This is a genomic window from Microcoleus sp. D3_18_C2, from assembly GCF_036702395.1.
GTDB lineage: Bacteria > Cyanobacteriota > Cyanobacteriia > Cyanobacteriales > Microcoleaceae > Microcoleus.
In genome coordinates, this window is the sequence record NZ_JAUBTG010000019.1 from 57672 (window position 1) to 99078 (window position 41407).

40 protein-coding genes (1 of these 40 running past the window's edge) are annotated in these 41407 nt (G+C 46.4%); 19 read left to right on the forward strand and 21 right to left on the reverse strand.

What is annotated here, in order from left to right; genetic code table 11:
* On the reverse strand, positions 1-1449 hold the 5' portion of the coding sequence (locus QUA88_RS14160; RefSeq protein WP_333056234.1) for an MlaD family protein. Its footprint begins 42 nt before the window's first position; the window shows 1449 of its 1491 coding nt (coding positions 1-1449); the start codon lies at positions 1447-1449; its stop codon lies beyond the left edge, outside the window.
* Positions 1450-1542: 93 nt separating this feature from the next.
* Complete coding sequence (locus QUA88_RS14165) at positions 1543-2325, reverse strand: ATP-binding cassette domain-containing protein (protein ID WP_333066584.1); 783 nt, start codon at positions 2323-2325, stop codon at positions 1543-1545.
* Between the two features lie 164 nt (positions 2326-2489).
* On the opposite strand from QUA88_RS14165, the gene QUA88_RS14170 reads away from it, so the two are divergent.
* Together QUA88_RS14170 and tsaE are read left to right on the forward strand one after the other, a co-directional pair.
* Positions 2490-3890 carry a gluconeogenesis factor YvcK family protein gene (locus tag QUA88_RS14170; RefSeq protein WP_333056231.1) on the forward strand — a complete coding sequence of 467 codons (1401 nt, stop codon included), beginning with the start codon at positions 2490-2492 and terminating at the stop codon, positions 3888-3890.
* 143 nt (positions 3891-4033) lie between these two features.
* Positions 4034-4483, forward strand: coding sequence for a tRNA (adenosine(37)-N6)-threonylcarbamoyltransferase complex ATPase subunit type 1 TsaE (tsaE, locus tag QUA88_RS14175; RefSeq protein ID WP_333210441.1), 450 nt, complete (start codon positions 4034-4036; stop codon positions 4481-4483).
* Positions 4484-4499: 16 nt separating this feature from the next.
* Here tsaE and QUA88_RS14180 read toward each other — a convergent pair whose 3' ends face one another.
* From QUA88_RS14180 to QUA88_RS14200, 5 genes are all read right to left on the reverse strand, one after another.
* Entirely contained in the window at positions 4500-4841 is a 342-nt protein-coding gene (locus QUA88_RS14180) for a DUF5615 family PIN-like protein (RefSeq protein ID WP_333056229.1), read from the reverse strand.
* Positions 4842-4844: 3 nt separating this feature from the next.
* Positions 4845-5168: a DUF433 domain-containing protein gene (locus QUA88_RS14185; protein ID WP_333056228.1), complete on the reverse strand. Its 324-nt coding sequence runs from the start codon at positions 5166-5168 to the stop codon at positions 4845-4847.
* 226 nt (positions 5169-5394) lie between these two features.
* Positions 5395-5730, reverse strand: a complete 336-nt coding sequence (locus tag QUA88_RS14190; protein ID WP_333056227.1) for a DUF5615 family PIN-like protein — start codon at positions 5728-5730, stop codon at positions 5395-5397.
* Positions 5731-5733: 3 nt separating this feature from the next.
* Entirely contained in the window at positions 5734-6075 is a 342-nt protein-coding gene (locus QUA88_RS14195) for a DUF433 domain-containing protein (protein WP_015174644.1), read from the reverse strand.
* A gap of 61 nt (positions 6076-6136) precedes the next feature.
* Positions 6137-7459 (reverse strand): dihydroorotase, encoded by a 1323-nt coding sequence (locus QUA88_RS14200; protein ID WP_333056226.1) that lies wholly within the window; start codon positions 7457-7459, stop codon positions 6137-6139.
* An 89-nt stretch (positions 7460-7548) separates the two neighbouring features.
* Between QUA88_RS14200 and lepB the strand changes: the two genes are divergently transcribed.
* Positions 7549-8157 carry a signal peptidase I gene (gene lepB / locus QUA88_RS14205; RefSeq protein ID WP_333233125.1) on the forward strand — a complete coding sequence of 203 codons (609 nt, stop codon included), beginning with the start codon at positions 7549-7551 and terminating at the stop codon, positions 8155-8157.
* A 200-nt stretch (positions 8158-8357) separates the two neighbouring features.
* Here lepB and QUA88_RS14210 read toward each other — a convergent pair whose 3' ends face one another.
* Both QUA88_RS14210 and QUA88_RS14215 read right to left on the reverse strand, forming a co-directional pair.
* The gene (locus tag QUA88_RS14210; RefSeq protein WP_333272256.1) at positions 8358-9893 is read right to left on the reverse strand and encodes a peptide ligase PGM1-related protein; all 1536 of its coding nucleotides are present in this window, start codon (positions 9891-9893) and stop codon (positions 8358-8360) included.
* Positions 9894-10266: 373 nt separating this feature from the next.
* A complete protein-coding gene (locus QUA88_RS14215; protein WP_333272258.1) occupies positions 10267-11883 on the reverse strand; it encodes a glycosyltransferase family 39 protein in 1617 nt (538 codons plus the stop codon).
* Between the two features lie 316 nt (positions 11884-12199).
* On the opposite strand from QUA88_RS14215, the gene recA reads away from it, so the two are divergent.
* The 3 genes from recA (at position 12200) to QUA88_RS14230 (ending at position 13977) form a co-directional block, all read left to right on the forward strand.
* Positions 12200-13336, forward strand: a complete 1137-nt coding sequence (gene recA / locus QUA88_RS14220; RefSeq protein ID WP_333056221.1) for a recombinase RecA — start codon at positions 12200-12202, stop codon at positions 13334-13336.
* A gap of 163 nt (positions 13337-13499) precedes the next feature.
* The gene (locus QUA88_RS14225) at positions 13500-13757 is read left to right on the forward strand and encodes a type II toxin-antitoxin system Phd/YefM family antitoxin (protein ID WP_333056220.1); all 258 of its coding nucleotides are present in this window, start codon (positions 13500-13502) and stop codon (positions 13755-13757) included.
* Positions 13750-13977 carry a Txe/YoeB family addiction module toxin gene (locus QUA88_RS14230; protein ID WP_333056218.1) on the forward strand — a complete coding sequence of 76 codons (228 nt, stop codon included), beginning with the start codon at positions 13750-13752 and terminating at the stop codon, positions 13975-13977. Before QUA88_RS14225 ends, QUA88_RS14230 begins: the two co-directional genes overlap by 8 nt.
* A 53-nt stretch (positions 13978-14030) precedes the next feature.
* Here the strand turns inward: QUA88_RS14230 and QUA88_RS14235 are convergent, their stop codons facing one another.
* Positions 14031-14750 carry a hypothetical protein gene (locus tag QUA88_RS14235; protein WP_333056217.1) on the reverse strand — a complete coding sequence of 240 codons (720 nt, stop codon included), beginning with the start codon at positions 14748-14750 and terminating at the stop codon, positions 14031-14033.
* Between the two features lie 612 nt (positions 14751-15362).
* Here QUA88_RS14235 and QUA88_RS14240 point away from each other — a divergent pair.
* The 3 genes from QUA88_RS14240 to QUA88_RS14250 are packed head-to-tail and all read left to right on the forward strand — an operon-like array spanning position 15363 to position 16094.
* A complete protein-coding gene (locus QUA88_RS14240) occupies positions 15363-15611 on the forward strand; it encodes a hypothetical protein (RefSeq protein WP_333056216.1) in 249 nt (82 codons plus the stop codon).
* Positions 15553-15840 carry a Coq4 family protein gene (locus QUA88_RS14245; protein ID WP_333056215.1) on the forward strand — a complete coding sequence of 96 codons (288 nt, stop codon included), beginning with the start codon at positions 15553-15555 and terminating at the stop codon, positions 15838-15840. The genes QUA88_RS14240 and QUA88_RS14245 overlap by 59 nt, the downstream gene beginning before the upstream one ends.
* Positions 15841-15869: 29 nt before the next feature.
* Positions 15870-16094 carry a helix-turn-helix transcriptional regulator gene (locus QUA88_RS14250; RefSeq protein WP_333036912.1) on the forward strand — a complete coding sequence of 75 codons (225 nt, stop codon included), beginning with the start codon at positions 15870-15872 and terminating at the stop codon, positions 16092-16094.
* 264 nt (positions 16095-16358) lie between these two features.
* Here the strand turns inward: QUA88_RS14250 and QUA88_RS14255 are convergent, their stop codons facing one another.
* The 3 genes from QUA88_RS14255 to QUA88_RS14265 form a co-directional block, all read right to left on the reverse strand.
* Entirely contained in the window at positions 16359-17255 is an 897-nt protein-coding gene (locus tag QUA88_RS14255) for an alpha/beta hydrolase (protein WP_333272263.1), read from the reverse strand.
* Positions 17256-17472: 217 nt separating this feature from the next.
* Positions 17473-18951, reverse strand: coding sequence for a D-alanyl-D-alanine carboxypeptidase/D-alanyl-D-alanine endopeptidase (dacB, locus tag QUA88_RS14260; protein ID WP_333272266.1), 1479 nt, complete (start codon positions 18949-18951; stop codon positions 17473-17475).
* Between the two features lie 76 nt (positions 18952-19027).
* Positions 19028-19354, reverse strand: coding sequence for a (2Fe-2S) ferredoxin domain-containing protein (locus QUA88_RS14265; RefSeq protein WP_333056212.1), 327 nt, complete (start codon positions 19352-19354; stop codon positions 19028-19030).
* Positions 19355-19598: 244 nt separating this feature from the next.
* Between QUA88_RS14265 and QUA88_RS14270 the strand changes: the two genes are divergently transcribed.
* From QUA88_RS14270 to QUA88_RS14285, 4 genes are all read left to right on the forward strand, one after another.
* Complete coding sequence (locus QUA88_RS14270) at positions 19599-20060, forward strand: CBS domain-containing protein (protein WP_333056285.1); 462 nt, start codon at positions 19599-19601, stop codon at positions 20058-20060.
* Positions 20061-20205: 145 nt separating this feature from the next.
* Positions 20206-20880, forward strand: coding sequence for a phycobilisome degradation protein NblB (gene nblB, locus QUA88_RS14275; RefSeq protein ID WP_333272269.1), 675 nt, complete (start codon positions 20206-20208; stop codon positions 20878-20880).
* 518 nt (positions 20881-21398) lie between these two features.
* Positions 21399-22682, forward strand: coding sequence for a CAP domain-containing protein (locus QUA88_RS14280; RefSeq protein ID WP_333272272.1), 1284 nt, complete (start codon positions 21399-21401; stop codon positions 22680-22682).
* 173 nt (positions 22683-22855) lie between these two features.
* Positions 22856-23386, forward strand: a complete 531-nt coding sequence (locus QUA88_RS14285; RefSeq protein ID WP_333233113.1) for an adenylate kinase — start codon at positions 22856-22858, stop codon at positions 23384-23386.
* A 55-nt stretch (positions 23387-23441) separates the two neighbouring features.
* Here the strand turns inward: QUA88_RS14285 and murQ are convergent, their stop codons facing one another.
* Positions 23442-24356, reverse strand: coding sequence for an N-acetylmuramic acid 6-phosphate etherase (murQ, locus tag QUA88_RS14290; RefSeq protein ID WP_333233111.1), 915 nt, complete (start codon positions 24354-24356; stop codon positions 23442-23444).
* Positions 24357-24592: 236 nt separating this feature from the next.
* Positions 24593-24967 (reverse strand): DUF3110 domain-containing protein, encoded by a 375-nt coding sequence (locus QUA88_RS14295; protein WP_333056206.1) that lies wholly within the window; start codon positions 24965-24967, stop codon positions 24593-24595.
* A gap of 426 nt (positions 24968-25393) precedes the next feature.
* Here QUA88_RS14295 and QUA88_RS14300 point away from each other — a divergent pair, with 426 nt between their 5' ends.
* From QUA88_RS14300 to QUA88_RS14310, 3 genes are all read left to right on the forward strand, one after another.
* Positions 25394-32122 (forward strand): translocation/assembly module TamB domain-containing protein, encoded by a 6729-nt coding sequence (locus tag QUA88_RS14300; RefSeq protein ID WP_333272276.1) that lies wholly within the window; start codon positions 25394-25396, stop codon positions 32120-32122.
* Between the two features lie 117 nt (positions 32123-32239).
* Positions 32240-32605, forward strand: a complete 366-nt coding sequence (locus tag QUA88_RS14305) for a hypothetical protein (protein ID WP_333056203.1) — start codon at positions 32240-32242, stop codon at positions 32603-32605.
* Positions 32606-32743: 138 nt separating this feature from the next.
* Positions 32744-33703 carry an Rpn family recombination-promoting nuclease/putative transposase gene (locus tag QUA88_RS14310; protein WP_333056202.1) on the forward strand — a complete coding sequence of 320 codons (960 nt, stop codon included), beginning with the start codon at positions 32744-32746 and terminating at the stop codon, positions 33701-33703.
* Between the two features lie 70 nt (positions 33704-33773).
* Here the strand turns inward: QUA88_RS14310 and QUA88_RS14315 are convergent, their stop codons facing one another.
* The 4 genes from QUA88_RS14315 to QUA88_RS14330 form a co-directional block, all read right to left on the reverse strand.
* On the reverse strand, positions 33774-34277 hold the full coding sequence (locus tag QUA88_RS14315) for a DUF2243 domain-containing protein (RefSeq protein WP_333056201.1): 504 nt from the start codon (positions 34275-34277) through the stop codon (positions 33774-33776).
* Positions 34278-34681: 404 nt separating this feature from the next.
* Positions 34682-34906, reverse strand: a complete 225-nt coding sequence (locus QUA88_RS14320; RefSeq protein WP_333272280.1) for a hypothetical protein — start codon at positions 34904-34906, stop codon at positions 34682-34684.
* Positions 34893-35189 carry a hypothetical protein gene (locus QUA88_RS14325; RefSeq protein ID WP_333053142.1) on the reverse strand — a complete coding sequence of 99 codons (297 nt, stop codon included), beginning with the start codon at positions 35187-35189 and terminating at the stop codon, positions 34893-34895. Before QUA88_RS14325 ends, QUA88_RS14320 begins: the two co-directional genes overlap by 14 nt.
* Positions 35189-35599, reverse strand: coding sequence for a hypothetical protein (locus tag QUA88_RS14330; RefSeq protein ID WP_333053141.1), 411 nt, complete (start codon positions 35597-35599; stop codon positions 35189-35191). The genes QUA88_RS14325 and QUA88_RS14330 overlap by 1 nt, the downstream gene beginning before the upstream one ends.
* A 391-nt stretch (positions 35600-35990) precedes the next feature.
* Between QUA88_RS14330 and ispG the strand changes: the two genes are divergently transcribed.
* Positions 35991-37211 (forward strand): (E)-4-hydroxy-3-methylbut-2-enyl-diphosphate synthase, encoded by a 1221-nt coding sequence (ispG, locus tag QUA88_RS14335; RefSeq protein WP_333233090.1) that lies wholly within the window; start codon positions 35991-35993, stop codon positions 37209-37211.
* A gap of 18 nt (positions 37212-37229) precedes the next feature.
* Here the strand turns inward: ispG and QUA88_RS14340 are convergent, their stop codons facing one another.
* Positions 37230-37352, reverse strand: coding sequence for a hypothetical protein (locus tag QUA88_RS14340; protein WP_333210473.1), 123 nt, complete (start codon positions 37350-37352; stop codon positions 37230-37232).
* A 218-nt stretch (positions 37353-37570) separates the two neighbouring features.
* On the opposite strand from QUA88_RS14340, the gene ctpC reads away from it, so the two are divergent.
* The gene (gene ctpC, locus QUA88_RS14345; RefSeq protein WP_333053137.1) at positions 37571-38926 is read left to right on the forward strand and encodes a carboxyl-terminal processing protease CtpC; all 1356 of its coding nucleotides are present in this window, start codon (positions 37571-37573) and stop codon (positions 38924-38926) included.
* 133 nt (positions 38927-39059) lie between these two features.
* Here ctpC and QUA88_RS14350 read toward each other — a convergent pair whose 3' ends face one another.
* The gene (locus QUA88_RS14350; protein ID WP_333053135.1) at positions 39060-39266 is read right to left on the reverse strand and encodes a DDE transposase family protein; all 207 of its coding nucleotides are present in this window, start codon (positions 39264-39266) and stop codon (positions 39060-39062) included.
* 411 nt (positions 39267-39677) lie between these two features.
* Between QUA88_RS14350 and QUA88_RS14355 the strand changes: the two genes are divergently transcribed.
* Positions 39678-41407, forward strand: a 1730-nt coding sequence (locus tag QUA88_RS14355) for a cation-translocating P-type ATPase (protein WP_333272285.1), incomplete at its 3' end; no start/stop codon positions are given.

Below are 41407 nucleotides of genomic sequence, written 5' to 3' on the forward strand. Positions count from 1 at the left end.
AGTTTGAGAAGGTATAACAGGCAATTTGGGCTGTTTTTGCAAGCTGGGAAATCCCGGCTCTACTGATTGATTTCTGGCAGTTTTACTCGCATTTACTTTCTCAGAAAGGGGAGCTAATGTTTGAGTCACTTTAACTTGCTGTCGCAGTTGTTCTGTCGAACCCAATAAGCCTCCCAATCCGTTGAATAACCTGCGAATATTGTTGCGGAAAGCCGGATCTCCTGTCAAATCATCCACGTCGGAAGTAATTTTCTGGACGTTTTGAAATGTAGCTCGTGCAGAATCTAGGGTTTGCTGCAATAATAGCAAAGTGGCGGGATTGTTTACCTGGCTGGATAAATCTCGCAAGTTACTAGAAGCTTGGGCCGCATTCGCTGATAAAACTTCTAAATTGTTCAGCAATTGTCCTTGGTTGATTCGATTTATTGTCGGACTCAAACTGCTGACAGCTACCCGCAGTTCCTGACTGCTTTGATTGATGTTATTCAGAGTAGAGACTAAACTGCCGCGGTTGGTTGCTACTAAAGAATTGACTTGGTTGGCTGTTAATGTAATTTGATTGGCTGCTTGAGTTACTGCATTAGCAGAATTTATCGCAGCGGCAGATACGGCTTTTGTGGAAGTGTCCGCAGTAGCTGCTACTTTAGAAACATCAGCGGCGGCGGCTGATATTTCCGTCTTGAGCGATTGATTTAAGGTGCTAGCTTCTCCCTTTAATGATTGATTTAAACTGCTAGCTTCCCCCTTTAATGATTGATTTAAACTTGCTATTTCGGTTTTGACAGATTGATTTAAACTCCCAAGGTCTCCCCTTACAGATTGATTTAAAGTTTTTATTTCCGCTTGGGCAGTTTGAGTTAAGCTTGATAAATCTTGAGTGAGTTTAGCTGCACCTTTAGCTGTGTTTGCTGTATTTTCTGCAAGAGATTTAATATTGTTGAACAGCGCGGGGTCAGTGTAGAAATTAGCTAGGCGGACTGTGGATTTAATTAGTTCATCGATAGTGACTCCAGCTTGACCTTTTAAGCGCGAATTTTGACAGATAATCTCTGGGGGACAGTCGGCACTAACGGGATTGGCGGTAACTAATGATTCTGGCAAAATCGAGTTGGGGGTAATGTCGATCGACGATTCGCCAATTAAACCCGATTTATTCGCTTCGATCGTAACATCCCTGGGAATCACTAAAGTTCCGGGGGCAATCTCCAGCGTCACGTCTACGCCGTTGGAACCCGGTTGGAGGGCGGTAATTTTACCGACTGCAACCCCGCGATACCTGATGGGCGTACCTATTTGCATTCCTTGGGCGCTGGCAAATTCTACGGCGAATTTGTAGCTGCGGTTCCCTACCTGCACGCCCCGCAGCCAGAGCACTAAGCCGCCAAATAAACCGATTCCTACTAAAATTAAGAACCCGACAGAACCTTCTCTTACAGTTCGCGATCGCATATTACCTCCTTAGTCATTGGTCATTGGTTATTAGTCATTCATCATCGGTCATTTCAATCTAAAATCTAAAATCTAAAATCTAAAATTGGCTGACTATCCAAGCGCTTGAATTGGCCCAGTAACACTGCCGCTAAAAAATTGTCGGATAAGTAAATTATCTGTCGATGCAATGTCATTGACAGTTCCCTCCCACTGCACTTTGCCTCGATAGAGAAACACGATGCGATCGGCAGTGCGGCGGATGGTACTGTCTTGGTGAGTGACGATCGCATAAGTGCTGCAAACACCTTGGGCCGCCTGCAAGTCCCTGATTAAATCTTCAATTACCGTCGAAGCGATCGGATCTAAACCCGCCGTCGGTTCGTCGTACAGCAAAACCTCTGGATTATCCCTGTCATTATCAGGATTCGCCATGATAGCGCGGGCAAAACTTACCCGCTTCCTCATTCCCCCAGACAACTGCGCCGGATAGCGTTCGCCAATTCGCGGCAAACCCACCATCTCCAACTTTTCCTCCACCAATTCCCGAATGCGGCGGCGCGGCAGCTTAGAATGCTGGTAAAGTAAAAAACCGACATTCTCCTCCACCGTCAGCGAATCAAACAAAGCCGCTTGCTGAAACACCATCCCAATTCCGATCGGATCTGCCACGTCGTCCACCCATCCGACTCTGCGCTGTCCCTGAACAAAAACCTCACCGGCATCCGGGGCCAACAAACCCGCAATTATCCGCAGAATCGTAGATTTCCCCGTCCCGGAAGGGCCAATAATTGCCAGGGCCTCTCCCCGATAAATCCTCAGATCCACTCGATCGAGGATCGGGTTCTGGCCGAAGGACTTACTTACCCCCTTGAGTTCGATTAGTGGCTCAGCCATAGGATGTTATCAATAAGTTGTCAGTCATCAGTCATCAGTCTAGCTAATGACTCATGACTCATGACTAATCACTAATTACTTAAATTGACTGCCAGAATCAAAACTCTCTTGTATTGTAAATTTGTCAGATCGAGCTGTTCCAATACCCTTAAGACTAATTAACCATGTCAATTAGTTCACTTCCTAAAGCCCTCCGCGTCTTGGCTAAAGCCAAGCAGGTTTTTGCCCAATCCAGAAATCCTTACCCCCCTTCTTTGCGGAACGGGCGAGTTCACCAGTGGTTTAAGTGGTTAGCCCCCGGACTGTTAGTGAAACGGTGGCTGCTGATTAGTGCCAGCGGCGTGGTACTTGCCACTTTGGGTTTAGCGATTTGGACTGGGATGACTCCCATTTTCTTCTTATTGCAATTATTGAGAAATTTTTTGGCGTGGATTGCGGAAGTTGTTCCTAATTACGTGTCGGGCCCGATCATCATTGCTGGCGGGATTTTATTAATTCTGTGGGGACAAACTCGCAGTTTGAACTCTATTACCCAAGTGCTGATGCCCGAAGGCAACGAGGAACTGGTCGATCGACTCCTCAACCACCGTCGCTTGCACCGCGGCCCGAAAATTGTGGCAATTGGGGGCGGTACGGGCCTTTCCAATTTGCTCAGGGGATTGAAGGATTACAGCGCCAAAATCACTGCTATTGTCACGGTGGCGGATGATGGCGGGTCTTCCGGGCGGCTGCGGCGGGAAATTGGGGTATTGCCGCCGGGAGACATTCGCAATTGTTTGGCTGCTTTGGCAGATGAGGAAAAGTTATTGACTGAGTTATTTCAATATCGCTTTCGGGCTGGTGACGGTTTGGTGGGTCACAGTTTTGGGAATTTGTTTTTGACAGCGATGAGCGATATTGCTGGAGATTTGGAACAGGCGATCGCCGCGAGTTCTAAAGTTTTAGCAGTTAGGGGAGAGGTGCTGCCGGCTACTCTGAGCGACGTTTCTTTGTGGGCAGAACTGGCGGACGGCCGCAGGATTGAGGGGGAGTCAAGCATTACAAAAGCTAACGGAAAAATCATCAAAATTGGCTGCACTCCTGCTAATCCTCCGGCGTTGCCCAAGGTCGCCCAAGCACTTCGGGAAGCGGATTTTATTATTATTGGGCCGGGGAGTCTTTATACGAGTGTCATTCCGAATTTGTTGGTGCCGGAAATTGCTGATGCGATCGCCAATAGCGAAGTTCCCCGCATTTATGTGTGCAATATTATGACTCAGCCGGGGGAAACTGACGGATACAGTGTTGCAGACCACATTCGGGCGATCGACCGCGCTTGCGGCCGGCCGCTGTTCGATGCTGTAGTAGTTCAAGGAAAAGTCCCTTCTGCAAAGGCTTTGATTCGCTATTCTCAGGAGGATTCTTATCCGGTTGTGCTCGATCGAGAAGCCGTGACGCAATTGGGGCGGCGAGTTGTCATCGCCAATGTCATGGATGAAGATCAAAATACGGGTTTAATTCGCCACAATTCTCAAAGGTTGGCGGGAATGTTGCTGCGTTGGTACGGCCGCGCCCAGAACATTTAAGCTGCTGACTGCTGACTGATGACTGATGACTGTTGACGGTGCAGACTAATGTTATTGGTTATTAGCAGCCCCAAGCAAGTAACTAATGACTAATGACTAATGACTAATGACTAATGACTAATGACTAATGACTAATTATTGAAATGAAAACTCTGCTTCCAGATTCTGAGGCTACGCGCAAGTTTGGTGCTGCGTTAGGTCGATCGCTCCCCGCCGGCACTGTAATCTTATTACAAGGAGATTTAGGTGCGGGCAAAACTACCTTGGTTCAAGGCATCGCTGAAGGTTTAGGAATCTCAGACTCGATCGAGAGTCCTACTTTTACGCTGATTAACGAGTATTTTGGAGGACGAATTCCGCTGTATCATCTAGATTTGTATCGACTAGAACCCGACGAAGTGGAGGCTTTGCACTTAGAAAGTTATTGGGACGGGTTAGAAATGGATTTGGGAATTGTGGCGATCGAATGGGCGGAAAGATTGCAGTACAAACCCGAAAATTATTTGCAAATTTCTTTAAGTTATCTAGATAACGGGCGGCAAATTGAAGTAATTGGTAATGGCGACTTATTGGATTGGCAATTGGAAATTTGAGAAAAGGCGATCGAACTTACGGCGTCGGACGGTTGACTCGAATCAATTTCCCCCTCAAAGTTTCCTCACCAGCAATAGCATCATTGATGCGTGTTGCCAACATTTCTACATTCCGATTTTTTGTGCAGACAATAATACCTGCATGGTTTGACTTTCGGTTGTGCAGCCCGATAAAATCAAACCGATTTAATGTCAAAATAGCTCGATCGTTAGTAATAGCAAATTCTAGGACTTCAGGATCGGGAATGCCCAGATTTGCTTTTCCTGCTTCCTGAACAGTAAGCACATTGTGACCAAAAGCCCGCAGCAATTCCACAACTGGCAAAGGAAATTGTTCGTCTGCATACAATAGTGCCATAAGTTATGCTTCCTCATTTTTGCTGATTGCTTCTTCAATTTCCTCTATATGTGAATCAGCATAAGTCCAAACATTGACCAAATCAGCAGCACTTAGATGGGGATAAAATTGTAGAAGTTCGGAATCGCTTGAACCTTCATTGCGAAAACCAACAAGCAGCCACACTGGAATCCGAGTTTTGGCAATACAAGCATCACCGCCACAAACTCCGGGAGTCTTCGTGATTCCCGGCCAGCTATTGCTTAAACTTTGGGTTAACAGCCGTATTGCTTCAGATTTCTCGATCGGAGTTAAGGCAAGAAGTTGTGTTTCTAGTTCTTGGAGCATAGGTAATATCGCCTCGATCGTAAGGGAATATACTTTTATAAGTTTAGCAAAAATTTGGGGTTCAGTCCTGATTGCACTACCAACCAGATAATTATTGACAAATTTTTTGGACTTATCTCGATAACGGGTGGCAAATTCAAGAGATGCGGACTGGCGAGTTATTGGATTGGGAATTGGAAAATTGAGAAAAGGCGATTCCCTACGGGATAGCTACGCTCGCGCGTACTTACTGCGGCGGGCGGTTGACTCGAATCAATTTACCTCTCAAATTTTCTTCACCAGCAATAGCATCATTGATGCGTGTTGCCAACCTTTCTAGATTTTTATCGTCTGTACAGACGATAATACCCGCATGATTTGGTTGTTGAGCGTGCAAGCGAATGAAATGCCGACGATTTTGCGTCATAACCGCCCGATCGTTATTCACAGCAAAAGCTAATACTTCGGGGTCATCATCTCCGGCATTTCCTGCCTCTTGAATAGTCAGGGCATCGTGACCGAAATTTCGCAGCAATGCCACAACAGGAAACGGGAACTGTTCATCTGCATAGAGACGTGCCATAAATTATACTTCCTGCATCATTGCTGCTGCTTCTTCTCGGAGTGCTGTTTCAATTTCTTCGGAGTTAGCCTCAGCATAAGTCCAGACATTTACTAAGTTTGCAGCATTCAACTGGGGATAAAATTGTAGAAGTTCAGCATCACTTGAACCTTGACGGCGCAAACTCACGAACAGCCAAACGGGAAGTCTAGTTTTGGCAATGCAAGCATCGCCTCCACACACGTCGGGAGTTTTGGTAATTCCTGGCCAGCTATTGTTTAAACTTTGGGTTAAAAGCCGGATGGCTTCAGCTTTCTCAGTAGGAGTTAAGGCCAGGAGTTGTGTTTCTAGTTCTTGAAGAAGCATGGGTAATATCGCCTTTGCGATGCAGGAATACCCAATTATAACACTTGAGTTAAAGTCATGCTTACTCAGCGTCAAATGTCAATGCTTCTCCCCTCACATTTGTATCCAATTTACCATTCTCAAAAACAACTTTTCCTCCCACAACAGTCACAACTGGCCATCCAGTTAAATTCCATCCTTCAAAGGAACTCCAGCCGCACTTGCTCGCCATCTCTGCGCCGACTACCGGGCGGTATTTCTCCAAATCAACTAAGACTAAATCTGCATCAAAACCCGGTGCTATTTGCCCTTTATTCGGAATCTTATAAGCCTTAGCAACTGCCGCCGACATCCAATTAGCAACTTGTGCCACTGTACATCTTCCCTCTACTGCTTGGGTCAGCATCAAAGGCAAAGAAGTTTCGACACCGGGCATTCCAGACGGCGTATTCGGATAATCTTGAGCTTTTTCTGCTAATGTATGTGGCGCATGGTCTGTGGCGATAAAATCAATTACGCCGTCGAGTAAAGCTTGCCAAAGTATTTCGTTATCGCGGGGCTCGCGCAAAGGCGGATTCATTTGAGCTAAACTGCCAATTTTTTGATAGGCGCTGGTATTTAACAACAAATGCTGCGGCGTTACTTCTGCCGTTACCCAACTCGGTTTTTCCTGACGCAAAAACTCAGCTTCATCCCCCGTTGAAAGGTGCAGAATATGCAGTCGGCGCTGATATTTATTAGAAAGTTTTACTGCTAGTTGAGTTGCCAATAAAGCTGCTTGATTGTCTTGAATTTGCGAGTGAACTGCAATATCGGTAATACCAGCAAATTCTTGACGACGCTGGTTGATTCTAGCTTGGTCTTCTGCGTGTACCGCAATTAGTCGATCGCCCTTCGCAAAAATTACCTCTAAATTTGCTGCATCATCCATCAATAAGTCCCCGTGCATCGAACCCATAAACACCTTAATTCCCGGAGTCGGATTGGCATCCAACAAATCGGGTAAAATCTCAGGAGTAGCCCCAATAAAAAAGCCGTAATTCACCAAACACTTCTCGGCAGCGCGACTTAGTTTATCATCTAAGGCAGCTTGGGTTGTGGTCAGAGGTCGCGTATTCGGCATTTCCAGAAACGATGTCACGCCGCCTTTAGCGCAAGCACAGCTAGCGGTAAATAAGTCTTCCTTGTGTTCTAAACCCGGTTCCCGGAAGTGTACCTGGGGATCAATTACTCCGGGTAACAGAGTTAAGCCTTTCGCATCTATTTCTCGATCGCCCGATTCGACAATTTCAGCAGCCACTTGGACAATTTTGCCATCGCATATTTGTACATCTCCTACCAAAAACTCACCATTGGGCAAAAGAATGCGAGCGCGACGGATTAACAAACTTGATTGGGCAGTCATAAGATATCCTTAATTCAGTAAACAGCGTGCTAGCATGGAAGCATTATTAAGTTTATAATTCGTATCCAGCTCAGTCACTACAATACCCTATGACTCGTCTAGACAAGTCAGCCGACGAAAAACCTCCGCAAGAAACCGAAAATCCTTGGATCGAAGGAATTAAGACGATCGGCTTAGCAGCATTTTTGGCCTTTGGTATCCGCACCCTGGTTGCCGAAGCACGCTACATTCCCACCGGCTCGATGCTCCCAACCCTACAAATTAACGATCGATTAATTATAGATAAGGTAAGCTATCGATTCCAAGAGCCCCAGCGAGGAGATATTATCGTATTTATGCCTCCTGACCAGGCTAGTTTGTGCACGGGACAGCCACCACCGATCAAAGATGCCTATATCAAGCGAGTGATCGGACTTCCAGGGGACACTGTGGAAGTCAGAGAGGGAAAAGTTTTTATTAACAAGCAGCCGCTACAGGAAAAATATATTGAAGAAATTCCACAGTATCCCTACGGGCCTGTAGTTGTAGCTCCAAATTCTTACTTGGTGCTCGGCGACAACCGAAACGCAAGCTGTGACAGCCATTATTGGGGCTTTGTACCCAAGCAAAATATCATTGGTAGGGCAATTGTGCGTTTTTGGCCGCTCAACCGCACAGGTTCGATCGACCCCACGCCCCTTTATCCCGCTAAAAATTAGCTAGATCCCCGACAACTTCTGCGAAGTGGGGGCTCTAAACTGACTGATATGATGTCCGGTCGATCACCCGAAATTAGGTAGGGGCGGGTTCACCAACCATAATCGTCAATAATTGACAATCTCAAAAACCCGCCCCGGTCGGGATATTATGGTTAATCGATCGGACATGATATGACTGGATCAAATCTAAAATCTAAAATCTAAAATCTAAAATCGCCTGACGTTTCGCGATCGAGAACTTTCACAACTTTGTTATACATATCCTCAGCTTCTTGCTGCGAATTGCCAATACTCGTCACTCCCAATTTGCCAAACTCAGACAAACAACCCATTAAATGAAACACACTGCCCGTCTCAGTACCGCTGTCAAAGTGCAGTTGATTGTCAGCAATAATATCCATCAAATCGTTCGGTAATAATCCCCGATAGCGCTCTTTTTTCAAATTGTCCGAAGCAACATAATATTTGGGACGGCCCTGCAGGCTGTAAAATAATCCTGTAGAACGTTCGTACCGACCGTTTGTTAACAGCTTCAAAGCCATAAACGGATGAGTTGTGCCTCCTTTACGTAAGTTAATTTCTATTGCTTGCATATCCCATTTCCCATCGGATTGCTTTACAGCGAGAAAATCTACTCCAAATCTCTCTAAAGCCCCTTTTTTAGCTAAGTTTTGCCCTACTTTCCATCCCAATTCTTGCAACGCCAGCCGGTAAGATTCGTCCGCAGGAAATCGGCAACCTAAGAAAATTTGACCGTCTGGGCCTCCTAAAATTTGGTCGTGGGTTGAGAGAATTTCTACTTCGCCGCTGGGGACAATTCTGCCTTGAACGCTGGGCGAGAACTTTTCTTCTCCTTCGATAAATGCTTCGGCAATTGCCCCTAATTCGGGAATGCGGCTGCTAAAATTTTCCCAGGTTTCGCCCGTTGCTTGAAAGCGCAAATTATGGAAGCTATCGCCAATTGCCTTCGCTCTTTCTGTAGATGTTTTACCTGCGAGGGACTTCAGATCTAAAATTGCATTCCCTTCCCCCGAAAAACCTTCATTTAACTTAATTACGATCCGTTGCAAATGCGGCTGCCTTGCCCACAAATCCGCCGCAGCTTCCGCTAAATCTTCCGCATTCCACACCAACTCGGAACCGTCAGGATAAGGCACGCCACATTCTTTAAAAATTTGCCTGCTACCGCTTTTGGTTCCCCAGTATAACAGATCCGGATCGCTAGCCAACAAAGGAATCCCCAATTGAACAGATAACTCCCGTTCTAAGGGCGTCGAGTTATAACAAACCATATAGGATTTTGTCGGCCGCACTGCTTGACGAATGCGCTCCATCAAGCGGGGGCGCTCTAAAATTTTCTGGGTGAGGGATTTGGCAGAAGCATCGTAAGCACTGAACAGCAAAAGCCGATCGCGCGCGTGAGAAAATGGAATTCCCGGCAGCAATTGCAGGTAATAATCCACAATCATCGGGTGCAAGGGTTCCGAGGTAATGTAAATTAAGCGCGTGCGGGGATTTCGCAGGCGAATCAATGAAAATAAATGCCGCTCTTCGTAGTGGTAAGCACCCTCAACTTTCTGCATTTCTTGCTGATCTAAGCTGACAGAAGGAATGATAATAATGTCACAATCTCCGCCGTCGAATTCTTCTATCGCTCGCCAACGTTCCCGTAATTCTGCCTGAAGATCGCGAAACTTCTGCGCGGATTCGGAAGATGAATTATTTAACTCTTGCATGGCGCTTTATCCTAACTCTTCAAATAATTATTGCTGATGATGTCAAGTGTGTCAGCCCAAATACCTGAGACAACTCAGACAGTTTTTTTCTGACGCACCTTACGGGGAATATTGACAAAAATGCCCAAATAGTGATTTAAGGTGCGTCAGTCGAAATATTTGAGGCAATTCAAACAGTTTTTTCTGCCCCCGCCCAAAAACCGATACCGTGCCACGTACTCCTATCGTGAATCTCCAAAAATTTTAGACCAAAGTTTAATCTCCCAGATTCATCTGTGGAATAAATCTAAAATCTAAAATCTAAAATCTAAAATCCACTGACGTACCCTACCGGGGAGTGTCGGGGACGATCGTCCATTTCTGTCAATCTGCTTTAAGAAGCTCGCCGCGCTCGAAAAAGTCTGGCATATTCCAATATCGGCTCTAACCGCCGTTGATTTCGCTTAAATGCCGAGATCGATTTTTCCGAAGGGCGGAACACTAGGGGAGCCGAATATTTGTTCAGCATCTCGATTTCCGGCGACTGGCTCATCAGCATCAGCCGCACGTCTTTGTCGAGCAAATAACTCAGAGAAAGCAAATCTCCCATGTTAGTAAAATCGTTGCCGCGATCGCTAATTACAATTGTATCTTTAATCGATCGATTAGCTATCGCCTCTTTGTTAATAATTTTCGCAACTTCAGCATTAAAATAGCTCAAGTCTTTGCTCCACCAAGTATCAGAAAAAGCGCTGACGGTACAGGATGCTATACTTGCTGTAAAAACCAGGGCTAAAATGACTTGCCAAAACCGCTGCTGAATTTTCACGTTACTGGCGAGCAAGTAAGCAACTGCTAGCTGCACTCCTGGAAAGCAGGAAATCAGATACCGGCTGACGGCGGAACGTTTGCCACCTAGGATTAGATCCGGTAATGCCAGTATCAAAAAAGGTACAAAAATTGATGTTACAATAAACAGCCAAGTTGAACTGCTAGTGCGGCGGCAGATTGTGTAAAGGGCTGCCACAATTAACAGCAAAGATGGCAATCTCAGCAGATAAGTCCAACTATTATCAAACCCGAAGTCGAAGTCAAAAAATAAGGCTGTAAAGCTGAGTATCCACAATTTGACAAGATACAGCCAACCCGGAGATACTCGCGTCCAATCTGTCGTAACTGATGCTCGTTCCAGGTTGGTGGCCAGCACGTAAATCCAGGGAATATACAATATTAAAGCTGCTGTTACTGCTAAAAAAAATTGGGAATTAGTTACATGACCTCGCAATTTTGTTTTTTTGACAAACAGCCAGTAAGAAATTATAAAAACTCCGTGTCCGATGAGTGTTAAACTGAAGAATGGGTGAGTGTAGAAACCAAGAGCGATCGCCAGCGAGTAAAATACCCAATTTTTCCAACCCCGCAACCGCACTGCTCTCAGCAGCAGCCAACTGCTGCCAATAACTATGGCTGTTAGCAAACTGTACTGCCTTGCTGTCTGAGCAAACAATATGTCAAAGGGTGATAAAGCCAAAAGTGCTGTTGCTAATAACGCCGCCAAATTCGAGGCGAAAAGTTCCTGAGCTAAAGCGTACATCAAAGGCAGCGACAGCAAACTCAATATTGCTGGCAAACTGCGCGATGCTGTTAGAGAACTGCCAAATTCCTGCATCCACCAACGAGCCATGAGAAAGTATAAAGGCGGATGCTGCGGGTCTTCTAGTGCTAAAGAACGAATCGTGTCTGCTTCTGTACTTCCCGGTTTAATCCGCTGATATTTTTGCAATTGTGGTGCAGGAATAATCCGGTTTTGGAATAGTTCGTTGTCGATTTCTTGGCGGGTGAAACCAGCGGCGCGGATTGATGTGTAAGCTTCGTCGTGCCAGTACAGTTTGCGATCGATCTCAAAAAACCGAAATCCGATACCAAGTAAAATGCCGATCGCCAATAAGTTAATCAACCAGCCGGAATTTTTGCTATTGACAGATGTGTCTTGATGTGTTGTAGATGCCATGCTTGTCCTAATTGTGGCGATTACTTGTTACCAGGAAGAGCCTGGTAACACAGATCCGGAGGCTCTGCCTCCAATTTTAATGTCAGCTTTTCGAGGCAGAGCCTCGCTTACATCGGTTCCCAGACAGAGCCTGGGAACCAGTTAAATATCTTCTACATCTTGGGCATTCTGAAGGCGGGAGCAGGCTGAACCACCCCAAAATCAAGAATCTTCAACCAAATGCTCCCAGAACCTCCAGACCCCAAAAATAACTGCTAACATACGTGTTGTACAGTTAATCAACAAGCTCCGCAAGGGGTCTACCCGCGTACCGCAAATGGCAAAAAGCAAAGATGCGTCAAAAACTTCCACTGAAAACTCAGAAAAGCAAAAAGCTCTAACTTCCGTACTCTCCCAAATCGAGCGCAGCTTTGGCAAAGGGGCGATCGTCCGATTGGGAGACTCCACTCGCATGAGGGTAGAAACCATTCCCACCGGAGCCCTGACACTGGACATTGCTTTGGGCGGCGGTTTGCCAAAAGGTCGAGTTATTGAAATTTACGGCCCGGAAAGTTCCGGTAAAACAACTCTAGCTCTCCACGCGATCGCCGAAGTCCAAAAATCCGGCGGTATCGCAGCCTTCGTCGATGCCGAACACGCCCTCGATCCTACCTACGCCTCAGCTTTAGGCGTCGATATTGAAAATCTCTTAGTTTCCCAGCCGGATACCGGCGAAATGGCCCTAGAAATAGTCGATCAACTCGTCCGTTCCGTCGCCGTCGATATCGTAGTAATTGACTCCGTAGCCGCCCTCGTCCCCCGCGCCGAAATCGAAGGCGACATGGGCGACTCCCACATGGGTTTGCAAGCGCGCTTGATGAGCCAAGCTTTGCGGAAAATCACCGGCAACATCGGCAAATCCGGCTGTACCGTCATTTTCCTCAACCAATTGCGGCAGAAAATCGGCGTAACTTACGGCAACCCCGAAACCACAACCGGCGGTAACGCACTCAAATTCTACGCCAGCGTGCGACTTGACATTCGCCGCATTCAAAGCTTGAAAAAAGGTACAGAAGAATACGGCAACCGCACGAAAGTTAAAGTTGCTAAAAATAAAGTTGCTCCGCCTTTCCGTATTGCCGAATTTGACATTGTATTTGGCAAAGGCATTTCTACTTTAGGCTGTCTGACTGACTTGGCCGACGAAATGGGAGTAATTCTGAAAAAAGGTTCTTGGTATAGCTACAACGGAGAGAACATAGCTCAAGGACGAGACAAAGTGATCCAGCACATGGAGAAAAACATCGATTTCAAAAATGAAATTGAGGAGCTAGTTAAAAAGAAACTTGAGACTGGTGCTCTGGTTTCTGCTAATTCTGTCGCTCCTATTGAGGTAGATGATGTAGATGATGTAGATGATGTAGATGATGTAGATGATGTAGATGATGTAGAAGTTTTGGACGAAGAAATCTAAGTTTTTTAGTCCTCAATTATTACTCGTTTACTGGTTGTTTACTCGTTTTACTCGTTACTTTCGCAAAGAACGAAAGTAACGCTCAACAGCGACAAGCGAGCCTCGAATTTAATTTTCGCTCGGCTTCGGCTCGCTTGTCGCTTAAATGGGTTAAGAGTAGGACTTGCAGGTACAGCCAGTAAACCAGTACACCAGTAAACCAGTAACACAGCGAAAGGAAGCAGTAGTGGAAGATACGGACTATACCATCATCACTAGACGGGATGCGGAGGATGCCGTGGTGATGTCGCTAGAGTTCTTTAATAGTTTGCTGGAAACAGTTCATTTACTCAAATCTCCCGCCAATGCTGCCCATTTGGAGCGTTCTATTGCTCAGTTTAAGCAGGGGAAAGTGGTAGAGCGAAATTTGTTGGATGACTAGAAAGTTAGTATGGACGGATGAGGCTTGGGGCGATTATTTATATTGGCAAGGGCAAGATAAGAAAACGTTAAAACGAATTAACAAGCTAATTGAGGCAACAATCCGATTGCCGTTTGAGGGGATCGGAAAGCCAGAACCACTGAGGGAGAATCTGGCGGGAGCATCTCATATTTGTAAAAATACTTCTTTGGGCTCCTGGCTCCTGACTCCTGACTCCTAACTCCAATTTCTAGCTAGGCTACTTTCATTGAGATGCTCCCTATTTACGAACACTTATTCAGGCATAGAAACTGGCTGAACGTATTGAGAATTAGCGCGCACATAACAGCCTTGTCTTGTCAGCAACCAGGGTTGACCGTTCGCCATCGTAATCGCATTTGCTCCCCTGAGTTCAGCAGCAACTGTATCTCTATCCGCGCGGTAAACTTGTTGAATTGCTCCGTTTGCGTTCTTGCGGCAGTTGAGTTGTCCATCTCGCGACGTGACTCGCCAAGTAGGCCAAGTTACAAGACCATTTGTTGGACTCGACCAAGTATTAGCATTGCTAGAAGTATAGTCGCCACTTGCATTAGGACGCGGTAAAGCTTCGACTAAATTTACTTTAAATGTCTGGCCAATAGAAGGACAATTTTCTCCTGCTTTCACCTTCCAAGTAACTTCGGCTCCCAATTGGCTGCTTCTTCCAACTTGACGCCTGATAATGGCAATATCTCCAGAACAAACAATTTTTCGGCCAGGGCCTGTCGCAGTGTCTTTGAAAGTCCCATTGTAATAGTAAGAGCCTGCTGCTCCTTGGGAACGGGTAATTTGAATATTGCCCAAAAATTCCCGATTGCCTACTTTGGTTAAGTAAAAACCGCTGCGATTGTTTCCTTTTTCTGACAAGTTTAAAGTAGTTTTACCGTTAGGATTAATATAAGTGGTAGCGCTAGCAGCAGCGCACCAAATCAATGACACAACTCCTGTGGATAACAAAATGGAAAGTTTTTTCATAGTAACACCTTGTATGAATCTCTACTTTATTTGTAGCTGTTGGTGAACATATTTGACCAGTCGCTCAAATGAGTGACACTCATTTGAGCGGCATTCTAACGACATACGGGCCATCCCCCATGATTACCACTACAAATTGGGCAACCACGGGGGATTGGCACTACTGCGTAATTCCTAAACATCAACTCTGCATAACTTCACCTTACTTCAGCTTGCTTCAGCTCTCTTCACTTGTATGCACCTGCATCACCATGCCTGCAAGCTTCCACTTCTGACTCATTGCAGGTTCTAATAATTAGCAGCAGAATAAATTTATATACGTAAGTAAGGGAGTTCCAATCACCGCTAAATACTGTAGATTTTACGGGTACTTCCCGGTGAGTCAAGTTGGGATTCCAAACACTAGGGCGATGTTTACAGATAGCAGATTTCACATCTAAGAAGGTTTGTAAAGAAATGTAAAAGCTCCTGAAAGCCAATTGCTGTGACAGAAAGTACGGTTTCTAAGCTGAGTAGGTAAAAAAAGTCGTCTTGATTAAGCGCAAAAATGAACTTGACAAACACAAATTAATTTTCTCTAAAATTAAATCATTGTTGAAGGGAGAATAAATTATGGCTGACGGTCAATTAGGAGTTATATTAAAGATGGCTCAAACAATTAATCCTCAAATTGAGAGCGATCGACATTTTGAAATAGAATTGGCAAAATTGCGCCAACTGCCAGCAGGAACATTAGGGTGCTCAGTGGCGCGGTTTCTAGACAAACAAGGCTTTGAGCCGATCGCATCGGGAGACTGGATTGGTGCGAAACCACGACGTGTGGCACGTTCTGACTGGTCTTTCAGCTTCAACAGAAGATGAATTGGTACTTCAAGCGTTTACTCGCGCTCAAGTATTTCGTCCTTCTTGTGCGATTTTAGTGTTAGTTGGACCCATCGGCGGGTTAAGTTGCGCGATCGGACAAATTATCAAAGGCTTAAAACACGGAAAATTAGCCACTCGGTTAATTAATTGGGACGTTGCATCTGATTGGGAAACACCTTTATCTGAAGTTCGAGAAAAACTCGAAATTCTACCCTTAATTGATTAGATTTTAACTCGTTACCTGATTGCAAAAGTATGCAAAGCAAAAGTTACAAACCGGAAATTAGCCTGAGCCCACGCGAAAGAGCGATCGCGCAATTAGTAGCCCAAGGCCTGCCAAACAAATGTATTGCCAAAAATTTAAATATTAGTCACTGGACGGTTGCTACTTACGTGAGGCGAATTTTTATCAAACTCGGTGTTTGTTCCAGAACTGCGATGATTGCACTGCTGATCCAAGAAAATTTGCTCTGGGACTGATCGATAAGTCAATACGGTTCAGTTAAGCCCGATCCTCCCTAGCCCCCCTTCTTAAGGGGGGAACAAGAACTTACTCAAAGTCCCCTTTCTTAAGGGGGATTTAGGGGGATCTCCGAGGAATAAACAGTTTTAACCCAAGCGTATTGATCAATAAGTAGGGTGCGTCAGATATTAAGAACGGGCAAGATGCCCGTTCCACAAAAATTCAATCTTCTTGTGGAACGGGCATCTTGCCCGTTCTTATTTGCAAGCGTTAATTTTTTTCTATGCTACAGCCACAGAAGAAGAAGAATGTCTCAGAAAACTCAGCAATTCTCGATTCACCGTTTGCGGCGCTTCCTGCTGAATCCAGTGACCGCAGTGAGGAACTAATTTCAACTTAAACGGAGCCGTAATTAATCTGTCTAAACCTTCTACAAGTTTGTGGCTCAAAAACGCATCTTCTTCTCCCCAAAGCACCAAAGTAGGCACTGTCACAGGTTCTAATTTCTGCCCCAAATTCCAAAGCCTCTGCGGGTGAAACATCTGGCGGTAATAATTGATAGCGGCGGCTAATACTCCCGGCTTTTCTAAAGCAGTCTGATAAATCTTAGTTTCCTCAGCGCTAAAAGAGCCTTTGCGAACAGCTTGTCCTTGGAAAACATTGTGCACAAAATCTTTCAAGTTTTGCCGGATCAACCATTCGGGAATGCCGGGAACCTGAAACGCCAAAACGTACCAACTGCGGCGGATTTGATCTAAATTGCTCGCCATTTCCTGCACGAATCGCTGCGGGTGCGGAGCGTTTAAAATTGCCAAGCGATTGAGTTGTTCGGGGAATTTTTGAGCTAAGTGCCACGCAATCGCCCCTCCCCAATCATGACCTACAACGTGAGCTTTTGTATAACCGAGGCTCGCAATCAAACCGCGAATATCGGCGCTTAGCGTATCCAAATCATAGCCGCTTTCCGGCTTGTCGGAATCGTTGTAGCCCCGCAAATCCGGCACTACCACCTTGAAATGACGCGCTAAAGCAGGGATTTGATGACGCCAAGAGTACCAAAACTCTGGAAACCCATGCAGGAGGAGAACGAGTTCGCCTTCTCCTTGAGAAACGCAGTGCAGGCGGATGTTATTGGTTTCCACAAAGATGTGTTGCTGTTCGGAATCTAAAGAATTCATAGTTGGAAAGTTAGACTTATTTTCGGGAAGTACAGAACCCGCCGACTGGTAGCAGGCTAAAACGTCCCAATGGTGTTAATTTTTCTACTTTTATTGTAGCTGCTTTTCGATCCCCGTCAGTGCAATCTAATGAAACTTAAAACTTGTAGGGTTTTGGGGTGTCCGGTGTTTTAGGTGTAACTACTGAGTTGAAGTTTCTCACCTTAAATGTATTGTTTTAACAGCGGCGCAGGCGATTCAATAATAGCACAATTTCGTCCGTTGCCGATCGCATTTTTGCAGTCGATAGGTCAGATTGATTGACGATAATGCTAAACACCAGGGGTTCGTAATTCGGAACTTCGATATATCCCGACAGCGCCGAAACTCCGCTCATAGTTCCGGTTTTTGCTTGCAAAATTACGCGATTTGGTGTAACATTAAAGCGATTTTTCAAAGTGCCCTTCTCGCCAGGGATCGGCAGTGACTGGCGGTAAATAGATGCAGCAGGTGAATTGGCCATAAGTCTCAAAGTTTGCACCAAGGCTTCTGGAGTAATTAAATTGTGCCGAGACAAGCCGGAACCGTCGGCTAATCTGTAGCTGTTTGGATTTACTCCTAATTGAGTTAAAACTGTTTTTAACTCTTTCAAACCCATTTCACCTGTATCCTCTTGTGGCACAGGCATCTTGCCTGTGAGTGTTTGTGGCAGGGGCATCTTGTCTGTAACTTTCCCCAACAATCTCAATAAAACTTCTGCATAAAGATTGTTGCTTACTCGATTAGTTTCTCTCACCAATTCCGCCAGCGGTGGCGATTCAACAGTCGCTAATTCTTGATTTAAATTGCGAGAAGCCGATGCAACTAAAGCCTGTTTAACAGGAATTCCCTCAGCCGCCAGGGCTTGTTGAAAATACTGCAAAAAATTATTAGCGGGGTTGACAACTGCGACATAAGCTGATTCAGGTTCTGCACCAACTTTCAACTGTCCGCCCACTCGAATTATAGGTCGATCGAACTCCCGACCAATTTCAATAAACTCGGATTCGTTTTGGGCGACTGTTACTGAATTGTTCTGAAGTTGCCACTGATTTGCCAGCTTTGGTTCGGCAAAAGTAACTTTGAGAGGTTGCCCCAGAGCCTGCGGGGACAAGAGAAGGTCGATCGCGTTTTGATTGAAAATTAAACTGTTAATCGGCGCTCCGTAGCCAGCTTGCGCGTCTTCCCATTCCCAATTCGGATTGACTGCACTGCCTTGAAAATAGCTGTCATCGCCAATCAACTGGTTAACTTGACTGATTCCCCGCTGCTTCAACTGCTGCGCCAAAGATTTCAACTGAGCCTCAGCAATGCTCGGATCTCCCCTGCCGGCAACGTACAAACTTCCATTTTCGCCACTGTAAACCGATGTCTTAATCCGAAAGTCTGCACCGAGTTTCTGTAAAGCAGCGGCTGTAGTTAGCAGCTTGGCATTTGATGCTGGAATAAAATATTTTTGGGCGTCGCGGCTGTAGAGAGTAGTAGTAGAAGATAGAGGTTGAATCAAAATGCCCCAGCGCGATCGGCTAAATTCGGGACGGTTGGCGATCGCATCTACTTGTGCCCCCAAATCCCCAGGACAAATATCCCCAGCAACCGCCTGGGTTTGAGCAGCAACCGCCGACGGACGCCCCAGAATTAGGACGAACAAACTAAGCGCAATTCCTTGGATTTTCACAGTGCCAGTTCCTTAATAATAACTATTAAAATTTAGATGCGCCAGAGCTTGGAAGTTTCACCGAATCAAGTCAATATTAATAATAATAACGCGCATGAATTCTCGGATTGAACAGCGCCTCTACAGGTTTTCCCTCTTTGAGGTGCTCTTCCACAATCAAGGGTACATCACTCGGTTTAACTCGACAATACCAAATTTCGTCCGGGGTAACTCGTACAGTCGGGCCAGTGGTGCACTGTCCCTGACAGCTAGTAGCCTCAACTTTCACCCCTGCAACTTGTTGAGCTTCAAAAGCAGCTAGCACTGCTGCTGAACCATTTTTCAGGCAAGATTGATACTGGCAAACCAATACACAGCGCGCTTCTGGTTGGGAGTCTGGTTCTGTGGCTGGAGATTCTGGCATTGGTAAGGATTTATCCGCTCTTTAAGATATCTTAACAATCTTGTCAGACCGATCGCTCGCCGGAGTCCGGCAAAGGGCAGAATTTTATAGTGCGATCGAAAAAAACAGCAAAATTCTGGCATTCAAGCTTTTTCCTTCCTTCTACTTTCTAACGAATCCCTTCAGCAGAGCTGCCTTTCTTCAGTCTGTGCCGCCCTTTCCCTATATGATCGATTTAGAGCAACAACTCAATCAACCCCTAATCATGCCAAAAACAGTAGCCGATGTAATGAGCCGCGACCCGATTTTGGCGCGACCCGAAATGCCCTTGAACGAAGCGATTAAAATTTTAGCCGATCGACGCATTAGCGGTCTTCCCGTCGTAGATGAGAATGACTTGTTGGTAGGAGTCATCTCCGAAACCGACTTGATGTGGCGGGAAACCGGCGTAACTCCGCCCGCTTATATCATGGTGCTCGACAGCGTGATTTATTTGGAAAATCCATCTCGTTACGAGCGAGAACTCCACAAGGCTTTAGGACAAACAGTAGGAGAAGCGATGAGTAAAGAACCCGTTACCATCGGGCCAGATCAATCTGTCCAAGAAGCTGCCAAACTGATGCACGATCGCAGTATCCACCGATTGCCGGTGGTCGATACTGCGGGCAAAGTAATCGGCATCCTCACTAGGGGAGATATTATCCGATCGATGGCTGCGGAGTCTTAAATTAGCTGTTGCAGTTCCAGGACTGTATCAGAAAATGAGTCGTGAAGCGAAGCTATCCCGTAGGGAATCGCTCCTTAAATCTCGCTCGCTTTTGGCAATTACCAATTACCAAATCTAAAATCTAAAATCTAAAATCTAAAATCGAATGAGCATTACCCCTGAGTCTGTCGAACAATTGCTGAATTCCGAGGATTTTGGCGAAAGACTGCGAGCAGTCAACCAACTGCGACAACTAGAACCCGCGATCGCCTATAAACTAATTCAAATTGCGATCGGCGATAATAACGTCCGGGTTCGCTACGCAGCAGTCAGCCAATTATCAACCCTCGGTACCCAGAATCTGCCAAACGCTTTAGAGGTACTGCTCCACAGCCTGAACAACGACCCCGAACCCGACGTGCAAGCAGCAGCAGCCGATGCTTTGGGCGCATTGAAATTAACCGATGCTTTAGAAGATTTGCAGCAAGTTTATAGCAGTACCTCTGAATGGCTGGTGCAAATGAGCATCGTTGCTGCTTTGGGAGAAATGGGAGATCCGAAAGCCTTTCCGATGTTAGAAAATGCCCTAACTTCTGAAAACGAATTGATCCAAACCATTGCGATCAGCGCATTAGGTGAATTGGGAGATAAACGCGCGCTGCCGCTGCTGCTTCCCTACGCTTCCAATGCAGATTGGCAGATCCGTTACAGAGTCGCCCAAGCTTTGGGGCGGTTGGGCGGTGCAGAAGCACAGACAGCTTTGGAAATTCTCGCCAAAGATGAGGTTGAGCAAGTTGCTCAGGAGGCTAAAGCCGGACAAGAAAATAGTTTGAAATCTTGAGATTGCTTTTGTGATCCGGAACAAGCCTGCGCGGTTGTGAATTTTGAATTAATTTAGAATTTTTTGTGAGGATTCTACTAAAAACTCTGTTCGCGATCGCACACAGAATTCAGAAACCCGGTTTCTTGCTATATTTGTCGTTCCTCTCTTCTGCAAAAATCGTAGAAACCGGGTTTCTAGTCAGCCATCCAGCACGCTGGGTGCGTAGCGCAAACCTTACTAATCAGGAAAAATCTAAAATCTAAAATCTAAAATCTAAAATTGTATTGATGCCACGGGCGATCGCACATTCCTTTGAAACTCTCCTTAAATTCGAGCGTACTCTTCCATTTTCCAATCATAGCCAGCCTCTTGACATCCCCACTTTGATAACAGCTATAATCAAAATAGATAAAGCAGCGGCAGGAATTAATACAATTATTGAATTGTGTCCAGCCAGCTAGCGATCGGGGAAACTATCGTTAAGACGGTAAGCAATCTACCAGCAAAACCATGTCTTAAAACTCTCGATCATCCCCATGCTTGAACAACTACAAAATTCAGGTTCTCAGTCCTCGGACATTTTAACAGGAGAGCGATCTGCCTCTCAACTCGCACCAACTTCAACCAATCAAAACTTTATTTATAGAGTTTTAGAACTTACCAACATCGAACGCAGTAAATTAGGTTTGTCGCCACTAACCTTAAATACTCAGTTACTAAATGCTGCGGAAAATCACAGCCAAAACATGGCACTGCAAGACTTCTTTTCCCATACAGGCAAAGATGGTTCGTCATTCACCAGTCGTATTACTGTAACGGGCTATCAATTCTCAGCAGCAGCAGAAAACATCGCTGCGGGTTCTTCTACACCCGAACAAGTTGTATCATCTTGGATGAACAGCAGTGGCCACCGGGCTAACATTCTTAACCCCAATCTCAAAGAAATTGGGATTGGTTACTATTTCTTAGCCGACGATACAGGCACAGAAAATTTCAATCACTATTGGACGCAAGTTTTTGCGACTTCTCTTGACGGTAGTGTCAATCCCGCACCGACACCGACACCAACTCCCACACCAACTCCCACACCAAACACTATATCTATTACTTCGCCAATACCCAATGCTACAGGGGACGGCAGCCCGACGACAGCACCCAAAAATACAGCCAGCGGCGGCAATTATTTCCTATCAGATAGTGCCGATACTCAAATACCGACAAATGCTGCGGGATTGCCAATTTTTGCCCTTTCCGGCAAAGACAATCTCACGGGGGGAGAAGGTGCTGATAGCATTAATGGGATGCAAGGTGCGGATACAATTAATGGTGCCGGCGGCAATGACAGCTTATGGGGTGGCAAAGAATCCGATGTAATTGATGGCGGTGTTGGCGATGATTTTATCAGCGGCAACAACGATAACGATCGACTAATCGGATCTGACGGTAACGATACTATTCGCGGCGGAAAAGAAGATGATGTCTTGATTGGCGGTAACGGATCTGATTTGTTGGCGGGCGATCGCGGGCAAGATATGCTGACGGGCGGCGGCGGAAATGATACGTTTATCTTAGCAGGAGGTTTGTCTGCTGCGGCTACTTTAATTAGTGCAGATGTGATTACCGATTTTGGGGCTGGGGATAAAATTGGTTTGACTGACGGTATCGGATTTGCAAACTTGACTTTTGAAGCTGTGAGTTTGCAGTTGGATGGAGGTGCAAGCGTCGCTTCTTGGGCGATTAAGTCTGGCAGTAATTATTTGGGAATCGTGCAGGGTGTAAGTGAAAGTCAGCTTACGGCGATCGTTTTTGTGAATGGGTAACGGGGAATCGGTAGTGTAAAATTTCACTTATGCAGCTTGTAAGGTGCGTCAGTTGGTAGGGGGATTTGATGGGTAGCCCAGATTGTCGAAGCTGACGCACCCTACTACTTCAGTTGTTATAGCAATTCTCCAAAATCTTGCTACAAACTGCATGATTACTAAGAGGATTTTGTATGAAAAAAGTAGCCGTGTTTGGCAACGCTGGAGGCGGTAAATCAACTCTCAGCAAGAGATTATCAGAAATCACTGGTTTGCCACTTTACGCCTTGGATAAGATTAAATATCAATCTGGGGGCGCTGAGGTTCCAAATGAAGAATATAAGCGTACCCATGAGAAAATTTTGGCTACTGACCGATGGATTATAGACGGCTTTGGTTGCATGGAAACCGTCTGGGTTCGACTCAACGAGGCAGATACTCTGGTTTTTGTCGATCTGCCCCTATACGTGCATTTCTGGTGGGTGACTAAACGGCTGATTACAGGTAAGTTTATACCGCCAGAAGGCTGGCCCCAAAAGAGTCCGATCTTGAAGAGTTCAATTAATAGTTACCGCGTTCTTTGGTTGTGTCACAAGTATTTGACTCCCAGATATCGCGAGTATGTCGATCGCGCCCCAAATACCAAAAGTGTTTATCACATCAGATCCACTGCAGAGATTTCACAATTTTTTGCATCGATATCGCAAATGACAGTTGACAGTTGACAGTTGGCAGTTGGCAGTTGTTAATGACTAATGACTGCTGACTGCTGACTGCTGACTAATGACCAATCGATGCTACTGCCGATCGCAAATTCCCTTGAAATTCTCCCAAAATGCGATCGCACTCTTCCTTCTCCAAATTAGTCCAGTGCATCATCAAAGCTAACTTAACAGACTTGCCACTTTTTTCGAGCAAAAAACCCGCTTCATCCCGGTTCAAATCAGTCAAATCTTGCAACATCCGCACAGCCCGATCGCGCAATTTCTTATTAGTAACCGCCACATCAACCATCCGATTGCCGTAAACCTTGCCCAGCTTCACCATTACCCCAGTGGAAATGATATTTAAAGCCATTTTTGTGACTGTACCGGCTTTCAAGCGCGTCGAACCAGCCACTACCTCCGGGCCAACCAACAACCGAATATCAACATCAGCCTCAAAATTCACTTGTTCGACGGGTACGCAGGCCATAAACACAGTTTTCGCCCCCCGCTGGCGTGCCGCCTGCAAAGCGCCCGCGACAAACGGCGTCGTACCCCCAGCCGTAATCCCGACAACTACATCTAAGTTGGTAATGTGACGGTGGGCGATCGCCTCAGCCCCATCCTCAGCCCGATCCTCCAAATCCTCCGAACTCCGCACCAAAGCCCCCGCACCCCCGGCAATTATGCCCTGTACGAGTTCTGGCGGCGTGCAGAAGGTGGGGGGACACTCGGCCGCATCCAGCACCCCCAAACGCCCGGAAGTACCCGCACCGACGTAAAACAGGCGGCCTCCTAGACGCAGAGACTCGGCTGCAATGTCGATCGCTCGGGCTAACTCTTCGCGGGCACGGGCGATCGCGCTTAAGGTTTGGGCGTCTTCCCGGTTGAACAAGTCCACTAATTCGATCGAACTGAGTTGGTCTAAATTCTCGCTGTTGGTATTCACCTGTTCAGTCAGCAGATGGCCCCGTTCTTCCAAATTCTTCATGTTTTTTTATTAGTCATTAGTCATTGGTCATTAGTCATTGGTCATTAGTCAACAGTCAACAGTCATTAGGTGTACACAATAGGGTACGCATTGCCGGCCCGCTGGTTAGCTTGGTGAAGTCGTGACTCAAAAGCTCGAAATTTGCGCTTGCGGGCGATCGGCTAAATCTACTTCCGACAGAGAGGCAATTACCCATTACCCATTACCAATAACTGCTGACTAATGACTAATGGCTATTACAAAAGTCCTTCGAGTCGGCGGCGAATAGAATCCAGTTCGTTTTGGGAAACCTCAGAATCCGGATCGGAATCGGGTTCGGACTCCGGCTGCCACTGAGTCTGTGTTACATTGTTTTCTGGCGGAATCTCCAGCGCCCCCGCCGGTATCAGTTCCCAATCATAATCAACACTGTTACAGAACTCCTTAATTTCCTCATCGTCGATCGCCTCGACAGTGGGCTCGGGGAAATCCTGAGCTTCCAACATCACGCCAAAGCGGGTGGCGTCGTCTTCTGACTCAAACATCAGAACTTTATTGCGATCGCCGAGTTGAATGGTATGAATTCCCTCGTTCTCGGTGCGGGCATTGAAGAGTAAGACGAACACTCGCATAAGTTTTAAAGACCTTCTTAACCACCGTTTTTTTATCTTAGGAGCGATCGGGCGATTTTAGATTTTAGATTTTAGATTTTAGATTTTAGATTTTAGATTTGACCCCCGATCTTGCACGCGCGGGGATCGAGAGGATTTAGGGGAGTTGGAGGACTTGGTATTAGGTCTTGTTGCGTGTTTTGATTAAGTTTGGTAAAGGTTCTTGGACTCTGCCCCGCAGTGGGGGGCGTGAATCTTGAAATTCGCTCCTGTGCGTTGGCGTAGCCCCCGTAGGGGCGGGCAACGCTAACGCCCCTACGGCACTTCCTACCTCACTTGTGAGTCTACCAAAGGCAGAAGCCACCCAGGCGGATCGCAGAAATTATACCTGTCTAAAATCGGCTGATTCCCTTAATTCCTGAATTCTCTGATTTCTGAGAAACACTCATGACTAACTCCGACGATAACAAAAATCAACTCGCACCCCGTCCCCACCGCCGCTGGTGGCGTCTGCTGCTGCTTAGCGGTACGGGATTGACCATTCTCGGCTTGGTTGGGGTTGCAGTAGCACAGGCGTGGGTGCGGGAAAAGTTAGCTCCTTTGGTGGAAACTGAAGTCAGTCAGTTGCTGAAGCGGCCTGTGCAACTCGGACGTTTGGAGAGATTTTCTCCGACAAGTTTGCGGTTTGGCCGATCGACTTTACCTGCAACTCCTACAGATCCCGATTACGCTTCTACAGAAGCAGTGGAAGTGCAATTTTCAATTTGGCCGCTGCTGTTCAACCGCACTCTCAAATTAGATATTACTTTAGTTAAACCCAACGCTTATATCGAACAGGATGCTACAGGCCGCTGGGTTAATCTTCCCACTGCCGAGCGGAAATCTCCGGGTTTATTTAAAACTGAACTTGAGGCAATTCGAGCTGAAAATGCCGCCGCAGTTTTGGTGCCGAGTCCCGCAGTTGGACAGAAAACTTCGGCTCCGATTTCTGTAAGCTTGAAAAATGGCAGTGCTCTATTTCGCGACCAAAATCAGCGCATTCTCTACGAACTAAACGGTCAGTTTACTAATAGCGATAATTTTATAGTAAAAGCAGATTCTCTGTTACCTGCTGCTCAAACTAACCTACAGTTGCAAGGTCAAAATTTGCCTTTGCCCGACCTCGATCGCTTGCTGAAATTTCCCGGTATTTATTTACAAAAAGGTCTGGCTAACGGCAATTTGACCGTGCAATTGCGAGACAATAAAGTATCGGGAATTACCGGAACGGCTAGTTTTGGAGGAGTGCAAGCGAGTATTTCTCCCTTAAAACAAATTATACAAAATAGCAGCGGTCAGTTGCGGTTTCAGGAAACTAATTTGATAGTCGATAATCTGGTGGCTAATTACGGTTTAATTCCGCTGAGAATAGCAGGAACAGTTGCCACTGGAACTAATTTTAATCTCCAACAAGCTAGCTTCAATCTGACAACGAACGTGCAACCAGTCGCTTTGGCAAGTGTTGTCAGTGCGGTGGAAACAGAGTTAGGGAAGAAAGTAGTATTACCCGTGGCTGTGGCGGGGGAAGTGAAGGCGGATGCCAAGCTGACTGGAACAGTTGCAATGCCGGTGCTGACAGGTACGATCGCCTCGACCAAACCCGCTACAGTCGATCGACTGCAATTAAACAATATTAGCACTAATTTCAAATTGGAACGCGGGAGAATGGCTCAAACCCCAACTCCCAATTCTCAATCTTCTATTCCCCCGTTTTCCTCTTTAGCTTTGACTTTGAGCGATATGTTGGTAGTGCCGGCGGCGGGTGGTAAAATTGGCGGGAAAGGTGAAGTCGATATCAGGTTGGGAAGTGAGAATTCGCGATCGGGTTTAGTGTTTGACTTCCAAGCTGAAAACGTGCCGGCAGATAATCTCGCCCAAATTTACGCTCTCCCGATTCCTGCTACTGTTACAATTGGTAATGTCTCCGCAAAAGCTCAAATTTTCGGCCCGTTAGATAACATTCAAGCTAGAGTTCAATGGCAAGCACCGCAAGGGACTTTCCCCGCAGCGGGCTCCATTCGAGCCGGAGGAAATTCGGCGGATTTGCAAAATACGGTTGTGAAAATTGGCGACGCTTCTGTTAATGTGGATGCTGCGCTAAAAGACCGTCAATGGCAAGCTTTGATCGAGGGCAATGGCGTGGATATCAACAGTTTGCAGCAAGTCCTGCCAGACCTTAATTTGCCTCCTGAACGGGTTGGTTTGTTCAGCGGAACCGCCGAAGCTGCGGGAACTCTGGACGATTTGAGTTTAAATGCGATCGCTGCGATGGGCAAAGGAAGGCTGAATATTGCTGACAGTATTGTTGATGTTGATGCCGAACTAGAATCGGGAAGGTGGCAAGTTTTTGGCAACACTGAAAAAGTTGCTGTCAATCAATTAATTGATATTGGCTTGCCGTTTTTAGCACGGGAAACGACCGCAAATCTAGACAATCTAAAATCCAAAGTCGAAAATCTAAAATCGTTAGGCGGGCAGCTAGCAGGTGAATTTCAAATCGCGGGCAATGTTGACAATTTGACTGCCGGCGGAATCAATGTTAATGCCAACGGTAGACTCAATTTTGCCGACAGCAATGTCAATTTACAAGGAGAATTAGTAGCGGGAAACTGGCAAGCAACAGCACAAACCGATCGCACTTCCATCAACCGCTTGGTAGATTTGACACTGCCGATTTTAGATGTGGCTTCAGCATTCAATCCCGAAAATCAGCAATCGGCCAATCTCAACAATCTAAAATCCAAAATCCAAAATCTAAAATCGATCGGCGGACTGCTATCGAGTCAATTTACAGCATCGGGAACTCTTGACAATTTGACTGCTAGCAGCATCAATGCCAGCGGCAGCGGTAGACTCAATCTTGCCGACAGTGATGTTAATTTTAAAGGAGAATTGGCAGAGGGAAATTGGCAGGGAACAGCAGAAACCGATCGCACTTCGATCGGCCGCTTGGTAGATTTAGGATTGCCGCTGTTAGATATTGGCTTAGCTTTCACTGCTGACAATCCCCAAACAGTCGCCAACCTCAACAATCTAAAATCCAAAATCCAAAATCTAAAATCGATTGACGGACAAATATCCAATCAAATTCAAGCCAGCGGCAATCTTGATAATTCAACCGCCGCCGATATTTCTGTCAACAGCAGCGGCCAACTCAATATTGCCGACGGTACTCTTGCTTTTAGAGGTAAATTAGAAGACAGACGCTGGCAAGCTTTCGCCGATGCCGATCGAGTTATTCTCAGCCGCTTAGCACTAGATTTGGGAATACCTATTTTAGATGTAGCTTCAGCATTTAATCCCGGAAGTCAGCAAACTGCCAACATCAACAATCTAAAATCCAAAATCCAAAATCTAAAATCGATTGACGGCAGAGTTAACGGCGAATTCCAAGCAGCGGGCAGTTTGGATAACTTGACAGCCAAGGGAATTAGTGCTAGTGGAGAGGGAGTGATTGTGGTCGATCGACTAGGGGCGATCGATACTACGGCAAAATTAGAAAACGGCAACTTGCAAGCATTGCTGGAAACCAACGGAATTGCCGTCAGTAATTTAGAACAAACCCTCAAACAAACAGGTTTGCTGACAGCGGATTTACCGCCAGAAATTGACGGAACCCTCGACGGCCAAGTCCGCATTTTGGGAACAGTAGATAATCTAACCGCCAACGGCATCACCGCCAACGGCGACGGACAAATTCGACTCGCCAACGGCGGAGGAATTGTCAATGCTAAAGGCAGCGCCGCGTCGGGGAATTGGCGCGCGTCCATTGAGGGCGAGCAAATTGCTCTAAGTCGCTTCCAGCAAGCCTTTGAGTCCCAGCGACAAAGCTTGCAAACCGGAGGTGTAGTCTCTGGTACCCAAAATCTCCCCCAGCTTGGAGGACTGTTTAACGGCAATATCAATTTATCCGGCCCGATTGGGGCGGGCACGGGGACACCGCCCCTACAAAATGTTCGCGCTGGCGGCAGTTTCCGCATCTCGGAATTGCCGTTTTTGAAACAACCTTTTGAGGCAGTATTTAATTGGGACGGCCAACGGGTGGAAATTGAGAACGCCACAACTCCCGGTTTGACAGCAAACGGCTTTGTTAACGTCGAACTCGAAGGTAAAGGAGGGCCCTCAATTTCCAACTTAGATTTGGATGTCAAACTCGCCAACTTTAATCTGGAAGCCTTGCCGGCAGAACAATTAGCATTTTTGAGACCAATTGGTCTCAAAAATCCTTCAGAGAATAATCTTCCCCTGCGCGGCAATGTCGATTTTACCGGCAGTCTCAGCGGAACCCTCGCCGCCCTCAGCTTAGTTGGCGACGTGGAAGTGCGGGATTTAGCAGTAAATCAAGTCGCTTTTGACCCGGTACTGGCGGGGAGTGTGAATGCGGATGCTGGGAAAAGTGTAGATTTGCGTTTGGCCGGTCGCCAAGACAAAATTGAAGTCGCTTTAAATCAATCTTTTCTGCCGACATCTTTCTTAATTCAACGCGGGGAATCTGTGGCTAGGGGCCAAACCGAGGGAGAAACTTTGCGAGTTAATTTAAGCGATTTTCCCCTCGCTGCTTTGAATCTATCACCGGGGAAAGAGGCCGGTTTGGGGCCGATAACTGGTACGGTTTCGGGACAAGTAAATGTGCCCGGTTGGAAGATGCCGTTAAATCCGGCGACTTTGCAAGCAAATGGACAAATTGCGATCGCCCAACCGGCGATCGGCTACATTAAAGGTGACAGTTTCCAAGCCGAATTCAGCTACGCTAACGGCAGCGCCACTCTCACAAACGGCATATTCCGCCAAGGCAGCGGTCAATACTTAATTTCCGGCAATGTTCAAACAGGGCCAAACCCGCAATTTGCCGGAAAAGTTAACGTCCAGCAAGGCAATTTGCAGCAGGTTTTAACCGCTTTGCAATATTTCAATTTAGGCGACTTAGCTAGAGGCTTAAAACCTCCGGTTTACGGTGACAGTGGCGACGTGCAAACTGTGGCAGTGGGAGAACCAGAATCCCCGCTAATCGAACAGTTGCGCCGTTTGGCAGAAATTGAAATACTTTTGCAGCAGCAACAAGCAGTGGAAGCATCAGAAAAATTGCCTCCCTTATCCCAATTGCAAGGCACTTTTGGGGCGGAAATTGCTGTCGCCGGTTCTTTGCAAACTGGTGTGCAAGCTCAATTTAACGTCAAAGGTGATAACTGGCAGTGGGGAGAATATGTCGCTGAAACGTTCAGCCTTGAAGGCAGTTTTCAGGACGGAATCTTAACTGTTTTGCCTCTGGAAATTCGATCGGGCAAAAGTGCGATCGGCTTTTCGGGACAACTCGGGCAAAAAGCTCAATCCGGGCAGTTGCGCGTAGAAAATGTGCCCGTCGAAGAGTTAGCAAAACTGGTGGAATTGCCTTTTGTGGATGTCACGGGAAATTTGAATTTGCGGGCGAATTTGGCTGGCAGTTTGGAAAACCCGCAAGCCACCGGAGAATTGAGTTTGGTTGAGGGTACGCTAAACGGAGAACCGATTAAACAAGCCGACGGCAGTTTCAGTTACAGCAATGCCCGCCTGAATTTTGGTGGCAGCGCTTTGGTAACTCAAACCGAACCGATTGAAGTGCAGGGAAGTTTGCCTTTTGAGTTGCCGTTTGCAGCCGTGAAGGCTGACAGCAATCAAATCGATTTGAGGGCGAATTTGCAAAATGAAGGTTTGGCAATTATTAATGTATTGACTCCGCAAGTTGCGTGGGTCAGCGGCAAGGGACAGGTGCAAATTCGCGTGGGAGGGACGCTGGAAGACCCTGTAGCGCAAGGAATTGCAAATTTTGAAAATGCAACCGTCCGCGCGCAAGCCTTCCCAGAACCGCTGACAGGGCTGACTGGGACGGTGCGCTTTGAGGGCGATCGTATTCGGGTAGAAGGAATTCGGGGACAGTTGAGTCAGGGAGAAGTGGTCGCCGCTGGCGTGATTCCGCTGTCTGTGCCCTTTGCTGAGGGCGATGTCGATGCGGATAATCCCCTGGCTGTGAATCTCGACAAGTTGGCAGTGAACCTCAGAGGATTGTACAGCGGCGGCGTTGTTGGTCAAGTGCAGGCAAGGGGCACGGCTAGGCGTCCGCAGTTGAGCGGTAATATTGAACTGTACGACGGTGAAGTATTTCTTCGGAGTCCCGGCGGCGGCACAACTCAGTTAGCTTCTTCCTCTTCTGCTTCCGATTCGGATTCTGATTCGACATCTTCTGCTTCTCCTGCGACTGAGGTTTCTGATTCCCCTTCTGCTGCGACTTCCCCTTCCCCTTCCCCTTCCTTTGAAGTTGGATTAAACGATTTGCGGCTGAATTTGGGCCGGGGAATTCGGGTAACAAGTGCGCCGATATTGAGTTTTCAGGCGACTGGGGGTTTGACGGTGAATGGAACTTTAGATGACCTTCGCCCGGAGGGTACGATTCGGTTGACTTCCGGGTCGGTAAATTTGTTTACAACGCAATTTAGACTCGATCGAGGATACCCGCAGACTGCGACCTTTGTACCAACACAAGGACTCGATCCGACGCTGGATGTGAGATTAGCAACTTCGGTGCAGGAAGTAACGCGGTTCCGCATTCCCGGCACATCTGTAGCCTCTGAAATAGCAGACGAACCGACAACTTTCGGCAATGTGCGGAGTGTCCGAGTTCAAGCGTTAGTGCAGGGAAGGGCTTCTCAGTTGGGGGAAAATCTTGAGTTAAGGAGTTCTCCGAGTCGATCGGAAATAGAAATTGTAGCGCTATTGGGAGGCAGTTTCGTGCAGACCTTGGGACAGGGAGACAGTACACTGGCGATCGCAAATTTAGCCGGTGCGGGTTTATTGAACAACCTTCAATCTGCGATTACCAACGCCACAGGATTGAGCGAATTTCGCTTATTTCCCACTCGAATTAGAGGCAACGAAGCACAAAGTGCTAGTTCCAGTTCAGGTGCGGGTTCTCTCGGTTTAGGTTTAGAAGTTGGGTTTGACATCACGCGCAATATTTCAGCATCAATCATTCGAGTTTTGTCAGCAAATCAACCGACAGAATTTACTGTGCGCTATCGATTGAGCGATAAACTTTTACTCAGAAGTTCCAGTAATTTTCAAGGAGACAACCGCGTCACCGCTGAATATGAATTGAGGTTTTAGGCATCAGCCAACAGCCAACAGCCAACAGTTACCAATCTCTCAATAATTTGCTATAATAGTAACAGCAGCAAATTGGTACTGCCAACCCCACACACAAGGTTATAGGAGTTAAGTCAAATGGCAAACAAACTCCAAGTTAATACACAGTCGATCGGCTACAGCGACTTTTACTGGAACCGCTTTAGTCCGAGAGTTGCGACTATCAGCAGCGTCCGCAACGCCAATCATTGGGAGGGCGGATTTATCACCTATATTGCATTTCCCACAAAAGTAGAAGCTACAGCAGCAATGAAGTATTTGCTATTGCATCAAAAAGCTGCTGATGTCGATATGCGGAAAGCCAAGCGAATGAAAGCAAAAGGCATTCGGTGGGAACTCAAAATTCGGGGTTTAGCTTTTAATGAAGTGCTGAAGCTTGCGACGATGGATATAACTGGAAAGCTAGTTATGTCACATGCAACTACTACTGAAGCCACAGGCTGATAAAAGCATTCAGATAACAGGTTGGGTTGAGACAACAAAACCCAACCCTTCCAATATTAGCCAATATCCATCTTCCTCTCTTTTCTCCTCCTCTGCGTCCTCTGCGCCCTCTGCGGTAAAAAAAATCCTATAAAATATATGCGTTTCATCAGCCCCAAAACAGACTTTGCATTCAAAAAAATATTCGCTTCTTCCGAACATCCAGAAATTTTAATCAGCTTCCTAAATGCAATGCTGTATAACGGAGAACCAACAATCCAAGAAATAGAAATCATTGACCCTTATTCAGCCGGCAGCGTTACAGGATTGAAAGACACTTACCTGGATGTCAAAGCCAAGATTACCGGCAACAAAACCGTGATTGTGGAAATGCAGGTACTCAACGTCGCCGCCTTTGAAAAACGGGTAGTCTACAATGCAGCCAAAACCTATTCTACTCAACTAAAAGCTGGAGAAGGTTATTTAAAATTAAATCCGGTCATTGCTTTAACCATTACCGACTTTATCTTATTTGAAAACACCGAAAAACTAATCTCTAACTTTGAATTCACAGAAACCGAAGAAAAATTCGTCTATCCCAACTGCGAGTTAAAGTTAGTGTTTGTAGAGTTACCGAAATTCAAAAAAGAATTGAATGAACTCGAAACTCTGCCGGAAAAATGGATTTACTTTATGAAAAACGCGCCATCTTTGGAAGCAGTACCAGAGACATTGGGGTCTATTGAAGAGATTAATACCGCGCTGGAAATTGCCAACCGAGCAAATTTGACACTAGACGAATTGAATGATGTAGATAAACGAGAAATGTTTATCCAAGACCAAATTGGGTCTGTGATGAAAGGGATAGAAATTGGTATACAACAGGGGATTGAACAGGGAATACAACAAGGAATCGAACAAGGAATCGAAAGGGGTAAAATTGAGGGGGAAATAGGATTAATTATGCGTCAGATAGTGCGGCGGGTGGGTGAGGTGACACTGGAAGTTCAAACTCGCATCCAGGGATTATCTGGGGAACAGTTAGATGATTTGGGAGAGGCTTTGTTGGATTTTAGGAGTCAAGAGGATTTGATGGCGTGGTTGGAGTCGGCGGGATGAACTGAGGAGTTAAAAAGAGAGGCAGGGATTTTTAACCCGGATTTGGTATAATTCCCAATCTTCCATTCATTTAAACTTTAGTATCTGCGGGAACTTCCCTCTGTACCAGCATCCAACCTAACAGCGCTAAAATAAGACCCAAAACGAGAAATCCTAAATCCCAAGCTAATTCGTTGATACCGGGTTTGACGTGGTGGATTCCCAAAATCTGATGGTCAACAATGCCTTCAACAAAGTCAAACAATCCAGCACCAATTAATATTGAACCGAAAAAAGTTTGAGTTGACAAAGGAACATCTTTGCGCTTCACAGCACTCCACAAACAGAAGATTCCCGCCACTGTTACTAACCAATCCGCAGCGTGAAACAATCCATCTCCGAGGGTATTTAATTCTAAACCCGCAACGGTAGTATCGGTTTTAACGCTGCTAAACATATGGTGCCACTGGAGGAGTTGGTGCAGCACAATGCCGTCAAAAAAGCCGGATTGACCGATACCGAGGAGAATTCCTGCGATAATTAGAGGTCGGCGGTTGTTAACAGCGGTGGCGGGTGAGTTTGTGCGATCGTCCAATGGAAAACCTCAGATGATTTAACTGCTGAGCCTGGGTCTGTGAAGGGATTTGCCAGTACATTTTTTAGTTTTGCTGGGGAGAAGGGGCGATCGCATCATCCGCGAGAGAGATTTCTGGACTTGATGGGGGCTACAATTAAATCGGTTGAGCATTTGAGATCATTTTCGTGAATTAATTCTGATGATTTATTACGCCTGTAGGGGCGGGTTCACCCTAACTTATCAGACACCACAAAAAATATTGTAAACCCGCCCCCACCCACCGGATTCTCGGTGAATTTCCCCATCTAGTTTAGATTAAATCCGCCAATGAATTCTAGTAATTCATTGGGCGGGGGCGGGTTTATTTAGATTGTTATTGAGCGACATAGATGTTGGTGAACCCGCCCCTACAGAACCTTTGTCTATGCAAATACTGCTTCTACGGCTTTCGGCAATGCGATCGGCACGAAATACGCGACTGGATACAAATAATCTTCGCCTGATTCATCAATAACTCGGATAAATTGATGTTCCGCAGCCTGATTATCCGGTATTATTTGGTAAATTTTTCGCACTTCCAAGGATGCTTGATAGTCTTGATTGTTAATGCAAACTACAAATTGTGTTTCTAAGTTAAACTTCAACATATTTGCATAAAGTAGTCGGTTCAGAAGCAGTTGCCTCTGTCAACAAAATCGTCCCCTCAGTTGTCAATTCCCATCTATCGCGAGGCGAACCTGTTTCTATATATCGCTGAACCAAGCCATCAGCAGCCAGTTTTTTTAAGACAACCATCATGTCAGGTTCTCGCGGTACATCTCGACGGGAAAGTGCATTCGCGAGTTCGTACCAACTCCACTTTCCTTGACCTTTAGCTACTAATTCCAGCAGCACTAATTCAAGCTGGGTTAATTGAGTTAGGTTTTTCATCAAAATTCCTCTACGCTAGGATGAAATAAAACGCCGAATCCTTCTTTTAATTTATAATCTTCAAGAGTAGCTTTGTGAGCATTGTTCCAGAGTTCATAAGCCTGATCCGGGTCAGCGGGTTGTCCTGTTGGGTAGCCAAGCTTTTTATACCTGAGATCCTCGCGTAACTCGTGAGTATAAAAGCGTAAATCAACAGGATCAGCTACAAGGGTCTGCGTGGTGATACTTCTTAACCTTTCAACCATTCTTAGCTCAGCTTCACCAACTGGATTAAATCTGCGAACATGAGATTCAACTAAGCCAACGCCTTGATGGGTATTTTTAACATTTTGATAAGATAAGTTGAGAATTTTTCCGCCATTTTTATAGGGATTGAAAGGTCTGCCACTTGTTGCACCTTTTTCGATCATGTTATTCGAGTGACTTTAATCTACTGGCATAAGTGTTTGAAACTCAAAACTATGTAGATATTTTTGCCAGTCGGTCATTGCCCACAATAATTTTATATTCTACCTAAAATTTCTCAACTGTTAAACAAGCCCCCGGATTCATCTGTGGAATGGGTATCTTGCCCGCCCGGAATGTTAAATTTTAATACTAAAAAATCGATCGCCCTTACCCCCAAAACTACATAATGTGAGTTACAAGTTCGTAGACGTAAGCCGGGGCGTAGCCATCGTACTTCTATCAAAAACCCTAAATCGTAAAACCTGTTTGTCCAAACAGACCCTTTCTATGGCAACCTGAAAAACAGCAGACACATTTTTATAGACCTTAGTAACAAAACTCTAGCAACCAGTTATGCAAACTCTGCCGAACCCCACTAAAACCCCCACCACCGAACCAACCTTCGACACCACCATCAAACGCCGCAAAACCCGACCCGTCAAAGTCGGTAGCGTCACCATCGGCGGCGGCTACCCCGTCGTCGTACAGTCGATGATTAACGAAGACACCCTCGACATCGACGGTTCAGTCGCCGGAATTCGGCGCTTGCACGAGATTGGCTGCGAAATCGTCCGCGTCACCGTGCCCAGCATGGCCCACGCCAAAGCATTAGCCGAAATCAAGCAAAAACTGCACGCCACCTACCAACCCGTGCCCCTCGTCGCCGATGTCCACCACAACGGCATGAAAATTGCCCTCGAAGTGGCGAAACACGTAGACAAAGTGAGAATTAATCCCGGACTCTACGTGTTCGAGAAGCCGAAAGCCGACAGAACCGAATACACCGACGCCGAATTTGCGGAAATTGGCGAAAAAATCCGCGAAACCCTGGAACCTCTGGTGATTTCCCTGCGCGACCAAGGCAAAGCTTTGCGAATCGGCGTTAATCACGGTTCCCTCGCCGAACGGATGCTGTTTACTTACGGCGACACGCCCGAAGGGATGGTAGAATCGGCCCTGGAATTCATCAAAATTTGCGAATCCCTCGACTTCCGAAATATCGTAATTTCCCTGAAAGCCTCCCGCGCGCCGGTGATGGTTGCTGCTTACCGCTTGATGGTGCACCGGATGGACGAACTCGGCATGGATTACCCGCTGCATTTGGGCGTCACGGAAGCAGGAGACGGCGAATACGGCCGCATCAAATCCACCGCAGGCCTGGCACCGCTGCTAACTGACGGTATCGGCGACACCATCCGCGTCTCGCTGACAGAGGCCCCAGAAAAGGAGATTCCCGTCTGCTACAGCATTCTGCAAGCCTTGGGACTGCGGAAAACGATGGTTGAGTATGTCGCTTGTCCTTCCTGCGGTCGCACTTTGTTTAATTTAGAGGAAGTGTTACACCAAGTGAGAGAGGCGACGAAGCATCTCACGGGTTTGGATATAGCAGTAATGGGCTGTATTGTCAATGGCCCGGGAGAAATGGCTGATGCGGATTACGGCTACGTCGGGAAGCAACCGGGTTATATTTCGCTGTACCGGGGTCGGGAAGAAATTAAGAAAGTCCCAGAAGACCGAGGCGTGGCAGAATTGATTGATTTGATTAAATCGGACGATCGCTGGGTCGATCCTTAGCCGATTCTTTCTCTGTTGCTAGAGTTCGACAGTCCGACAGTCCGACAGTCCGACAGTCCGACAGTTCGACAGTCCGACAGTCCGACAGTCCGACAGTCCGACAGTCCGACAGTCCGACAGGGGTTGAAACCCCTGTCTCATAGCTGAAGTCGGTTTAAACCGACTGAAGAGCACCTTTATCAGAAGCTGCAGGGCCTGTTCCACAAAGAGTGAGTGTTCTTGGGGGGTGGGCACGCGAGCCCGCCCTGAATAGAAGTCGGCAAAGTGGAAAATATATGTACGCCAAACGCGAGCGGGCCTTGCCTGTGTTAGATTGAGCGTAATTATTCTGAACTCTTTTCGTCCCGCGCGTCAGACAAATGGTTATAACAAAACGAGGGCTTGTTCTAAGTGCAGCAGCGGTGGTACTCACTGCTGTAACTCTTGCGAACACTGGTTGCAGTTCTAAATCTCTGGCTTCTTTTCGGGGAAGCCCTAAAGAGTTAGTTGATGAAGTTTGGCAAATTATTGACAAAAGTTATGTAGATGGCACTTTTAACCAGGTTGACTGGAAAGCGGTGCGAAATGATTATTTGAACCGGACTTATACCAGCGACGACGAAGCTTACAAAGCAATTCGGGAAATGCTGAAGAAGCTGGATGATCCTTATACGCGGTTTATGGACCCTCAAGAGTTCAGAAATATGCAGGTTGAAACTTCTGGGGAACTGACAGGAGTTGGGATTCAGTTGACTCAAGATGAGGAAACTAAGAAGTTGGTGGTGATTTCGCCGATCGAAGATACCCCTGCTTTTAGTGCTGGTATTCTGGCAAAAGATATCATTACTAAGATTGACGGCAAGAGCACAGAAGGCATGGATACGAATCAAGCAGTAAGTTTGATTCGCGGTCAGGTGAATACTGAGGTGACGCTGACTATTTTGCGGGGAAACAAGGAATTAGACTTTAAACTGAAACGCGCTAAAATTGAAATTCATCCTGTGCGGAAGTCGGTGCAGAAAACTCCCATCGGAGAAGTCGGCTATATTCGCTTAAATCAGTTCAGTGCGAATGCTGCATCGGAAATGCGATCGGCAATTAAGGATTTGGAACAGAAAAAGGTGACGGGCTATATTTTAGACTTGCGTTCCAATCCCGGCGGGTTGCTGTACGGAAGTATTGAAATTGCTCGGATGTGGCTCAAAGAAGGTACGATCGTCTCGACGGTCGATCGAGTCGGTGAGGCTGATAAACAAACGGCAAATAAGGGAGCGATCACAGACAAACCGTTAGTTATACTGGTAGACGGCGGTTCAGCAAGTGCTAGCGAGATTCTATCCGGTGCTTTGCAAGACAACAAACGCGCGGTTTTGGTGGGAACAAAGACATTTGGTAAAGGTTTAGTTCAGTCAGTACGCGGCGTGGGAAATGGTGCCGGTTTGGCGGTGACAATTGCCAAGTATTTTACTCCCAACGGCACTGATATCAACAAGGCCGGGATTGAACCGGATTTTAAGGTAGAACTCACCGAGGCTCAAAAACAGGAATTGAGGCGCGATCGCGATAAAATTGCTACGACTGCCGATCCGCAATATGCGAAAGCTATGGAAGTTTTGACAAAGCAAGTTACTGGTAAAACAGGGAACAATAAGGCGGAGGCGAAACCGAATGCTGCGCCAGCTAAGCCGAATGCGGCGCAAGCAAAACCGAGTGCGGCACCGGCTAAATCCAAGTAGTTTTTAGTCACAAAAACTTCAGTAAAGAAGGACTAAAGTCCTCACTACGAACCTGGTTTGTAGTGAGGACTTTAGTCCTTCTTATCTTCAATCTTCAATCTTCAATCTAAAATCTAAAATCTAAAATCTAAAATTAGGTTGGTTGGCATTTGCCGGCGCGAATTAAACCGATGCGGCGGGCGATGGCATCTTCGGGCGAATCGTAAGGGCCCCACTTTTCAATAATACTGGGGTTTTGTTCTTCGAGTTGCGCGATCCTCTGCGAGGGCTCCGCCAACGGCAAAATTTCGCAATTACCCGCAGGACGTTTGACAATATAAAATTTTGGTGTTTCTGTCATAGCTAAATTCGTCAAATAAAAGCTGGATACTAACTAGGCAATTGGCTCATTATAAGCTGAGGCGCATCTACATTTGACAATCAAATTCGAGCAAATTCTTGTGGGGAGTAGGGGCCCTAGCGTCCCGCCCGCCCAAAAATACAATTTAGATGCGTAACAGCTTATCAAATAACGAAACGGCAATGCAGTGTCCCAAGCGTGTTTTAGCATTAAACCCGCCTTCCATTAGTGGCTGAAACCCCCGCCGGAATAAGGATTTAACCGCCTGGAACTAATAAGAATTAAAAAAAACTAACACTTTGGGAAGATGCCACCAAATTTATCTATGATAAAAATATAGACATTTGTCTCAACACTGCATTAAACCCTTTCAGAACTACCCAAATATTCTAATCTATACCAAAAAAAAACATGCAATTTTTCCCCAAAACAATCCCCGAAATTCAACCAGAAATCCTACCAGTTAACGAATCACCGCCTGAACTTGTTACTTTCGATGTCGGCGGGATGAAATGTGCCGGCTGCGCGAAAGCTGTGGAACGCCAACTCATGCAGTATTCAGGCGTCATTTCCGCTTGCGTTAACTTGGCCGTAGAAGTCGCGACGGTTGAGTGTCAACCGGGGGCTGTCGATGCAGAAGCTTTAGCGAAAAAGTTGACTGATAATGGATTTCCCTCTCAGTCTCGTTGTGGTGAAAATCAGCGGGAAGCAGAAGCGGCAACAATTGAACGACGGCGACAAGAAATTAGACAGCAAATCAAGCAATTGACGATCGCCCTTATCCTAATTATTCTATCCGGTTTAGGTCACGTACTCGGCACAAAAGCCCCAATTCTCAGCAATATTTGGTTTCACTGGGGACTCGCCACCCTCGCTTTGCTGCTACCGGGCCGCCCGATTATCGTTGATGGGTGCCGCAGTTTGTGGCGAAATGCACCGAACATGAATACTTTGGTAGCTTTAGGCGCTGTTACAGCTTACACCGCTAGCAACGCGGCGCTGCTGTTTCCACGAATGGGATGGGAGTGCTTTTTTGACGAACCGGTGATGCTGCTGGGCTTTATTTTGTTGGGGAAAACTCTCGAACAGCAAGCCAGACGGCGCGCTGCATCAGCTTTGCAAGCTTTAATCGCATTGCAACCGGCGAAAGCCCGCTTAGTTGATTTTAAACTTTCGAGTTTAGATTTGCGATCGGAAGAATTGCCTTTAAACTCGACATCAGAAGTCTACGATCCACAATACATTGAAATTCCTGCCGATCGCGTCCGAGTCGGAGAATGGCTGCAAGTTTTGCCAGGGGAAAAAATACCGGTAGATGGTGAAGTCTGCGAAGGCAAAACAACCATAGATGAGTCGATGCTGACTGGCGAATCAATGCCGGTTTTGAAGCAACCAGGAGATACAGTTGTCGCCGGAACTATCAATAAATCCGGGGCAGTTGTGATGCGGGCAACTCGCACCGGTAAGGAAACAACTGTAGCTCAAATGGTGGCTTTGGTGCAGGCAGCCCAAACTCGCAAAGCGCCGATTCAAAATTTAGCTGATACTGTCGCGGGATATTTTGTGTATGGGGTGATGGGGATATCGGTTTTAACTTTCCTATTTTGGTATTTTGCGGGCACTCATATTTGGCCTTCTGTGCTTTTAGGACACGGGGCAATGGATATTATGGGACACGGGGCAATGAATATGGGAAATGAATTGCCAATTATCCATTATCAATCGCCTTTGCTGTTAAGTTTGAAATTGGCGATCGCAGTTTTAGTTATTGCTTGTCCTTGCGCTTTGGGATTGGCTACCCCAACTGCAATTTTAGTCGGTTCTGGCATCGGGGCGGAGCGCGGGCTTTTAATTCGCGGTGGTGATGTTTTAGAACGGGTGCATCAATTAGATACGGTGGTTTTTGATAAGACTGGCACTCTGACAACCGGAAATCTCACACTCACAGATTATTTGCCGATTTTCCAGAATTCGGAGTGGGATTTGAACTCGGATATTAATGTTGGAAACAGGCAAGATGTTTGTTCCACAATTGATGGGGTTTCTGGCAACAGGCAAGATGCCTGTTCCACAATTGATGGGGTTTCTGGCAACAGGCAAGATGCCTGTTCCACAATTGATGGGGTTTCTGGCAACAGGCA

Bases quoted from the DNA above. Each gene is read 5' to 3' on its own strand.
- QUA88_RS14240 (WP_333056216.1), top strand. From the start codon at position 15,363: ATGGCTGACGGTCAATTAGGAGTTATATTAAAGATGGCTCAAACAATT.
- QUA88_RS14285 (WP_333233113.1), top strand. From the start codon at position 22,856: ATGAAAAAAGTAGCCGTGTTTGGCAACGCTGGAGGCGGTAAATCAACT.
- QUA88_RS14215 (WP_333272258.1), bottom strand. From the start codon at position 11,883: ATGGCATCTACAACACATCAAGACACATCTGTCAATAGCAAAAATTCC.
- QUA88_RS14300 (WP_333272276.1), top strand. From the start codon at position 25,394: ATGACTAACTCCGACGATAACAAAAATCAACTCGCACCCCGTCCCCAC.
- ctpC (WP_333053137.1), top strand. From the start codon at position 37,571: ATGGTTATAACAAAACGAGGGCTTGTTCTAAGTGCAGCAGCGGTGGTA.
- QUA88_RS14250 (WP_333036912.1), top strand. From the start codon at position 15,870: ATGCAAAGCAAAAGTTACAAACCGGAAATTAGCCTGAGCCCACGCGAA.
- QUA88_RS14185 (WP_333056228.1), bottom strand. From the start codon at position 5,168: ATGCTCCAAGAACTAGAAACACAACTTCTTGCCTTAACTCCGATCGAG.
- ispG (WP_333233090.1), top strand. From the start codon at position 35,991: ATGCAAACTCTGCCGAACCCCACTAAAACCCCCACCACCGAACCAACC.
- QUA88_RS14195 (WP_015174644.1), bottom strand. From the start codon at position 6,075: ATGCTTCTTCAAGAACTAGAAACACAACTCCTGGCCTTAACTCCTACT.
- QUA88_RS14320 (WP_333272280.1), bottom strand. From the start codon at position 34,906: ATGTTGAAGTTTAACTTAGAAACACAATTTGTAGTTTGCATTAACAAT.
- recA (WP_333056221.1), top strand. From the start codon at position 12,200: ATGGCAAAAAGCAAAGATGCGTCAAAAACTTCCACTGAAAACTCAGAA.
- murQ (WP_333233111.1), bottom strand. From the start codon at position 24,356: ATGAAGAATTTGGAAGAACGGGGCCATCTGCTGACTGAACAGGTGAAT.
- QUA88_RS14305 (WP_333056203.1), top strand. From the start codon at position 32,240: ATGGCAAACAAACTCCAAGTTAATACACAGTCGATCGGCTACAGCGAC.
- lepB (WP_333233125.1), top strand. From the start codon at position 7,549: ATGACTCGTCTAGACAAGTCAGCCGACGAAAAACCTCCGCAAGAAACC.
- QUA88_RS14170 (WP_333056231.1), top strand. From the start codon at position 2,490: ATGTCAATTAGTTCACTTCCTAAAGCCCTCCGCGTCTTGGCTAAAGCC.
- QUA88_RS14255 (WP_333272263.1), bottom strand. From the start codon at position 17,255: ATGAATTCTTTAGATTCCGAACAGCAACACATCTTTGTGGAAACCAAT.
- QUA88_RS14230 (WP_333056218.1), top strand. From the start codon at position 13,750: ATGACTAGAAAGTTAGTATGGACGGATGAGGCTTGGGGCGATTATTTA.
- QUA88_RS14295 (WP_333056206.1), bottom strand. From the start codon at position 24,967: ATGCGAGTGTTCGTCTTACTCTTCAATGCCCGCACCGAGAACGAGGGA.
- QUA88_RS14325 (WP_333053142.1), bottom strand. From the start codon at position 35,189: ATGAAAAACCTAACTCAATTAACCCAGCTTGAATTAGTGCTGCTGGAA.
- QUA88_RS14270 (WP_333056285.1), top strand. From the start codon at position 19,599: ATGCCAAAAACAGTAGCCGATGTAATGAGCCGCGACCCGATTTTGGCG.
- QUA88_RS14350 (WP_333053135.1), bottom strand. From the start codon at position 39,266: ATGACAGAAACACCAAAATTTTATATTGTCAAACGTCCTGCGGGTAAT.
- tsaE (WP_333210441.1), top strand. From the start codon at position 4,034: ATGAAAACTCTGCTTCCAGATTCTGAGGCTACGCGCAAGTTTGGTGCT.
- QUA88_RS14310 (WP_333056202.1), top strand. From the start codon at position 32,744: ATGCGTTTCATCAGCCCCAAAACAGACTTTGCATTCAAAAAAATATTC.
- QUA88_RS14165 (WP_333066584.1), bottom strand. From the start codon at position 2,325: ATGGCTGAGCCACTAATCGAACTCAAGGGGGTAAGTAAGTCCTTCGGC.
- QUA88_RS14190 (WP_333056227.1), bottom strand. From the start codon at position 5,730: ATGGCACGTCTCTATGCAGATGAACAGTTCCCGTTTCCTGTTGTGGCA.
- QUA88_RS14180 (WP_333056229.1), bottom strand. From the start codon at position 4,841: ATGGCACTATTGTATGCAGACGAACAATTTCCTTTGCCAGTTGTGGAA.
- QUA88_RS14210 (WP_333272256.1), bottom strand. From the start codon at position 9,893: ATGCAAGAGTTAAATAATTCATCTTCCGAATCCGCGCAGAAGTTTCGC.
- QUA88_RS14200 (WP_333056226.1), bottom strand. From the start codon at position 7,459: ATGACTGCCCAATCAAGTTTGTTAATCCGTCGCGCTCGCATTCTTTTG.
- QUA88_RS14330 (WP_333053141.1), bottom strand. From the start codon at position 35,599: ATGATCGAAAAAGGTGCAACAAGTGGCAGACCTTTCAATCCCTATAAA.
- nblB (WP_333272269.1), top strand. From the start codon at position 20,206: ATGAGCATTACCCCTGAGTCTGTCGAACAATTGCTGAATTCCGAGGAT.
- QUA88_RS14340 (WP_333210473.1), bottom strand. From the start codon at position 37,352: ATGAGACAGGGGTTTCAACCCCTGTCGGACTGTCGGACTGTCGGACTG.
- QUA88_RS14280 (WP_333272272.1), top strand. From the start codon at position 21,399: ATGCTTGAACAACTACAAAATTCAGGTTCTCAGTCCTCGGACATTTTA.
- QUA88_RS14235 (WP_333056217.1), bottom strand. From the start codon at position 14,750: ATGAAAAAACTTTCCATTTTGTTATCCACAGGAGTTGTGTCATTGATT.
- QUA88_RS14265 (WP_333056212.1), bottom strand. From the start codon at position 19,354: ATGCCAGAATCTCCAGCCACAGAACCAGACTCCCAACCAGAAGCGCGC.